43 protein-coding genes, 2 tRNA genes, 2 rRNA genes and 2 riboswitches are annotated in these 45,752 nt (G+C 40.2%); of the genes, 44 read left to right on the top strand and 3 right to left on the bottom strand.

The genetic code is table 11. The features are described from left to right. From FGG79_RS20930 to tsaD, 8 genes are all read left to right on the top strand, one after another. Positions 1 to 116, top strand: a 23S ribosomal RNA gene (locus tag FGG79_RS20930); the annotation flags it as partial. 85 nt (positions 117 to 201) lie between these two features. Then, positions 202 to 318, top strand: a 5S ribosomal RNA gene (rrf, locus tag FGG79_RS20925). A gap of 220 nt (positions 319 to 538) precedes the next feature. Then, positions 539 to 612, top strand: a tRNA-Met gene (locus FGG79_RS20920). 90 nt (positions 613 to 702) lie between these two features. Then, positions 703 to 779, top strand: a tRNA-Asp gene (locus FGG79_RS20915). A 167-nt stretch (positions 780 to 946) separates the two neighbouring features. Beyond that, positions 947 to 1,402, top strand: coding sequence for a tRNA (adenosine(37)-N6)-threonylcarbamoyltransferase complex ATPase subunit type 1 TsaE (gene tsaE, locus FGG79_RS20910; RefSeq protein ID WP_138781874.1), 456 nt, complete (start codon positions 947 to 949; stop codon positions 1,400 to 1,402). Then, a complete protein-coding gene (gene tsaB, locus FGG79_RS20905) occupies positions 1,399 to 2,094 on the top strand; it encodes a tRNA (adenosine(37)-N6)-threonylcarbamoyltransferase complex dimerization subunit type 1 TsaB (RefSeq protein WP_138781872.1) in 696 nt (231 codons plus the stop codon). Before tsaE ends, tsaB begins: the two co-directional genes overlap by 4 nt. A 23-nt stretch (positions 2,095 to 2,117) precedes the next feature. Continuing rightward, entirely contained in the window at positions 2,118 to 2,555 is a 438-nt protein-coding gene (gene rimI, locus FGG79_RS20900) for a ribosomal protein S18-alanine N-acetyltransferase (protein WP_240794350.1), read from the top strand. After that, positions 2,552 to 3,568 (top strand): tRNA (adenosine(37)-N6)-threonylcarbamoyltransferase complex transferase subunit TsaD, encoded by a 1,017-nt coding sequence (gene tsaD, locus FGG79_RS20895; RefSeq protein WP_138781870.1) that lies wholly within the window; start codon positions 2,552 to 2,554, stop codon positions 3,566 to 3,568. Before rimI ends, tsaD begins: the two co-directional genes overlap by 4 nt. Before the next feature lie 374 nt (positions 3,569 to 3,942). Here the strand turns inward: tsaD and FGG79_RS20890 are convergent, their stop codons facing one another. Next, positions 3,943 to 5,889, bottom strand: coding sequence for an ABC-F family ATP-binding cassette domain-containing protein (locus FGG79_RS20890; RefSeq protein WP_138781868.1), 1,947 nt, complete (start codon positions 5,887 to 5,889; stop codon positions 3,943 to 3,945). Between the two features lie 190 nt (positions 5,890 to 6,079). On the opposite strand from FGG79_RS20890, the gene FGG79_RS20885 reads away from it, so the two are divergent. Genes FGG79_RS20885 through tatC form a run of 3 tightly spaced genes read left to right on the top strand, consistent with a single transcriptional unit; the run spans position 6,080 to position 7,771 of the window. Next, positions 6,080 to 6,757: a redox-sensing transcriptional repressor Rex gene (locus FGG79_RS20885; RefSeq protein WP_138781866.1), complete on the top strand. Its 678-nt coding sequence runs from the start codon at positions 6,080 to 6,082 to the stop codon at positions 6,755 to 6,757. A 54-nt stretch (positions 6,758 to 6,811) separates the two neighbouring features. Next, a complete protein-coding gene (locus tag FGG79_RS20880) occupies positions 6,812 to 6,982 on the top strand; it encodes a twin-arginine translocase TatA/TatE family subunit (protein WP_044340658.1) in 171 nt (56 codons plus the stop codon). A 15-nt stretch (positions 6,983 to 6,997) separates the two neighbouring features. Beyond that, positions 6,998 to 7,771 (top strand): twin-arginine translocase subunit TatC, encoded by a 774-nt coding sequence (gene tatC / locus FGG79_RS20875; RefSeq protein ID WP_138781864.1) that lies wholly within the window; start codon positions 6,998 to 7,000, stop codon positions 7,769 to 7,771. Between the two features lie 15 nt (positions 7,772 to 7,786). Here tatC and FGG79_RS20870 read toward each other — a convergent pair whose 3' ends face one another. Together FGG79_RS20870 and FGG79_RS20865 are read right to left on the bottom strand one after the other, a co-directional pair. Further along, positions 7,787 to 7,996 (bottom strand): YdiK family protein, encoded by a 210-nt coding sequence (locus FGG79_RS20870; RefSeq protein WP_138781863.1) that lies wholly within the window; start codon positions 7,994 to 7,996, stop codon positions 7,787 to 7,789. Then, entirely contained in the window at positions 7,993 to 8,736 is a 744-nt protein-coding gene (locus FGG79_RS20865) for a CPBP family intramembrane glutamic endopeptidase (RefSeq protein WP_138781861.1), read from the bottom strand. Before FGG79_RS20865 ends, FGG79_RS20870 begins: the two co-directional genes overlap by 4 nt. A 307-nt stretch (positions 8,737 to 9,043) precedes the next feature. On the opposite strand from FGG79_RS20865, the gene groES reads away from it, so the two are divergent. From groES to ptsG, 33 genes are all read left to right on the top strand, one after another. Continuing rightward, on the top strand, positions 9,044 to 9,331 hold the full coding sequence (groES, locus tag FGG79_RS20860) for a co-chaperone GroES (RefSeq protein WP_034766060.1): 288 nt from the start codon (positions 9,044 to 9,046) through the stop codon (positions 9,329 to 9,331). 53 nt (positions 9,332 to 9,384) lie between these two features. Next, positions 9,385 to 11,022, top strand: coding sequence for a chaperonin GroEL (groL, locus tag FGG79_RS20855; protein ID WP_138781859.1), 1,638 nt, complete (start codon positions 9,385 to 9,387; stop codon positions 11,020 to 11,022). A 223-nt stretch (positions 11,023 to 11,245) separates the two neighbouring features. Continuing rightward, on the top strand, positions 11,246 to 11,401 hold the full coding sequence (locus FGG79_RS21960; RefSeq protein ID WP_171051031.1) for a hypothetical protein: 156 nt from the start codon (positions 11,246 to 11,248) through the stop codon (positions 11,399 to 11,401). A gap of 64 nt (positions 11,402 to 11,465) precedes the next feature. Continuing rightward, complete coding sequence (locus tag FGG79_RS20850; RefSeq protein WP_138781857.1) at positions 11,466 to 12,659, top strand: alanyl-tRNA editing protein; 1,194 nt, start codon at positions 11,466 to 11,468, stop codon at positions 12,657 to 12,659. Positions 12,660 to 13,271: 612 nt separating this feature from the next. Continuing rightward, a complete protein-coding gene (locus FGG79_RS20845; protein ID WP_138781855.1) occupies positions 13,272 to 14,051 on the top strand; it encodes a flagella basal body P-ring formation protein FlgA in 780 nt (259 codons plus the stop codon). Continuing rightward, entirely contained in the window at positions 14,035 to 15,189 is a 1,155-nt protein-coding gene (locus tag FGG79_RS20840; RefSeq protein ID WP_138781853.1) for a CpaE/TadZ family protein, read from the top strand. Before FGG79_RS20845 ends, FGG79_RS20840 begins: the two co-directional genes overlap by 17 nt. A gap of 13 nt (positions 15,190 to 15,202) precedes the next feature. Further along, positions 15,203 to 16,552: a TadA family conjugal transfer-associated ATPase gene (locus tag FGG79_RS20835; protein WP_138781852.1), complete on the top strand. Its 1,350-nt coding sequence runs from the start codon at positions 15,203 to 15,205 to the stop codon at positions 16,550 to 16,552. Then, positions 16,549 to 17,475, top strand: a complete 927-nt coding sequence (locus tag FGG79_RS20830) for a type II secretion system F family protein (protein WP_138781850.1) — start codon at positions 16,549 to 16,551, stop codon at positions 17,473 to 17,475. Before FGG79_RS20835 ends, FGG79_RS20830 begins: the two co-directional genes overlap by 4 nt. Positions 17,476 to 17,479: 4 nt before the next feature. After that, complete coding sequence (locus FGG79_RS20825) at positions 17,480 to 18,412, top strand: type II secretion system F family protein (RefSeq protein WP_138781848.1); 933 nt, start codon at positions 17,480 to 17,482, stop codon at positions 18,410 to 18,412. Positions 18,413 to 18,449: 37 nt separating this feature from the next. Further along, a complete protein-coding gene (locus tag FGG79_RS20820) occupies positions 18,450 to 18,656 on the top strand; it encodes a hypothetical protein (protein ID WP_138781846.1) in 207 nt (68 codons plus the stop codon). 20 nt (positions 18,657 to 18,676) lie between these two features. After that, positions 18,677 to 20,065 carry a vWA domain-containing protein gene (locus FGG79_RS20815; RefSeq protein WP_240794349.1) on the top strand — a complete coding sequence of 463 codons (1,389 nt, stop codon included), beginning with the start codon at positions 18,677 to 18,679 and terminating at the stop codon, positions 20,063 to 20,065. Between the two features lie 15 nt (positions 20,066 to 20,080). After that, a complete protein-coding gene (locus FGG79_RS20810; RefSeq protein WP_138781844.1) occupies positions 20,081 to 21,769 on the top strand; it encodes a hypothetical protein in 1,689 nt (562 codons plus the stop codon). After that, positions 21,762 to 22,343 (top strand): hypothetical protein, encoded by a 582-nt coding sequence (locus FGG79_RS20805; protein WP_138781842.1) that lies wholly within the window; start codon positions 21,762 to 21,764, stop codon positions 22,341 to 22,343. Before FGG79_RS20810 ends, FGG79_RS20805 begins: the two co-directional genes overlap by 8 nt. A gap of 382 nt (positions 22,344 to 22,725) precedes the next feature. Next, positions 22,726 to 23,385 carry a hypothetical protein gene (locus tag FGG79_RS20800; protein WP_138781840.1) on the top strand — a complete coding sequence of 220 codons (660 nt, stop codon included), beginning with the start codon at positions 22,726 to 22,728 and terminating at the stop codon, positions 23,383 to 23,385. Then, positions 23,378 to 23,794, top strand: a complete 417-nt coding sequence (locus tag FGG79_RS20795) for a hypothetical protein (protein WP_138781838.1) — start codon at positions 23,378 to 23,380, stop codon at positions 23,792 to 23,794. The genes FGG79_RS20800 and FGG79_RS20795 overlap by 8 nt, the downstream gene beginning before the upstream one ends. Before the next feature lie 12 nt (positions 23,795 to 23,806). Further along, positions 23,807 to 24,205 (top strand): pilus assembly protein, encoded by a 399-nt coding sequence (locus FGG79_RS20790; RefSeq protein WP_138781836.1) that lies wholly within the window; start codon positions 23,807 to 23,809, stop codon positions 24,203 to 24,205. Continuing rightward, entirely contained in the window at positions 24,202 to 24,849 is a 648-nt protein-coding gene (locus tag FGG79_RS20785; protein ID WP_138781834.1) for a hypothetical protein, read from the top strand. Before FGG79_RS20790 ends, FGG79_RS20785 begins: the two co-directional genes overlap by 4 nt. Positions 24,850 to 25,096: 247 nt before the next feature. Continuing rightward, entirely contained in the window at positions 25,097 to 25,303 is a 207-nt protein-coding gene (locus tag FGG79_RS20780) for a hypothetical protein (protein WP_138781832.1), read from the top strand. A gap of 544 nt (positions 25,304 to 25,847) precedes the next feature. Then, a complete protein-coding gene (locus tag FGG79_RS20775; RefSeq protein WP_138781830.1) occupies positions 25,848 to 26,687 on the top strand; it encodes a hypothetical protein in 840 nt (279 codons plus the stop codon). 130 nt (positions 26,688 to 26,817) lie between these two features. Continuing rightward, positions 26,818 to 27,657 carry a hypothetical protein gene (locus FGG79_RS20770; RefSeq protein ID WP_138781828.1) on the top strand — a complete coding sequence of 280 codons (840 nt, stop codon included), beginning with the start codon at positions 26,818 to 26,820 and terminating at the stop codon, positions 27,655 to 27,657. A gap of 191 nt (positions 27,658 to 27,848) precedes the next feature. Further along, positions 27,849 to 28,463, top strand: coding sequence for a hypothetical protein (locus FGG79_RS20765; protein ID WP_171051030.1), 615 nt, complete (start codon positions 27,849 to 27,851; stop codon positions 28,461 to 28,463). A gap of 168 nt (positions 28,464 to 28,631) precedes the next feature. Continuing rightward, positions 28,632 to 28,913, top strand: coding sequence for a hypothetical protein (locus tag FGG79_RS20760; RefSeq protein WP_138781824.1), 282 nt, complete (start codon positions 28,632 to 28,634; stop codon positions 28,911 to 28,913). Between the two features lie 331 nt (positions 28,914 to 29,244). Further along, a complete protein-coding gene (locus FGG79_RS20755; RefSeq protein WP_138781822.1) occupies positions 29,245 to 30,081 on the top strand; it encodes a hypothetical protein in 837 nt (278 codons plus the stop codon). Positions 30,082 to 30,201: 120 nt separating this feature from the next. Further along, complete coding sequence (locus tag FGG79_RS20750) at positions 30,202 to 31,026, top strand: hypothetical protein (protein WP_138781820.1); 825 nt, start codon at positions 30,202 to 30,204, stop codon at positions 31,024 to 31,026. Positions 31,027 to 31,359: 333 nt separating this feature from the next. Continuing rightward, a complete protein-coding gene (locus tag FGG79_RS20745) occupies positions 31,360 to 32,829 on the top strand; it encodes a nicotinate phosphoribosyltransferase (RefSeq protein ID WP_138781818.1) in 1,470 nt (489 codons plus the stop codon). 71 nt (positions 32,830 to 32,900) lie between these two features. Continuing rightward, entirely contained in the window at positions 32,901 to 33,728 is an 828-nt protein-coding gene (gene nadE / locus FGG79_RS20740; protein ID WP_138781816.1) for an ammonia-dependent NAD(+) synthetase, read from the top strand. A gap of 235 nt (positions 33,729 to 33,963) precedes the next feature. Next, complete coding sequence (locus FGG79_RS20735; RefSeq protein WP_138781814.1) at positions 33,964 to 34,920, top strand: AAA family ATPase; 957 nt, start codon at positions 33,964 to 33,966, stop codon at positions 34,918 to 34,920. A gap of 1 nt (position 34,921) precedes the next feature. Beyond that, positions 34,922 to 36,139 (top strand): DUF58 domain-containing protein, encoded by a 1,218-nt coding sequence (locus FGG79_RS20730; RefSeq protein ID WP_138781812.1) that lies wholly within the window; start codon positions 34,922 to 34,924, stop codon positions 36,137 to 36,139. Beyond that, the gene (locus FGG79_RS20725) at positions 36,136 to 38,343 is read left to right on the top strand and encodes a transglutaminase TgpA family protein (RefSeq protein WP_138781811.1); all 2,208 of its coding nucleotides are present in this window, start codon (positions 36,136 to 36,138) and stop codon (positions 38,341 to 38,343) included. Before FGG79_RS20730 ends, FGG79_RS20725 begins: the two co-directional genes overlap by 4 nt. 40 nt (positions 38,344 to 38,383) lie before the next feature. Next, a riboswitch (purine riboswitch) is annotated at positions 38,384 to 38,485 on the top strand. Between the two features lie 148 nt (positions 38,486 to 38,633). Next, on the top strand, positions 38,634 to 40,187 hold the full coding sequence (guaA, locus tag FGG79_RS20720) for a glutamine-hydrolyzing GMP synthase (protein ID WP_138781809.1): 1,554 nt from the start codon (positions 38,634 to 38,636) through the stop codon (positions 40,185 to 40,187). 184 nt (positions 40,188 to 40,371) lie between these two features. Further along, a riboswitch (purine riboswitch) is annotated at positions 40,372 to 40,473 on the top strand. A 119-nt stretch (positions 40,474 to 40,592) separates the two neighbouring features. After that, entirely contained in the window at positions 40,593 to 41,927 is a 1,335-nt protein-coding gene (locus FGG79_RS20715) for an NCS2 family permease (protein WP_138781807.1), read from the top strand. Positions 41,928 to 42,138: 211 nt separating this feature from the next. Further along, a complete protein-coding gene (gene glcT / locus FGG79_RS20710; RefSeq protein ID WP_138781805.1) occupies positions 42,139 to 42,981 on the top strand; it encodes a glucose PTS transporter transcription antiterminator GlcT in 843 nt (280 codons plus the stop codon). 178 nt (positions 42,982 to 43,159) lie between these two features. Further along, a complete protein-coding gene (ptsG, locus tag FGG79_RS20705; RefSeq protein WP_138781803.1) occupies positions 43,160 to 45,229 on the top strand; it encodes a glucose-specific PTS transporter subunit IIBC in 2,070 nt (689 codons plus the stop codon). The last annotated feature ends 523 nt before the right edge of the window (positions 45,230 to 45,752 follow it).

The following is a 45,752-nucleotide window of genomic DNA, read 5'->3' as shown; positions in this document are numbered from 1 at the left end:
TTTCCCATCACGTAAGTGAGTAAGATCCCTAGAAGATGACTAGGTAGATAGGTCAGAGATGGAAGCATGGCGACATGTGGAGTTGACTGATACTAATCGATCGAGGACTTAACCACAAATGAACAACTGGTCGATATTCGGCTTTCTTGACATCAATTCTTTATCTAGTTTTGAAGGAACAACCCTTCAATTAAATATTCGTCTGGTGACTATGGCGAAGAGGTCACACCCGTTCCCATGCCGAACACGGAAGTTAAGCTCTTCAGCGCCAATGGTAGTTGGGGGATCTCCCCCTGTGAGAGTAGGACGTCGCCAGGCGAAAAATTTATTTTTCAATAACACTATCTTTATGAAGCTACATATAGTAGTATAGAGAGTGACATTAATATCGTCGCGGGGTGGAGCACGACCGAATAATCTTCGGAGCGTACACATCAGCGCACCGACTGAGCAATAGCTTTCTTAAGCTAACTGAAGTCGGGGTGGTTCAATCGAAATCACCATGGGTGTCATTCACATGATTCAATTATTTTATCGTCGCGGGGTGGAGCAGTTCGGTAGCTCGTCGGGCTCATAACCCGAAGGTCGCAGGTTCAAATCCTGTCCCCGCAATACCATTTTTGACTTTTTTAATAAGAGGTTAATCCTAATTCTTGATGAGTCACGCATGGAAAGTTATTTTGACTATCGTCAAAAAACTCTGGTCCGGTAGTTCAGTTGGTTAGAATGCCTGCCTGTCACGCAGGAGGTCGCGGGTTCGAGTCCCGTCCGGACCGCCAGATTTGTTTATTCAAACGAAACTATGTTTCGTTTTTTTTATTGTCTATTTACCGCAGCCTTTACTCTCATACCCGAAAAGGGGTAAACTACATATATACATTCTCCCTTAGGCTTTCAAACGATCCTAAGGGTTTTTTATACCTAAATGACGATTGAGGAGATTAACATGAATCAGTTTGAAATTATAACCAACAGTCCAGAGGAGACTTTGGTGTTTGCTGAACAATTGGCTGCACACTTAAAGCCTGGTACTGTGTTAACATTAGAAGGTGATCTTGGAGCAGGAAAGACGACGTTTACCAAGGGATTGGCTAAAGGACTTGGTGTTTCAAAGACCGTCAACAGTCCCACTTTCACCATCATTAAGGAATATAGAGGTCGTTTGCCTCTTTACCATATGGATGTGTACAGGTTGGGTGATTCCTTTGAAGACTTAGGATTCGAGGAATACTTTGAAGGAGAAGGCGTGACCGTCGTTGAGTGGGCTCACTTAATTAAAGATCAACTTCCGGAAGAGTTATTAAGCTTATCGATTTACAGGGAAGGGGATTCAGCGAGAAGAATTGTGTTGAAGCCTTATGGAGAAAGATATAGCGAATTGTGTAAGGAGATTGTGTCATGACGATATTATCCATTGATACTTCTAATTATCCTTTAGGCGTTGCGCTTATTGAAGAGGATAAGGTGATTGGGGAGTACATTACTTATATGAAGAAGAACCACTCTGTAAGGGCGATGCCCGCTATCGAGCAATTGTTAAAGGATTGCGAGATCAAGGCAAAGGACTTAACGAAGATTGTTGTAGCCAACGGCCCTGGTTCTTACACAGGTGTCCGGATAGGGGTTACGTTAGCCAAGACGCTTGCATGGTCATTGAATATACCACTCATTCCCGTATCAAGTCTTGCGACGCTCGCTTCTTCGGGACGATATTTTCCAGGGTATATCGTTCCATTGTTCGATGCAAGAAGAGGACAGGTATATACAGGGCTATATGAGTTTCAGAGAGATCAATTAGTATGTGTCGAGGAAGATTGTAACATTCTGTTGGAAGATTGGGTGACGAAGTTAAAGGATTGCAGGAAAGATATTTTATTTGTAGGAAACGATATAAGCATTCACGAAAGCGTCATTAAAGCTGTACTTGGAGACCAAGCGAAAATGGCTCCGTTTGTCAGTCATAATCCTCGACCGTCGGAGCTTGCGTTTATAGGACATGGCCTTAAGGAGACTTCTGCCCATGAAGTACTTCCTAATTATATAAGAATGGCTGAAGCAGAAGTGAAATGGCTTGAGTCGCAAAAAAAATCCTAATAGAGATAAAGGATTGTTAGAATATGAACATACGATTTATGACAGTTGAAGATTTAGATGCTGTAATGGATATTGAAAATCAATCTTTTAGCATCCCTTGGAGTCGAGACGCTTTCTTGAATGAAATTGAACATAACCACTTATCCACCTATCTGGTTGCGGAAGATGAAGAACAGGTTGTTGGTTATTGCGGAGTGTGGCTGGTTGTGGATGAGGCTCATATCACCAATGTAGCCGTACTCCCTGATTATCGGGGACGCGGCATGGGAGAAGGCCTCATGCGCAAGATCATGGGTATAGCGAGTGAATTTGGAGCTCGTGTGATGACACTCGAAGTTCGAGTGTCCAATGCTGCTGCACAGCATGTATATCGAAAACTCGGATTTCAAGATGGTGGGATTCGTAAGCGTTATTATTCAGATAACCAAGAAGATGCTTTAGTAATGTGGGTGAATTTATGAAAAAAGATACATTTGTACTCGGAATTGAGACAAGCTGTGATGAAACGGCTGTTGCCATTATAAAAAATGGGACTGAGATAGTGACGAATATCGTTTCGTCACAGATTGAAAGTCATAAGCGATTCGGTGGCGTCGTACCTGAAATTGCTTCCCGTCATCATGTAGAACAGGTGACGTTTGTGCTTGAAGAGGCACTGGAGCAAGCCCGTATGACCATGGACGATATCGATTGTGTGGCTGTAACAGAAGGACCCGGTTTAGTGGGGGCCCTGTTGATTGGTGTCAATGCGGCAAAGGCACTTGCATTTGCTCACAACAAACCTTTAGTTGGAGTCCATCATATTGCGGGTCATATTTATGCGAATCGATTAGTGGAAGAAATGAGGTTCCCTTTACTTTCATTGGTCGTTTCAGGAGGGCATACCGAGCTTGTGTTCATGAAAGAGCACGGCTCGTTCCAAGTTATTGGGGAAACCCGGGACGATGCAGCTGGAGAAGCCTATGATAAGGTGGCAAGGACATTGAGTCTTCCTTATCCAGGCGGCCCCCATATCGATCGCCTGGCCGAAGAGGGAGAACCAAACCTTGATTTACCCCGGTCATGGCTAGAAGAGGGTTCCTATGATTTCAGCTTTAGTGGATTGAAATCAGCCGTTATTAACACGTTGCACAATGCGAAGCAAAAAGGACTAACCATTCATCCACAGGACCTGGCAGCGAGCTTTCAGGCAAGTGTAATCGATGTGTTAGTGACCAAAACCGTCAAGGCTGTGAATGAGTATGGAGTTGAGCAAGTATTAGTGGCTGGAGGAGTAGCGGCCAATAAGGGGCTCCGTGCTGCTCTACAGGAAGCGTTTGAAAGCGTGGACGCGGAATTGATTATCCCTCCATTAGCTCTGTGTACTGATAACGCAGCCATGATCGCAGCCGCTGGGACGGTGTTATACGAACAAGGAAAAAGAGGAAGAATGGATATGAATGCAAATCCTGGTCTTGATATTGAGAATTTCTAAAAGAGGAAGCTTAAACGTGGAGAGCGTTTAAGCTTTTTTCTGTGTTCGGAGACCCAGGTTCCCATAGTTCTGTTGATATCTTGTGAATAATGTAGTGTTCGGTGTTGACTCGTGGCGATAAAAAAATGACGAACATACGTTTTATCAACAGACTGTGGATAAAATGTTAGTAACTTATCAATTGATGTGTACACTATGTGAAAAACCTTTGTGATATACACGCTCTATTATAGGTTTTGTTGTGGATAACTTAGGTTAAGGTTGTGGATTATGTGGAAAACATGTGTGAATAACGTTTAAAAGGGATTTTGGTTGTGGATAAACATGTGGAATAAAAAAGGACTAGGGATGATTGTTATCCCCAGTCCTGTGGATTATTGTTCTTCTTGAAGAAGCTCTTCAAGTTCTGTCCATTCTTCTAATAAAAAATCTAGTTCTTCTTTTGCTTTGGTGAGTGAATCATTGAGGTCCTGGACCTTTTCATGGTCTTGAAAGATTTCAGGGTCACAGAGTAGATTCTCTTTATCCTGAATGTCACTTTCAAGAGATTCCATGAGGCCTTCAATTTCTTCCACTCTGCGTTTTCGTTGACGCTCAATCTTCTTTGCTTCTTTATCGATCTTGTGAGACTGTTTTTGGGTCGTCCCTTGTGTTGCTACTTGTTCTCCTTGCTCCATGCGCTCGAGTGCTGCAAGCTCTTCCTGCTGCTGTAACTTCTCCACGTAGTAATCGTAATCGCCAAGGTATTCAGTCGAGCCCTTTTTGGATAGTTCTACAACCTTGGTAGCAATGCGATTGATGAAATAACGATCATGTGAAACAAAGAGAATTGTTCCAGGGTAGTCAATCAGGGCATTCTCCAATACTTCTTTGCTGTCTAAATCCAGATGGTTCGTTGGCTCATCGAGGATCAGGACATTCCCCTTTTCCATCATAAGCTTGGATAGGGCGAGTCGGGCTTTCTCTCCACCACTTAGTGTTGAAACAATCTTCAAGACATCTTCGCCTGAGAATAAGAAGTTACCGAGAACGGTTCGAATTTCCTTCTCCATTTTCATGGGATACTCATCCCAGAGCTCATTTAATACAGTCTTATTAGAAGAAAGTTCGGCTTGTTCTTGATCATAGTAACTGATGGAAACATTTGCTCCGAATTTAAACGCTCCATCAAGTGGGAGAAGTTTATTCACCAATGTCTTTAATAGCGTCGATTTGCCAATTCCATTAGGACCTACAAGGGCGATGCTGTCCCCCTTTTTCATAGAGAAGTCAATACGGGAAGAAATCTGTTCGTCTTGTTTATATCCGATGGTCAGATCCTGTACGTGCAGGACATCATTCCCGCTTGGACGATCGATTTGGAATGCGAAGGTGGCAGACTTCTCATCACCCAATGGTTTGTCCATCATGTCCATTCGCTCTAATTTTTTCCGGCGACTTTGTGCCATCTTGGTCGTTGAGGCACGGGCGATATTCCGTTGAACGAAGTCTTCAAGTTTCGCTACTTCCTGCTGCTGACGCTCAAACATCTTAAGGTCTTTCTCGTAGTCTACTGCTTTCTGTTCAAGGTATTTACTGTAGTTCCCGAGATACTTCTTGCTTCGATTCCGTGAAATCTCATACACTTGATTGACGACGCTATCTAAGAAATAGCGGTCATGAGAAACGATCAGGACGGCACCTTCATAGCTTTGGAGGTATGTTTCCAGCCACGATAAGGTTTCAATATCGAGATGGTTGGTCGGCTCATCCAGGATGAGGATGTCAGGCTTGGTTAATAGAAGCTTACCAAGAGCCAGACGGGTTTTCTGCCCCCCGCTTAATGTGGAGATCTTAGTTTCATAATCGAAGTCAGCGAAATTCAATCCATGGAGCACAGAACGAATATCGGCTTCATATTGGTAGCCTCCAGAATCTTTGAAGGTTACTTGAAGCTCATCATATTCCTTTAATACCCGTTGATATAGATCTTCTTGTTCGTAAACAGAAGGATCTGCCATCTGTTTCTCAAGGCTTCGTAACTGTTTTTCCTGGGATTGCAATTCAGAGAATACGGTCAGCATTTCGGACCAAATCGACAAATCTGATTCCAAACCTGTGTTTTGTGCGAGGTACCCGATCGTAACCCCTTTTGGTTTCGTGATCTCTCCAGAATCATAGGAGAGGTTACCTGCAATTATTTTTAAAAGAGTCGACTTCCCTGCTCCGTTGCGGCCAACGAGAGCAACACGATCTCTTGTCTGTATTTCCAGTTTAATATTTGATAGGATATTATCGGCACCAAAGTTTTTCGTTAGTTGATTCACTTGTAGTAGAATCATGACGTCTCACCTCTATTTCATAGTGCTAGTGTACCGTATTTGGGAGGGGAACGGCAATAAGACGACTGTTAATCTTCGTACACTTAGGATAAAATATAGTGTATGATGAGTAAGAGAATGTACAAATTCTGTCCGCTTTTTATTTTGGAAGCGGTATCAGAGGTTTTGAATAGATGTGGGGGAATACAATATGAACCAGGATACAACGAAAATTCCACAGGCAACGGCTAAGCGCCTTCCTTTATATTATCGCTTTATTAAGAACCTGTACTCATCGGGTAAGCAGAGGGTTTCATCGAAGGAATTGAGTGAAGCGGTAAAGGTCGATTCTGCAACGATTCGCAGAGACTTTTCTTATTTCGGTGCGCTAGGGAAAAAGGGGTACGGCTATAATGTCAATTATCTTCTATCCTTCTTCCGTAAGACATTGGATCAGGATGCCCTTACAAAGGTTGTACTAATCGGGGTAGGGAATCTCGGTACAGCGTTTCTTCATTATAATTTTATCAAAAATAATAATACGAAAATCGAAATGGCCTTTGAAGTGGATGAAGAGAAGGTCGGGACTCAAATCAGTGATGTACCCGTTTTTCATTTGAATGATTTAGAAGAGAGTCTTGTAGGGCATGATATTGAAGTGGCCATTCTGACGGTTCCGGCATCTTCTGCTCAAAATATCACAGACCGATTGGTTTCTTCGAATATTAAAGGGATCCTGAACTTCACCCCTGCGAGATTGACGGTACCGGACCGTATCCGCGTCCATCATATCGACCTGGCTGTTGAACTTCAGTCGCTTGTTTACTTCTTAAAGCATTATTCAGAGGATGACACGGAAATGTCACAAGATGGAATGATAACTGAATAGAAAATCTTTCATATTTACGTTATGATAGAATGGTAAAAGAGGAGGTGTCTCATTATGTTAGGTGCAGGTAGTATCGTACTAATCACAGTCGTTGCTTTACTGATCTTCGGACCAAAGAAATTGCCTGAGTTAGGGAAAGCCGCTGGAAATACATTACGTGAATTCAAAAATGCAACAAAGGGCTTAGCAGACGATGAGGACGATAATAGCAAAAAAGCTAAGTAGGGTAGGATGAACGCCATGAGTCAAAGCCAAAGAGACATGACAGTCTATGAACATATAGGAGAATTGCAAAAACGACTCATGTTTGTAGTCGTTTTCTTCTTGTTAGCGGTAATTGTAAGTTTCTTTCTTGCAGAGCCGTTAATTAGATATTTGCAACACGCCGATGAAGCGAAAGAGTTAACGATGAACGCCTTTCGAATCACAGACCCTCTCAAAATCTATATGGAAATGATCATGTTCCTTGCGATCATCATGACTTCACCCATTATTCTATTCCAAGTGTGGTCGTTCGTAAGTCCAGGCTTATATGAGAAAGAGAGAAAGGTGACGCTTAGTTACATTCCTATTTCTCTTATGCTGTTCCTGGGTGGATTGTCATTTTCATATTTTATTTTGTTTCCATACGTTGTGAAATTCATGATGGGATTATCAACCAATCTGAATATCCAGCAAGTGATTGGAATTAATGAATACTTTCATTTTCTATTTCAAATTACAATCCCATTCGGTTTCCTGTTTCAGCTGCCAGTCATCATGTTATTCCTGACCCGTTTGGGAATCGTGACGCCGATGCTTCTGAGTCAGATGAGGAAAGTAGCTTACTTTATCTTGTTGGTCGTCGCGGCTTTCATTACACCGCCTGATATCGTATCCCATATGATGGTGACGGTTCCTTTACTGCTTCTTTATGAAATCAGTATTTGGATATCCAAGGTCGGGTACAAAAAGGTGTTAGAAGCGGAGCAAAAGCTTGAAATGGAACAGTTTGAGGATATAAATAAGGATTGATCAAATGATCAATCCTTATTTTTTGTTCTTTACTTGTTTTTTGATTTTGAAATGCAGCATGATCATCCGTAACCCGGAACCAAAATCCAGGGTCGCCAGAAAGATGAGCATATACGTGAAAAATCCCCAACCTTCATCATTCTGTACGTTTTGTACAGCAAAGTATGTGAAGAGTACACCGAGAAGGAGATAGATCACTCCTGAGACTAATGGTGATCTCCTCATAGAAATAATCCTCCAATAAATCCTTGTATTTTTTCAGCTTCATTCATCATTTTTTCAATGTCATCCTTATAAATAGATTGCATTAGAACGACGGTTGTATTCATGGTAACGTGAGCAAATATTGGTACTAAGATCCGCTTCGTTCTTACATAAAGAAAAGCGAAGGTAAAGCCCATGGCAGAATACAGGATCACATGCTCAGGCTCGAAGTGGGCAAGAGCGAAGATCACAGAACTGATCAGAGCAGCGAAGAAGAAGTGCATCTTCTCATAAAGAACACCAAAAATGATCTTCCTGAATACAATCTCTTCTAATATAGGGCCGATAATCGCAGCGACGAGCATGGATAACGGTACCTTTTCAATGATTCCGATGATCATTTGTGTATTTTCCGATCCCATCTTGATTCCGAGCGCATACTCGACTTGGATGGCGATAGATTGAGCCAGGAACGCCATAAAGATCCCGACGATCGCCCAAAGAATCGAGCCTCCTGCATTCATGGGAGAGGTCCGTTCAAGTCGCGTGCTTGATTCACTCTTCCTGAGAATGCCCCAGACGACGAGCAGGGTTAACGTAAAGCTAATGACGAGCCAGTATCCCGGAACCACATTCCCTACTGTCTCTTTTGGCTGTCCGAGGACGTCGACACCAATCTTATATAACAGGGGTATCCCGACAATGCTTGAAAGTTGCATAACGATATAGGTAATTAAAATAAATCCGAAATGTTTTTTCAACGTTTGATCTCCTTTAGCACCTGTAAGATGAGGAACAACTATGTTTCGTCTTGAACTTACTCTTGTACAATTCTACTAAGAAAAGAAGAACTGTTCAAATCTAAGGGTTTGTTTCATCCTGGAATATATGGGGAGAGAAGGGCATAGTATAGGAGGGCGTGAAAAAAAAGAGAAAATTGACGAAAAAAATTTCAAGCAGGACTCTTGCAAAATGAAAACGAATTAATTAATATAATAGTTGTGTTAGCACTCACAGTGTTCGAGTGCTAATAAATATCATTTACATAATTCAAGGAGGTTGTTTCACTTGTTAAAACCACTAGGTGATCGCGTCGTTATCGAGCTAGTTGAGTCAGAAGAAAAAACAGCAAGCGGTATTGTGCTACCGGATTCCGCAAAGGAAAAGCCACAAGAAGGTAAAGTGATGGCTGTAGGTACTGGTCGCATTCTTGACAACGGTGAGCGCGTTGCTCTTGAGGTAGCTGTCGGCGATCGTATCATTTTCTCTAAATACGCTGGTACAGAAGTGAAATACCAAGGCACAGAATACTTGATCCTTCGAGATAGCGATATTCTGGCTGTAGTTGGCGAATAATTAATTACCGTATATAAACAATACTTTATTTAAATAAGAGGAGGACTTTATCAATGGCTAAAGATATTAAATTCAGCGAAGAAGCACGCCGTTCCATGCTTCGCGGTGTCGATCAATTAGCAAATGCAGTAAAAGTAACTCTTGGACCAAAAGGACGTAACGTGGTACTTGAGAAAAAATTCGGTTCACCACTTATTACAAATGATGGTGTAACGATTGCAAAAGAAATCGAACTTGAAGATGCATTCGAAAACATGGGTGCAAAACTGGTTGCTGAAGTTGCAAGCAAAACAAATGAAATCGCCGGTGACGGTACAACGACTGCAACGGTTCTTGCTCAAGCGATGATCCGTGAAGGTCTTAAAAACGTAACAGCTGGTGCAAACCCTGTTGGCGTTCGTAAAGGAATCGAAAAAGCAGTTCAAGCTGCCATCGAAGAATTGAAATTGATTTCTAAGCCAATCGAAGGCAAAGAATCCATCGCTCAAGTAGCGGCAATCTCAGCTGCTGACGAAGAAGTAGGTCAACTGATCGCGGAAGCTATGGAGCGCGTTGGGAACGACGGCGTTATCACAATCGAAGAATCAAAAGGTTTCACAACAGAACTTGATGTTGTTGAAGGAATGCAATTCGACCGTGGATATGCATCTCCTTACATGGTTACTGATTCTGATAAGATGGAAGCAGTTCTTGAAAATCCATACATCTTAATCACTGACAAGAAAATCGGAAACATCCAGGAAGTACTTCCTGTACTTGAGCAAGTCGTACAACAAGGTAAGCCACTATTAATGGTAGCTGAAGATGTTGAAGGTGAAGCTCTTGCAACGCTTGTTGTGAACAAACTTCGCGGAACATTCAACGCTGTTGCTGTTAAAGCTCCTGGCTTCGGTGACCGTCGTAAAGCAATGCTTGAAGACTTAGCTGTACTTACTGGTGGAGAAGTGATCACAGAAGATCTAGGCTTAGACCTTAAATCTGCGAATATCACTCAACTTGGCCGCGCTGCGAAAGTAGTTGTAACGAAAGAAAACACAACTGTCGTAGAAGGCTCTGGACAACCAGAAAAAATCGCAGCTCGCGTAAATCAAATCCGTGCTCAATTAGAAGAATCTACTTCTGAATTCGACAAGGAAAAATTACAAGAGCGCCTTGCTAAGCTTGCAGGTGGAGTAGCAGTCGTGAAAGTTGGAGCTGCAACTGAAACTGAGCTTAAAGAGCGTAAACTTCGTATCGAAGACGCCTTGAACTCTACTCGTGCAGCAGTAGAAGAAGGTATCGTATCCGGTGGTGGTACGGCACTTGTTAACGTCTACAACAAAGTAGCATCAATCGAAGCGGATGCAGATGTAGCAACGGGTATCAACATCGTGCTACGCGCTCTTGAAGAGCCGATCCGTCAAATCGCTCACAACGCAGGCCTTGAAGGTTCTATTATCGTAGAACGTCTGAAGAAGGAAGCGGTAGGTGTAGGATTCAACGCAGCTACTGGTGAGTGGGTCAACATGATCGAAAAAGGTATCGTGGATCCTACCAAAGTAACTCGTTCTGCACTTCAAAACGCAGCGTCTGTAGCAGCAATGTTCTTAACTACTGAAGCAGTAGTAGCGGACATTCCTGAAGAAGGCGGCGGCGGTATGCCAGATATGTCTGGTATGGGCGGCATGGGTGGAATGGGCGGCATGATGTAATCTGTCCCCATCCCCTGAAGCAATTCAGATTAAAGAGGTCATTCCTTCGGGAGTGTCCTCTTTTTTTTACATAGTTTGAATAATATCTCACCAAAAGAGAGTTGAAACGTTTATCACCTGACGAAATAGGTAAAAAGTATTATACGAGAGACATCCGAAATGAATCTTTTTACGTATGCTACATGCGACGTTTAGTCCAATATTAAAATCAGCAGGTGATAAAATGAATTACACAACGATGAGATTAAGAAGTCTAGTGGAAAGAATTATTGATGGAGATGAGTTTGCAAAAGCGGAGTTTGAGCGAAGATGGGAGATTCCTTGGGAACAGGTGGGGACTGTACCGATTTGCAGAGAAGAGAAGTGCCTGCAAGACTGAATGGTTCTACCCTCAATCTCTATGATAAAGTAAGGGGGAGAACAGTTCAGAAAGAGGGTTACCGATGACAAATACACTTTATTATCAAAACGCCTATATGAAAACCTTTCAAACATCCATACAGGACCAAGGGCAAGATGAGGCGGGCTGGTACGTACTATTGGAGGAAACGGCCTTTTATCCAACAGGCGGTGGCCAGCCTCATGATACCGGGACAATAAATAGCAAAAGGGTTATCAAAGTTGAAGAAGTGAACGGAGAAATCCGCCATTACATAGAAGAGCCGTTTGAAGATCTTTCAGGAGTCTTTGAGGGACGGATCGATTGGGATCGCCGATTCGACCATATGCAGCAGCACGCAGGTCAGCATATTTTATCTGCCGCATTTGAGGAAGCCTTACATTATGAAACAATCAGCTTTCACTTAGGGAAAGAAATCTTGACCATCGACTTACAGGTGAGCGACCTGAAAGAGGCAGATGCGATGAAGGCAGAGAGACTGGCCAACAGGGTCATACAAGAAGCACGGCCGATCGAGACGAAATGGATTACGGAAGCGGAGTTGTCCGACTATCCACTGCGAAAGCAGCCCTCCGTCACCGACCAAATTCGCCTGGTTATCATCCCGGACTTTGATTACAACGGATGCGGCGGAACACATCCACGTTCAACGAGTGAGGTCGGAGCGATTAAGATTCTCGATTGGGAGAAGCATAAGGGACATATACGACTTCAGTTTGTATGCGGGGATCGGGTACTCGATCAACTGCACCGAAAGCATGAACTCTTAAGAGAAATGACCAGCTGTTTGCAGGCGCCGGAAGAAACCATGATCCCGACCGTCGAGAGACTGCTGACAAAGCAAAAAGAACAAGAGAAAGCATTGGAAGGGTTGAAAGAAATCACTTTAACTTATGAAGCAGAAGGATTACTAGGGAAGGGATCCCCTCAAGAAGACTACGTGCTTATCCAAGCAGCATACTCTGACAGACCGATCCAGGAGCTTCAAAAAATCGCACAGCATATTGTCTCTAAGAGAGACGAAATGATTGTGCTACTGGTTGTACAAAATGATCAAAAACTCCAGCTTGTAGCAGCGAAGGGCTCAACCCCGAGCGTCAATTTAAGAGAGGTGGCGCAAAAGGTCTTTCCGTTGATTAATGGAAAAGGCGGCGGAAAGGAATCGTTCGTTCAAGGTGGGGGAGAAGCGGTGATGAGTAAAGAAAAGCTTCTTGAAACATTGATCCATCAACTATAGAAAAGAGGAAAGAGCCATCCGGCATTGCCCGGGTGGCTCTTTTGGTTATACCGTAATATCTGAATTTGGAATATTCAATCAGAGTGAAAATTGAGGCAGACGTCACACTTCATTCACAAATGATTCCAATTACCTACCAATTTTAATACTTGTAATAAAACACCTAATAATTACCATCATCACCTTGGAATCCACGGTTGAAAAATAAGAAGTAAACCTTTTGGAGTTCTACAAAATACCTATTTCCAGCTATAGGAAAATAGACGGTGTAGGTCAAAAATAACAGTCAAAATTCGACAAAATCCTTGTCCGATTGACGTTTACCGCTACCAGTGATAATTATAATATAGAAAAAAAGTATCAAGAATTTACAAATTATAAGTTTTAAACATGAAATTAGTGGTAAATAAGGATAGAATTAATTCCATTTTCTTCAAACATCATACGAACGAATCATTTTGGGGGAAATGTGACATTGTTTTGTCTTTTGGTTCGTAGATACAACTAGAAGTGGGGGATGAATAAAGAACCTAATCTTTGATTTGTAATAGTAAGTTAATTGAAAATTCATTAACCATAATAATCAAACTTTGTAATGGAGTGACACTGGAAATGATTGAGTCCAAAAAAAGGGCATTTATATTTTTGTTTTTAGCATTTCTTTTAGCAGTAGGTGCTGGCTACTTGGTTTATGACAAGGTAAAGGATCTGAATTCTGAGTTAGGTGGAATGACAAAGGTTTATGTGGCGAAAAGTGACATTCCTTCAAGAACACCGATAAAGGAAAGTCAGCTAGATGTAATGGAGATACCGAATAAGTTCGTTACAAAATCACATGTTACAGGAAAGCTCCAATTAGAGAATCGAGTATCGGTGGTTCCGCTTAAAGCGGGTGACATTATCACTGAGAATATGATCAAACCTGTCTCAAACTTAAATAACGAAAATAACAGGCTAGTTGCCATTTACCGAAATGACAAAGTTCAATTCGATCAAGTAATTGAAGCATTGGATAGAATCGATATCATCGTCTCAACTGAGGTGAACGGGGAAAGAAAAACCCAGCTATTCATGAAAGATGTTCCGGTTTCGTATGCTGAAGGGGATGAAAAGAATTTTGCTGGAGTTGCGGTAGAGGTACCGGAAGAAAAGGCCCCCGAATTGATACATATGCAAAATTATGCGGAGCATATACGAATCTTAAAAGCCAATGTAGGAAAAATCGAGGGTCCTCCAGCGGATCAGGAAAAAACTAAAGAAGCAGTTGAAACCGAAAAGAAAGAAAAGGCTGCAGAAACAACAGATGAGAAGCCGGCAGATCAAAAGCCTGCTGATCAAAACAAACCAAAAGAATCAAATCAAGGAGACGCATCAAATGGAAAAGAATCTTGATATTCTACTAGTTAGTGAAGATGACGTAGTTACGAATCAAGTCTTGAACACCCTTGATCAAGAGGATAGTAGGGTGTCTGTCATATCTGCAGAAGATGCAGTAAGGGAAGTCAATAGACAAACAAGGGATATTATCGTTTTTGTACAGTCAAATAATGATAATTCAGTCGAGCTCATCCAATATATAAAATCAGTTAACCCTTCTACTTATATCATTTTTTTAGCAAGAGATTCAGATTTTACTATTTTACGAAATATCTCAAAAGCAGGTGCGGAGGATTTCTTCGTATTGCCTGATGAAATGTCATTGTTCCTTAGTAGGTTCCCAACTATTAAGAAGAATTATGAAATGAAAAAGAGCAGTCGAGAAGAAAGTACCGTGGTCTTTGGGAAGGGACGAGGTCAAATCTATTCCTTCTATAGCGGGAAGGGAGGAAGTGGGAAATCCATCATTTCCTCTACATTCGCGCAAACACTCAAGCTTGAATCGGCAGCAGAAGTCATTCTCATTGATTTTAATTTACAGTATGGCGGAATCGAAACGATGATGTCGATTGAAACGAATCGATCTATAGCGGATTTGACACCAGTTATTGAAGAGTTGAATGAGAGCCATGTAAGGAATGTTTCTCAAACCGAAACTCATTCGCAATTGGAGATATTAGTGAGTCCGTGTGATGCAGAAGTAGGGGAGACATTAGATGAACAATTCATCGCCAAGCTTCTTAGAACGTGTAGAAGATCCTTTGATTACGTCATCATGGATTTACCATCAGACATCAATAATTTAATCGTGACTGCAATGGAAGAGTCAGACAAAATTTACTACGTTCTCTACCCGGAAACTTCATCACTGAAAGTCCTGAAGCATTATGAGGAATTATGTACACGCTTGGGAATAGATCTTCAATCTCGTTTGGAAATCGTTCTTAATGAGATTTCCAAAGAAAACGAACTGCAGCAAGGTGATTTAAAGAACATTCTTAGATTTCCAATATCGGCTTCCATAAGAAGAGATCTTAAAGGACTGCAAACTTATATAAATAAGGGCGAGCCCGTGAGGAAGTCCCCTAAGGAAAAAAGGTTGATTCCTTTTGCTAAGGATGTTAGAAAATTCACCATGGCAGTTCTGAAATAGGAGGGTATAAAGATTGTCGTCCCTATTCGATAAACGAAAAGAAAAAATGAAGAAAAATCGGCCGACAACATATGAATATGAAAACCATTTAGTTGACGACCTAGTTGAACACTATAAAGCTAGATTGCTTAGAGATACGAATCTTGAAGCCCTTACCCAACTCACTCAAGGTGAAATGAGATTAAAAATTGAACAATTGGTATCTCAATTCATGTCAGAGGAAAGAGTGATTATTTCACGACATGATAAAGAGCTATTGATCTCCCGAATTCTTGATGAAGCGGTTGGATTTGGTCCGTTGGAGCCACTAATCAATGATGAGACAGTGACGGAAATCCTTATTAATGGGTATGAAGAAATTTATGTTGAAAGATTAGGTAAGTTAGAAGTTAGCAATATTAAGTTCCGTGATGATGAGCATGTACGGCATGTGGTGGATCGAATCGTTGCTCCATTAGGAAGGCGAATTGATGAAAGCTCACCAATGGTAGACGCCAGACTTCCTGATGGGAGCCGTGTGAATGCGGTTATCTCACCTATTAGCCTAAACGGGACTCTCGTGTCAATCCGGAAGTTTAGAGCTGAACCATTTAAAATGGATGATCTTTTAAGCTTCAATTCATTGAACTCACATATGGCCCATTTTCTAGAGGCAGTTGTAAAATCTAAACTCAACACTCTGATTTCAGGTGGTACAGGGTCTGGGAAAACGACCATATTGAATGTTATTGCTGCATCCATTCCTTATGGTGAAAGGGTCATTACGATAGAGGACTCAGCAGAACTCAGACTTGATCGACCTAACGTTGTCGGTATGGAAGCGAGACCTGAAAATGTTGAAGGCCGAGGAGAGGTAACGATTCGTAATCTGGTGAAAAACGCTTTGCGTATGAGACCTGACCGCATCATCGTTGGGGAGGTTCGTAGTGGAGAAGCTTTTGATATGCTTCAAGCCATGAATACGGGTCATGAAGGTTCTATCACGACAGTGCATGCCAATTCACCTGAAGATGCATTAAGGCGTGTAGAAGCTATGGTTGTAATGGCAGGAATGGATCTCCCATCCCATATTGTTAGGGAATATATTGTAGGTGCCTTGGATATTATCATTCAAGCAACACGATTGACTGATGGTACAAGGAAGATCATCTCCATATCGGAAGTTATAAAACACTCTGATGGTCGTCATGAAATGAAAGAAATCTTTACATTTAAAAGAACGGGCATGAAAAAAGATGGCTCCATAGAAGGTCATTATACGGCCACAGGATATGTACCTAAGTGCCTGGAACGACTGAAGGTGTTTGGAAATAACATTTCCGAATCCGCATTCACACCTGTTTTTGAGGAGGTGAGCACTTGATATCGGCTGCCATAGCGACTCTCTCGGCTCTTCTATTCATTATTTCAATAAGTTTCTATTTGGATTATCGAAAGGAAAAAAGAGAATGGAAGAAGCAAGTAAACGATTTTTATAGTAATGGAGAAAAAAGAAAAAGCTATATCGTCCTCTTAGGAGATAAGTTTGATCGAACAGAAACGGCGAAACCTATTTTTGAGAAACTAAGAGAGTCAAACATTCCCCTTACTCCGTCGGAATATTTTGGTGCACAGTTTGTTGCATTTATGGGAATCGTCATTATGCTGAAGAATTTTTTCAGTCTAAGCTTTTTAATCAGTATCTTTGTGTCTCTCCTTTTCTTGGAAGGGGGAAAAAGACTCCTTTTTCTATTAAGAAAGAACAAACTGAAACAACGCCTCGCTGAACAATTACCTGAAATTTGCCGCCTGCTTGCAAATGCAACCCGATCCGGGATGACGTTAAATCAGGGAGTCCAGCTTGTGGCACAGGAAGTGAATGAACCAGCTAAAGGAGAATTCAAACGGTTAGCTCAGGAAATTTCATTGGGGATTGATTTTAATACAGCAATCCGATCGATGGAGAAGCGCATTGAGAATCGTGAATTCAAATTATTCGTAGCTACAATTCTCATTCAGAAAAAAGCAGGAGGTAATCTATTCTCTGTTCTGGAAGAGATGGGTCAAACGCTGGAAGAACGAAAGATTTTAATGCAAGAAATTAAAACAATGACAGCAGAACAACGATATGTTGCCTATATCGTTCCGGTCATTCCAATTTTCCTGGTTCTGATGATGAACAATATTATAGACGGCTTCCTTGACCCTTTGTTTACGGGGCTTGGTGTCATCCTGTTATTACTATTCATAGGTGGTACTTTATTAACTTTTATCCTCGTTAAAAAAGTAACCAATATTAGGGTGTGAGGCGATGGATGGATTAATTGTCATATTTCTAGTGCTAACCTTATTGTTCATGGGGTTAAGCCTGAGAAGTTTTTACACATATATCATTTATAAAAATGATCTAAAAAAGGAAATAGAGGACAAGACTTATATTTATAATTCCTTTGAAAAGAAGATCACGAGAAAAGAAAAGATACTCAGTAAATTATTTGAATATGCAGATGATTTTTCCGGGATTGGACAAAGGGTTAACTTCTTTAGCGAAGATCACGACATACAGAAATTGTTGATTAAAGCAGGACATCCTTATGGACTAACGGTTCAACGATTTCAAGGATTAAAGATGTTCTTCCTTGTAATTGGATTTATTGTAGGCGGGATTTGCTTCCTCTTGAGGCTACCATTCTCTCAGATTGCCGTAATTCTCTATCCACTGGCAGGTTATGGAGGGGCTATTCTATGGTTAAATGGAAAAGCAAAAAAACGCCAAGAAGACTTATCTTTTCAGCTACCAGACTTTCTTGACACCATGAGCGTCACCCTCCAAGCAGGGGTAGGGCTGGATCAAGCCTTAAGGGATATTGTACCCTACTTTGAAGGACCCATCAGAGAAGAGTTCGGCCGTTTTATCCAGGAGTTAAGTGTAGGTGTTCCCAGGGGGGAAGCGTATAACACCTTGTTAGAACGAAACGATAGTAGAGAATTTCAATTACTCTTAAAGTCATTGATACAGGGTGAAAGACTAGGGGTTCCAATTTCTAAAACATTTAAGCTGCAAGCAGGAGAAATGAGGAAAATCAAGAAAGAAATGATCAAAGAGAAGGCTGCTAAAGCCTCTCCTAAAGTAACACTGATTACCACATTTCTAGTTTTACCATCTGCACTAATCCTAATTGGCGGCTTGATGATTATAAATATGTTTAGTGAAAACCGAAACATTTTACAAATGTTTCAGTAAATAAAAATTAAAACCAACTTTAAGGAGAGAAAAAAACATGATGAACAAACTAACAGAACTATACGTGAAATTTACTACACCGGTGAAAAATGAAAAAGGTGCTCAATCGTTAGAATGGTTAGGATTGGCGGCTTTACTAATTTTAGTATTGGGTATTGTATCGACTGCGGTAAGTGATAGTAAGGGAAGTATTACAAGTATCATTACTAGTATCTTCGAGAAAATTTCCAACATGGTAGGCTAAAAATGAAGGGAGGCAGAAAAGTGAGATATTTAAAAATAATGCTGCCTATCTTAATAGGATTGTCGATTTTGATAATGGGTTGCGGAAATGGGAACAAAGAGAATCAAACTACTCAAAAAAACACTTCCCAAAAGGTAGATGATGATAATAATCCATCTAAAAAAGAAACCTCTACTACTTCTTCAAATGAAGAAGTAGAGGTTTCTCCATTACCATCAACATATCAAGAATTAGAAGATTTGCCTGCCGGGAAAGATTCCGAGAGAATTCCAACCTTAACTGAAGAAGACAAGGATAAAGCTGCTGAAAGATTCAAGGATTTACCTGATATTCAGAATAATCCGTCCAAGAAGAAATTGGATTATTTTTATCAGGAATTGTTAAAGAGAGTTCAAAGGGATTTTAAAGGTCCTGAAAACTTAATCAAACAAATGAAGTTTCAGTCTTTCGGGGATCCCGAAATAGAAGATACCAGGTATCAATTTAAAGAGAATCTAAATGTAGAAATCATACTGGATGCCTCTGGAAGTATGGCACAGGATGTTGGCGGCACTACAAAGATGGACGCTGCAAAAGAAGAGATTAAGAAGTTCGTTGAAAGCTTGCCTGAGGGGACCAAAATTGGACTTAGGGTATACGGGCACAAGGGCAGTAATGCAGATTCAGACAAGGAGCTATCTTGTAATAGTTCAGAAATGATTTATTCAATCGAGCCTTTAGAAGATTCTAAATTTCAATCTGCTTTAGAACAAGTTCAACCTACTGGCTGGACACCAATAACGCTTGCACTTAATGAGGCAAAAAGGGATCTATCTACATTTAAAAGTGAGAACAATACTAATATTGTGTATCTGGTTAGCGATGGAATAGAAACATGTGACCAAGACCCCGTAGCGGCTGCTAAAGAGCTGTATGATTCTAATGTAAAACCAATTATTAATGTTATTGGATTTAATGTGGATGCAGATGGTCAAAGACAGTTGAAGGATATCGCTGACGCCACTGAGGGTATTTATGAGAATGTTGAAGACCAAGCAAGTTTAAAATCGGAGCTTGAGAAGATACAAGACGTTGCTGAAGCTTGGGAAAAGTGGAAGAGCAAAGGTAAGCAGTCTATAGAGCTTAAAGAGGTGCAAAATAGCTTGGATATATTCGGATATATCACACAAGAAAAAGTAAAGGTAACAACTGAAAGAAATCAAATAAACTCATTCTTATTCATTCTCTCTAAGAATGGGGATATGGATAAAGAATCAAGTACATACCTCACTGAGAAAAACAAAGAGTATCATGAGTGGATATACGGAGAAGTTGAGAAGTTTGAAAAAGAATTAAGAGCTATAAACGAAAAAAGTTACAAAGAAGCCATGAAAGCATTAGAGCAGAAGTACAACATTAATACTCAATAAAACTGGGGTGAGAATGTGTTGAATATAACCAGGGTTTTCAGCCTGATGTTAACTTTCACGATATTGTTTTGGAATGTATTTCCTGTAGTGAGTATGGCCGCCGGTACATTTATAACCCCAGGAGAATCATTCAAACCAGGTCAAGCAATCACTCCAGGTGAAGCAATAAGCGGTGGTGAATTCCTTGTTCCTGGTGACGTGTTCAAGCCAGGTCAAGCGATCAAGCCCGAGGAGTCATATAATGGAGGTCAAGTTTCAAATTCGGGAAAACCGATTTTAGAAAATTTCCCTCTAAACAACGGTACTTTCATTATTCCGAACGCTCCACCACCGGTTCCGAACTTTGTATTCGGAGGAGAGAGTTTTACTACTGGTGGACCGATTACTCCGGGAACTCATCCTGACTCAGGTAAATCTATTGAAGGAGGATCTGGAGATGGCACCGGAGATGCCGTTGAAGGAGGATCTGGAGATGGCACCGGAGATGCCGTTGAAGGAGGATCTGGAGATGGCACCGGAGATGCCATTGAAGGAGGATCTGGAGATGGTACTGGAGATACCATTGAAGGAGGATCTGGAGATGGCACCGGAGATACCATTGAAGGAGGATCTGGAGACGGCACCGGAGATACCATTGAAGGAGGATCTGGAGACGGCACCGGAGATACCATTGAAGGAGGATCTGGAGATGGCACTGGAGATACCGTTGAAGGAGGATCTGGAGACGGAACTGGAGGTACCATTGAAGGTGGTTCCGGGGATGGCAATGGTGGAAAAAATTCAATTAATAATGCTCCTCCATCTTTATTAAACTTATGGGTAAAGAGTTCAGATGGCGAGAGGGGACTGATTGGTAACCTTATTGGGGGACTAAAAGACGTCAAAACATATATATTAGGTTTCGGAGACAAAATGGCACAAGCAGGCGTCTCCTACTATGCAGGTTTTAAATTTAAAGATTTAGGAAACGGCAATTACTCAATTTACGGTGATGAGAAAATTAATAATAAAATTGGTCAATGGTTTTACGAAAGATATAAAAGTTATAAGATTGATGACAAAGACGCCTTTTTCGGACCGAAATCACGCCATGTAGGGCAGGCAAAAATTAATGATTTCTTAGATAGTAAATCATTAAAAGGTAAGGCAGGGTTTTGGAGGAATATGGGTAAAAATACTATGAAATCACTTAAGGAGTCATGGGTACCATTTTCTAAGAGCTTTTGGAAGCCTAGTAATATGTTAAAACTTGGTGGTCCAGTAAACGTTGCATTATCTTCATTTAATTCAATATATGATTATGGATTCGGAGATGATGCCTCAAAGAGAGGAAAAGGTTTGGCAAGTACGGATTTTGCAGCAACCTTAACTACTGATGTTGCAATTGGTATAGGTTCTACAGCTATTGGTAGCATAGCCTCTAGTGCGGCTACTGGAGCTTTAGTAGGTTCTACTGTCCCAGTTGTAGGGACTGCAATAGGAGCTGTGGTTGGACTTGGAGCAGGCTTATTAACTACCTACGCCATTAATGGCACTGCGACCGGTAGGCGTATTAAAGCTGGAGCGACAAAAGCAATTAAAGGGGCTTATGATTGGGGTGTGGATAAGGCGAAAAGTGGATACGATTTTGTCAAAACAAATACAAAAACATTAAGTAAAGGTATGGGTTGGACCTTGAAAAAGATAGGTGGTTTATTTGGATAACAAAAATGTTAAATTCAAAGAGAGTAGAATTTTTCAAACATCTTTTTTGTTAGTATTAATGGGTTCTTTGTGTAGTGTAGTACCTGATGGTAATTGGACATTATTTAGTATGAATATGGGTATAGCTGGTATTTGTAGTGTTGTTTTTTACTTGCTATGGCGACGAAATCGTCGCCATAGCAAGCGATATTTTTCATTATTATCATACTTTATGCTAGTAGCGTTAGCGGTGTATTTTGCTATACCTTTATTTAGAGTTTTTATTGGGAGTTTTATTTTTTGGACTGCTTTGCTAGTAATCTTAGTCATGGCGATATTACCTTATTTTTACTCTGAAAATATAATTATAGGAGTGCAAAATCCCACCAAGACGACTTTGGGGAAAATTTACTCTATAACTATTCCCCTTATCATACTATTTGGGACGTTACTGTTTTTTAACGCTAATTTAAGTGGTAATCCACAAGCGTTACCGATATCCGTTTTTCTCTACTTCGGAGCTATTTTCTTTTTATTTATAGCACCAATATTGTTAATAACACCTGAAAGAGTGGAGGAATTGAATAGAAAATAAGGAGAGGAAGACATGTTTAATATAAAAGGCCTAATCCAATCAATTGGCATCGTACTATTGGTAACGATCCTAATTTCATTCCTTATAGGGTTCATTAATATAGGTTCGATACCCATTATTATATTTGTCCAATTTTTTATCACGAATGTTTTAATAGGGATCATTGCTCCTATTAAAAACCCACAAACCCCTTATACTGCTGCCTTTCTGGGGAGTATTACATTAACTGTCCTTAATTATATAGTTGCTTATTATATATTTAATATATATGTATTAGCTGATCCTACACAGATTAATAATAATCTCTTAATAAGCACTTCAATTGCATTAATAACGGCATTACTCTATAAGAAATTCATACTTGAAAAACGGAGAAAACAATATGTTTAGGGAAACTTTCGGTATATATAATAGGAATCTATTAAAAATAATGCTTATTGGGCTAATAGTCGTCCTCCCGGTATCAATCTTTTGTTTTCAAGCAATTTCTTATGTTTTTACTGATGTAAGCTCAGAGTATTCCAATTTATATGCAGCATTTTTTATCGTTATTAACTTTACGCTTCTTTATCCACCTTTTATCAGGGTTACTTTACAGGATTTAAATGATGGGGAATCAGCATCAATTAAAGATTTAATAATGGCGTTTGTAAATGATTTTGGACTGATTGTATTGTTTACACTCGGGTTATATTTTTTAGCTCTTTGGGGAATAGGCTTGGCTTTTATTCCAACAATAATTTCTTTGGTGCTACTTGTAATTTTTCCTTTATTCGTAGATCAAAAAAAAATAACTTCAGTGATAAAACAACTAGGTCGTGTTTTGCTGAAAGAAAATATCTTTATCTTATTTGATTTGCTTATAATCATTAGTATTAATCTACTTGTGTGGACTGGAATTTCATTATTGCTTAATTCATTTGACAATAATTTCTATGTCTATGCGTTCACAAGATCGCTGATTAATGTTGCATTATTTCCTCTAATATACATTTATCTTACAATTAAGTATAAGAGCGAAAGGGGAGATTTCTATGAATAATCCAGAAGGAAGTTTACCCCTAAAAAGAACAAATTTATTTCTTGTGGTGATTCTATCCGTTGTGACTGCGGGGATATACTTGGCGTTTTGGTTTTTAAGAAGGAGGAAAGCTTTTGGGGAAAGCCAAATTCCTTTTAAATGGTGGAAGGTATTTGCTGTATATTTGATACTCTCATTCATTATCAATCTAATTGGAGATGTATTCTTAACTTCTTACGGGGAGACAGTAATTGAATCGATTAATATCATACTATCCTATTATTTTATAGGCTTGTTATATTTCTCAGCATTTAGAGTGAAAGAAGTTATCGAATATCATTATAGAGATGCAGAAGTCAAAAAATTGTGGCTGGTTTTATTTCACGTTTGGTATCTCCAATTCAAAATCAACCGACTAAAAGAAAATTAGGAGAGGGTAGCAATGAGAAAGTACTTCAAAAAAGTAAATAATGAAAAAGGTGCTCTCACATTTGAATTCCTTGGAATTCTACCTTTCTTCTTCATGTTCTTTCTGCTCCTCTGGCAGGTTGTAGCGTCAGGGTATGCCATATATACAGTAAAAACGGCAGTGAATGAAGGTGCCAAATCTTATTCTGCTACAAAGGACGCTATAGAAGCTGAAAATACTGTAAAAAAAGCAATTGGATCAAGCAATGTAATAACTTATGATGGAATGTCCATTACTACACCCGATGTAAACGGAAAGTTTGAGATTAATGTGAAAGTTGAGCATCCCCTTGTGTTTATTCCTAAACAATGGAAAGACGAAACGGCTCTTTCATTTGATCAATCGGCAGTGGGCCAGGTGTTGGTGGAATGAAAAAGTATATAGGCAATGAGAAAGGGAACTCAATCTTCTTTATTCTTTGGCTATTTGGAATCGTTGCTATCGTCTTTCTGCTTGTGGCGAATATTGCAAAAATCTACGTAGTTCAAGCCCAGGCGAACAGTTCTGTAGAACAAGCTGCCTTTGCTGGTACTTCTGTATTAATTGAAGAAACAACTAGGACGATAGAAGAATTCGACGGTAGTGGAATTTCCGCTGCTCAGAAGTTCTTAGATGGTGGTAAAAGTATTAAAGAACAAATCGAAGAAAAACAACAGGAACTCGAGGATTCTGGCAGAACTTCTGATCTTGCTTATTTACATGCGCTGAATGATGTACTGCCGGGCGAATTAGAAGAACATCCTTTACTTAAAGAGGCTTTTAGTGAGCATTTTTCTAGAGACCCATCTCTCAATAGTAGAATTCGAAATACTGCCCAATCCATATTGACTGACAACAATGCAAATCCTGAAGATATGGATATTACTTTATCTACTGAGGAGTGGAGAATTGAAGTTAAGTCAACAGCCACTTTTGAAAGTATTGCGGACAAAAAGCTCATTGAAGTTTTTCAAGAGAAAGTTCCACAGAAGGGGTATGGACCTAAACTGAAATATCTTGAAAAGGTATATGAATAACTATATGTAGAAGATCTTGGAAGATAATTTTCAAGGTTTTTATTTTTCCAGTGAAAATACTTTAGAAATTATGATTTGGAAATAGTAGAAATACCTATAAAGGTTGAAATACAAAATTTTACTATTAAAAGGTTTCAAAATTGAATCTAGTGGTAAAAAAGATTGAGTGTATTTCCATAAAATTCTAAGTGATTTTGGATTGAATGGAAGCCAAAACTATAGCTCATTAAGAAAAGAGGGTTTCTAAGTGTCCAAAAAAGAAAAACGATGGAGAAGATTTTATTTATTCCTAATGATTTTCTTCTATGTCATATACGTCCCGGTCTCGGTATTGGAATGGCTGCTGGGTGATGGTGGCCTGCCTGTAACCGCAGTGGTTGTAGGAATTGCGTTACCTTATATGAGGAAAAATCATCTTCATCAGATTGAGATGAAAGAAGGGACAGGAGCTTGAAGGTTAACTTCAGGCTTTTTGCTAACTCAAGAGAAAAGGCAGTTACCTAGGACCTTTTAAATATTTAAAGGAAGCATTAGAACCGTCACTGTGTTTATTACACAATATTTTTTAGAATGCATTTCCTGTAGTGAATATGGCGGGTACATATATCACCTCAGGAGTCCTTCAAACCAGGTCAAGCAATCAAGCCGGGGGAGTCATATAATGGAGATCAATTTTTAAATTCGGGAAAACCGATCTTAGAAAATTCACCATTAAGCAGCGGTCACTTCATTATTCTGAATGCTCTATTTCAGCTATCGAAATTTGTATTTGGAGGGGTTTCACCAGTTACGCCTCCTGGCTTGGGTAATTCTATTGAAGGGGGATCAGGAGATGGCAATGGGGGCAAAAGCTCAATTAATGATGCACCTTCATCTTTATTAAACTTATGGGTGAAAAGTACAAATGGTGAGAGGGGATTGTTTGGTTATCTGATGGAGGACTAAAAGATTATTAGGGTTTGGAGACAAAATGGCCCAAACTGGAGGATGACTGATTTATGGACAACCAAGATATATCTAGCGTAGCTCAAAACCAAAAGAAACTATTAGAAAAAGTTGATATATTCCCTTATGAGTTTCATAAGGGAACGCATGTTTATAGAATGGCTCATTTTTATAGACTCTCTTCAAAGTTGTATGGGAGTTTTGTTTATACTCCATATGATTTGTCATTTGAAGAAGTGAAAATGGTATTTTATAAATTTATTTTATTAGAAGAATACTTGAAAGATAAATTATCTAAAGTAAATAACTATGCATCAACTGATTTTTCTGCAAGCTACTTTGGCTACCGTCAAGAATTGGACGTAAAGATACTTGTGAATTCAAGCTTTAGTGAAGCACATGGAATTATTCAAGAAATGATAAAAGCCATAGACTTTTTTAAAGTTGCGTTAACAAATATTAGAGAAACATATTCGGGTTTTAAAGAAATCACTAACAAAATTAAAACAACGAATATTTTTACTGAAGACCAATTAACTGATATCCAAAAGTCATATGGCAAAGCACATACCTATCAGTTTCAGCAGGCAGCGAAGCAAAAAGAAATAATTCATTCTTCAAGAAAATTAATTGATTTCATGGATAAAAGAAAGCTCTTTTCCGGTGAATTTACAAGCTTTTATAAAAAGACGAAATTAATGGCCAGTGAAGATTCAGAAAATAGACTAGACCATTCTTTGAAAGGTTTTGGTGATTACAAAGAAAATATTACCCTTTCATTTCAAGAATTAGAAGAAAAATTTGTGAAGAAAAATGAAAAAGACTTTTATAAAGTTTTAGATGAGAACTTTATTAAGAGACGAGTTAGAAACCCTTCAGTACAGGAGGTGTAAGTTGGGGAACTTTCACGAAGGCTGTCACCAATTCTATAAAACAGAAAAAGATCTTTGTAAAGGTATTGCGAACAAAGCTAAGTAGTCTTGGTCAAGGTTTGGTTCTCATAAGAACTGGAGGTTCTAAGTAATGAAGAGCAATGATATTAACAAATTAACCCAGAAACATAAAAAGTTTATGGAGAAGGTGGATATCTTTCCGTATACGCTAATCATGGATAACCTAAAGTATGAGAGGGCCCACTTTTACAGGCTTACTTCAAGTCTATACGGAAGTTTTCTATTTACTCCGTATGATGTGTCTTACGAAAAAATTAAATCGATTTTTTATAGTTTTATTTTAATAGAAGAATATTTGAAAAATAAAATATCTAAACTTAATACGTTTGCATCCAATAATGGATCGAATCCTTATTATGATATGAGGAATATGATGAAAGTTCATTTATTGAAAAATCCAGATCATCAATACATTCAGTACGATATAGAGTCTTTTATTTCTTCTGTTGATTTTGTAGAGAATTCTTTCCTTAAAGTAAGAGGGGATTATCAAAAATATCAGAGGATTTGTGAAGAAATCAATAGAAATAAGGAATTCAGCATTTATCAACTTGAACAACTGAGAAGAATTGTTGGTGAATGTCAGGCTTGTATGTTTAACCAGGTAGCTGAACAACAAAAGTCACTGACACCTGCTAGGAAAATAATTGATTACTTACTTTCAGTGAATGATAGAAACAACGATGTAGAGAAATTAATAAATCAGTTTAACGTTCTGGTAGAAGCTAAATCAGAAATGAATCTTAACCAGTCTTTGAATAAGTTTGGAAATGCTGAGAAAAATAAATCTCTGTCTCATGAAGAACTTATTGAAGAACAGATAAGACTTTTTGAAAAAGATTTCTATCGTGCCTTAGACGAAGGTTTCATCAAAAGAAGAGTTCGAAACCCTTCAGTTCAGGAGGTATAAAATGATTAGTTCATTGAAAACGGATGGACTTTCAATCCAAGAAAATTACTTGAGGGAGAAAATTCCTTCCCTTCTCTATTCTCTTTCCAATTTGGGGTCAGTCCCCCTGCATACTAATGCGTTATTGTGACGGGGGACTGACCCCATTTTACGGTGTTATAGCTGAGAAAAACTTCGTAGTAGAAGATGCCATGGCTGCTTTTGAGAAATTAATTATATATAACGTGTTTGTTAACAGGTTTTTTGATATTGAGGAGGCGAAGTTGAAACTATCTCCAAGATCATTTGAAAATATATATGTGCTTTTGGACAGGTACACGAAAACGGAGAACAATAATAGTCTCTTACTTGGTAAAGAGGTCATTGGAAAGCTTGAAGAATTATTAATAGACCTACAAGAGGTTATTAAAGACTATTCTAGCTATTATGATGAAAACATACTTGTGAAGAATAAAATTGATGACGAAGAATTGTACAGGCTTTGGGAAACTCTTGCTCATATGAATAGATTGCAATATCTACAAGGAACAGAATTGATAAATAAAATAGATGTATTAAGTGAAATGTTTGATGAGATGGAGAAACTGGGTGTAGATAAAGAGTTATCAAACTATGATCTTACAATATTAAAAGAATTAACCAAAGAAAGTAAAAATACAGAAAAAACAATTAAATCATTAGATAAAGAAAAAGAAATTGTTCATTTACCAATACGGGATCAAGTAGAGATTTTGATAGAAGGGTTAAAAAAAGTAGCCAGAGAAAAGCTCCCAGTGTACAAACAAGACCTTCGTTATCCTAAATAATAAAGTAAGAATGAATGTAGATTTTAGAGTAGCAATAGTTTAGTCAAACGTTTGTTTAAATAGAGACGAGATCGAAGCTTCCTCTAATACCATTAGAAACAATTTCAAGTAAAGGGAAATGTGCTTTTACATGATGAAAGCAACATCTGTCTGACAGGAGTGATTTGATTGAAAAAGGATTTAAGTAAACGAGGGAAGATCAGTTTACTGCTTTCTTTATGCACCTTGGTAGTGGGAATGTTATATATGTATTTTATCATGGACGGTCGTACAATATTAACTACCCAGGATAGCCGATTTATTTTAATAGTGGTTCTTATCTCAAGCATCTTTTTGGTAATCACCTTAGTTGAGAGAGCAAGAGCACAAGGTACTCGTTTTTCCTGGAGAAGGTTCGGGATCATATTATTAATCGTTATTCTATTCGGTATTTGGAGGGTAACGATGTGAGAAGTCACTCGTCATTCTGAAAAGGTTAATGCATCATCCTTTGAATGGGATTGGTCATCGGGGGTCATTTATATGTGAATTTTTATATGATTGACGGTGTAGTAGATGATGGTGACCCGAATATCATGATAGCTATTGTTTTAGTCTCATTTATTATTGCAACATTAAATCAAGCATTTGTATAACCCCAGACCTAACTAGAAATCTTTAGAAATCTCTACATTTATTAAAGGTACTTAAATAGAAATATATCCTTAGACTCATAATCTTTAAAAAAAACGGTGAAAAATTTGGGATGTACAAAGATAACCTTCATGGGAGGATAAATATTATGTTTGAAATGAACAAAAAAACAAAAAAAGCAATTAAAGAAAAGAAAAGGTGGAATGAACGTACAGAAGTATCCCGTCATATTGCAGAAATCAATGGGGAATTATATTACTATGTTCTATTTTTAAATTTATTCGGAATTCCTCAAGGGGCTATCGCTGTTAGAAATGATGGTGATATGCCCGGAAGAGACATTACAAAAAAAGTTGTTTTTAAAGTAAGTTCCTATAATAATATTATGCGTTTTGCGGGTCAATCTAAAGATGGTATGAAAGATATTGTGAAACGTCCAATAAAAACAATGAAAACAGTTGAGAATCAGGTAAAAGAATATTTTGGTGAGGTTATTCCTGTGGAACATCCGCTTCATAAAGAATTAACCTTGTTAATTGACTTGTGTACAACTATGCAGGAGAACCAACCGAAATTTGTGCAAATGTTTAAAGAAATATGTTCGATTGGAGAGTCTCAAGATATAAAAAAAGTATTAACCGCAGAGACATTTGATAGAACCCATGAGATCTTTATTGAATGGCATGTGCTTCTATATAAAGAACAATGTATGCAACTATTAAATTTCTATGATATTCCTTTAATCAAGCAACATGTGGACGAGAGTAACCAAGGGAAGAAATTACATAAAACATTAGTTAATATGCATACAGAAAAAAGAAGAAAATCGTTTGTTAACTTTTTAGAAGGCGTTATTCAGAAAGAAGTAGGGGATATTAGTGATTTGTCCTACTCTCCAAAAGATGTTGAATCCTTTAGACAATTGAAGATCGAAGAAGGATATCAAATGTTTGAATCAAATCTCGTCCCACAAATAAGGAACTAAGAAATTGAATTATCTAACTGAAACTATTATTAATTAAATTTTTTGATTAATAAGGTTTAGAAGCGACCGAAATGGTCCATGTGCTATAAACAATTTGAAAACTTTTTCGGAGGGTAATATATGCCGGCACTTGAAGCAAAAGTAAAAAAAGCGATTAAAGAGAAAAAAATTTGGAATGAGAGAATTGAAGTCTCTAGACACATAGCAGAGTATAACGGACAAAAGTATTATTACATTTTATTTTTAAATTTGATTGGTATCCCTAGAGGCGCCATGGCCATTAGAGAAGATGGAAATGTCCCTGAATTGGAACATGCAAAGGAGATTGTATGGAGAGTTAGTTCTTATAATAATATAATGCGTTATGCTAATAAAGAGATGAAAGACGACCTCAAAAGACCTGTAGGAATGATGAAGACAATCGAGAATCAAGTTAATGAAGTTTATGGGGGAATCGATGAGAATCACCATTTATATCAAGAACTATCTCTATTGCTTAATATGTGCAGAACAATCTATAGTAACCATGAAAGATTTCTAAACATATTTAAGGAAGTATGTAATATTTCATCTATCCAAGAAAAGGAGCTGGTTTTAAAAGAGAAGACATTTAATCGATTACATGAATTGTTTATTGAAGCACACACTTTGCATTTTGAAGAGAACAAGATGCAACTTTCAAATTATGAAGATATTCCAAGAATTCTCAAAGATTTAGAAGATAAATCTAATGGAAAAAAATTAAATAAATCATTAAACCATCTGCACCAGGAAAAAGTGAAGAAATATGTAATGGGATTTGATAAAGGTGTTGTACGTAAGGAAATTGGAGATGTTTCGTCTCTATCTTATTCTCATGAAGATTTAGAAAAATTTAAAGAATTGAAAATAAAAGAGGGATATCAGAGATTTGAAACAAATCTTGTTCCTCAAATAAGGAACTAAGAAGTGGGATTTGATGGAGGATTCGAAAAAATTCCATACAGATAAAGAAAGTTTTTAATTCTCCTAGAGTACAAGTATAAACCAGAACCAACTGATATGCTTAAGATGATATTTAACTTTCAAATATTACGTTTAATGGCTTTACAAATTTAATGAATCGATTCAGCTTAGTTATGTGTATCTATAACAAAATTACTTCCCCCCACAAAGAATGTAAATTTAATCAAACGTTTGTTTAAATCCACAACCTAAACTAATCATTCGATATCCCACCCAATATTGGTTAAAATAGATAAGACCTACAATTGGCTACAGCTTAAAGGAGAGAAATACATGACGAACTATGCAGATGATAGTTTAGGGTTACATACAGATATGTATCAGATAAATATGACGAAGGCGTATTGGGATGATGATTTCCATAATCGAAAGGCTGTTTTTGAAGTGTTCTTTCGAAAGCTGCCTTTTGGCAATGGATATGCGGTGTTTGCCGGGCTTGAACGGATCATTGACTATGTGAAAAAGTTTCATTTCTCTGAGAGTGATATCGAGTATTTACGGGAGTTGGGATATGAGGAGGATTTCCTTCAATACTTGGCGGATCTTCGTTTCACGGGGACGATTCGTTCCATGAAGGAAGGGGAGGTTGCGTTCGGAAATGTTCCCCTTGTCCGCGTGGAGGCGCCTTTAGCTCAAGCTCAGTTGTTGGAGACGGCGATCTTAAATATCGTGAACTATCAAACGTTGATTGCGACGAAGGCGAACCGGATCAAGCAAGTGGTGCAGGATGAGGTTGTGATGGAGTTCGGGACGAGACGGGCCCACGAGCTGGATGCAGCGATCTGGGGAACCCGTGCTGCTTATATCGGAGGTTTCGATGCGACGAGTAATGTGCGGGCAGGAAAGTTATTCGGGATGCCTGTTTCCGGTACCCATGCCCATTCGATGGTACAGGCTTACCGGGATGAGTATCAGGCCTTTCATAAGTATGCTGAGAGCCATAAGGATTGTGTGTTCTTGGTGGATACGTATGACACGTTGAAATCCGGTGTGCCGACAGCGATTCAGGTGGCGAAGGAACTAGGCGATAAGATCAATTTCAAGGGGATTCGCCTGGATAGTGGAGACATGGCGTATCAATCGAAGAAAGCCCGTAAGATGCTTGATAATGCAGGCTTTACGGAAACGAAGATCATCGCTTCAAACGATTTGGATGAGTATACGATCCTGAACTTGAAAGCTCAAGGGGCGAAGATTGATGTATGGGGTGTTGGGACGAAGCTGATCACGGCTTACGATCAGCCTGCTTTAGGTGCCGTGTATAAGCTTGTTTCCATTGAGAACGAAGCGGGTGAGATGGAAGACACGATTAAAATTTCCAGCAATGCGGAGAAGGTTTCGACTCCCGGGATGAAAAAGGTTTATCGGATCATCAATACGGTTAATCATAAATCAGAGGGCGAGTATATTGCCCTCGACCATGAACACCCGGAAAGTCAGGAACGGTTGAAGATGTTCCACCCCGTTCATACTTACATCAGTAAATTCGTGACGAATTTCGAAGCGAGAGAGCTCCATGTGGATGTATTTAAGGATGGAAAGCTCGTGTTTGAAGCACCTCCTTTAGAAGAGATGAGATCGTTTGTGAATGACAATCTCGAGTTGTTGTGGGATGAGTATAAACGGTCGATGAACCCGGAAGAGTACCCGGTGGATTTAAGTGAAGAGTGCTGGAACAACAAGATGAATCTGATCCAGCAAGTGAAGGCTGAAGTGAAAGAAAAACATAGCGGGAATTGGTAATTTTACCTGTGATTGGGTAAGATAAAAAGATATAATGTGATGTAATAAAACCTAACATGGAGTGTGAAAACATGGATTCTCTTCAAAAACAAATTGTAGAAGAAATGATGGTATCGCCGGAAATCGATCCGCAGGAGGAAATCCGTCGCAGTGTCGACTTTATGAAGGCTTACCTTACGAAGCATTCATTTATGAAAAGTCTTGTCCTTGGGATTTCAGGTGGTCAGGATTCCACCTTACTCGGGAAACTTGCACAGATGGCAATTGATGAAATGAACAAGGATACTGGATCTTCGGACTATGCTTTCTATGCCGTGAGACTTCCTTATGGTGAGCAAGGAGATGCCCAGGATGCTATCGATGCAGTGGAATTCATTAACCCGAACGTTTCGTTAACGGTGAATGTCCAGCCGGCAGTTGATGCCAGTGTCGAAACTCTGAAGAAGAACGGCATTGATCTTTCCGACTTTGTTAAAGGGAACGAAAAAGCCCGTGAACGGATGAAGGTTCAATTTGCCATCGCAGCCATGAAGGATGGTGTAGTTCTCGGTACTGATCACTCTGCTGAAGCGGTTACTGGTTTCTATACAAAATATGGTGATGGAGCGGCAGACCTCGTGCCCCTTTTCCGACTGAACAAACGACAAGGGAAGAAGCTCTTGATGGAGCTTGGCTGTCCGGAGCACTTGTACAATAAAAAGCCAACAGCGGACCTTGAAGAAAATCGTCCTCAGCTGCCCGATGAAGAAGCTCTTGGCGTCACGTACGATCAGCTGGACGATTACTTGGAAGGTAAAGAAGTACCTGCCGAAGCGAAAAAAGCCATTGAAGGTCATTACCTAAAAACACAGCATAAACGTCACCTGCCAGTTACGGTGTTTGATGATTTTTGGAAATAAATAGCGTTGAAGCCAATTCTTGAATATTCGAGAATTGGCTTTTTTTGTTTTGGTTACTTGGTTGAAAGTAGAATAATTCGACAAAAACCGTCTGTTCCCCTTGCCGGATAATCCCAACCTCCTACCAATTCCCTAAATTCCCTCTAGATTTTTCCCAAATTATAGAGGATTTTCGACTTTTTAAACGAAAGTAGTAATAGTTAAAGAAGATATTGAAACATTCAGGAGGGGTACGATGTCACATGAAATGGTGAATCCGAAGTTACAAAGTATCATTGATAATATAGAAAAAGTCATGATTGGGAAGAGAAAGGTAGCGGAGTTGAGTATCGTTTCCCTACTTGCCGGCGGGCATGTATTACTTGAGGACGTTCCAGGTGTAGGGAAGACGATGATGGTTCGCGCTTTGGCAAAATCGGTGGGAGCGAGCTTTAAGCGTATCCAGTTTACGCCGGATTTACTTCCGTCGGACGTGATCGGGGTGTCGATCTATAATCCGAAGGAAATGGAATTCACGTTCAGGCCGGGTCCAATTATGGGGAATATCGTTCTGGCGGATGAGATTAACCGTACGTCACCGAAGACTCAGTCCGCTCTACTTGAGGGGATGGAAGAGAGCAGTGTGACAATTGATGGAGAGACAAGGAAACTCGATAAACCCTTTTTCGTGATGGCGACACAGAATCCGATTGAGTATGAAGGAACCTATCCTCTTCCGGAAGCGCAACTGGACCGCTTCTTATTAAAGATGAAAATGGGCTATCCGGAACCGGAAGAAGAGATGGAGGTTCTTCATCGCGCCCAGAGGACTCCGCCCATCGATGAGCTAGAGCCTGTGATGACCCTTGAGGAATTGAGATACATTCAAGGGGATGTTAGGGAAGTGTTGGTGGATGACACCATAAAGAAATACATTGTTGAAATTGCGAACCGTACGAGGATTCATGCGAATGTGTACTTGGGCGCAAGTCCCCGTGGATCCATCGCGTTGATGAAAGCTTGTCAGGCTTATGCCTATTTAAGAGGAAGGGACTACATTGTTCCTGATGATGTTCAATACCTGGCTCCTTTTGTTTTCTCCCACCGGATCATCATGAAATCTGAGGCGAGGTATGAGGGGATCACACCGGAGGAAGTCGTGGAGAGAGTTATGGCGAGAATCCCGGTTCCGGTACAAAGGCTTGTGAGATAGGATGAAGCATACATTACAATTCTTAAAACCACTCGGGAAATTTCTGTTGCTCCTTTTCTTAATCGGGATCACATTTTCCTTTGCGATGTTTCAAGGTGGGTTTGTTAGTTGGTTCTTGTTCTATAGTTTTATACCATTCGCCCTTTATTCCGTATTTATTTTCTTATATCCGTTGTCTGAGTTTTATGTTGAGCGGAGCTTCGAAGCCAATGAGTATAAAGCGGGGGATGAGCTGAAGGTGACTGTAACTCTTTCCAGGAGAATCCCGTTTCCGTTGTTTTATATGGTGATGGAGGATGTGGTGACAGATTCCATGTTTCATCATTCCAGCTTTCAAAAGGCAAAGGCGATGATTCATCCAGGATTCAGAAGACGAATCACGTTAACGTATCTCATAGAAGAGCTGCCTCGTGGAGAGCATTTGTTCTCTGCCGTTCGATTCCGGACCGGTGATTTCTTCGGTGTGTTTGAAAAGGAAGCAACGATCGAGTGTAAAGACAAGCTCCTTGTGTATCCGTCGACGGTGGATGTGCCATACCGGCCCCTTGAAAGTCGCTATGATCAAGGAATGACCACATCAAATGTGAAGATTCAAAAGGACACAACGATGGCGACAGGGATACGTGAATATCAGCCGGGTGATCGTTTCTCCTGGATTCACTGGAAAACCTTTGCCAGGACCAATGAGCTGATGACGAAGGAGTTTGAAGAGCGGCAATCCCATGATGTATTGATTGTGCTCGATCGGGAATCGTCTCCTGCGTTTGAAGCGATGGTCACGTTTACGGCTTCGATGATCCGCTCCATTGTGAAGAAGGGAGCCCAGGTAGGCGTCGTCTCGATCGGTAAAGATCATGTGTCATTTCCGATTAGAGGTGGGGAGGAGCATCTCAGTCAGCTATCCTATCACTTGGCTAAAGTGAGACAAGACAGTCCCTACGGGTTAGGGAAAGTATTGCAGGGAGAGGGATTGAACTACTCCCAGTCGGCTGCTGTCTTATTTGTCACCTCATCTGTTTCAAAGAAGATGATTATGAGCGTGAATCAATATGCAAAGCGGAATAGTTCGGTTGTGATCTTTCTGGTGAAACGTAGCGGAGAAGTGTTCACAGCGGAAGAGAAATCATTGAAGGCCTACGCTTCCTCACGTGGAATTCGATTGATGGTATGCCATGAAGGCGACTTTTCTTCTGCCTTTTTGGAGGTGAAACGAGCATGAGTCATGAACCATCGAAGCACCACCTTTTCACGATTATGATTTACCTGTTTGGGTTTTTACTTCTTTGGGAATGGTTGAAGCCCTTGAAGGTTGTGACCGATACTGGTAGTTTGACACACTTTATTGTGTTTATTGCCGTGGCCCTGTTTCTGTCCTATTTCAGGATTCAGTACTTCATATCAGCACCCATTAAGATTCTTTTTATTTTGTATAGCCTGCATGGCTTGTACTATAAAGGATCTTTCTTATCTCTCAGCTGGTTCAGGGATTTCAGCCATGATTTGTGGGAGAATCTTGGATTGACGCTCGGGCGTGAATGGCCAAGCCTTTCTTTTGAATACAGAAGCTTATTGTTTTTTGTCTTGTTATGGTTGATGACGTATTTGATCTATTATTGGTTATCCGTGAGAAAAACGATTCTTCTCTTTTATGTAATGACAGTAACATATGTTTGTCTCATCGATACGTTCACTGTGTATGAAGGGGATAAAGCGATTATACGGGTTGTTATATTCGGATTTCTCCTCATGGGACTGCTGGCACTGGAACGACTGATGCAAAGGGAGAACCTTTTTGGATCTAGGATGAGTCGTCACCGCTGGATCGTTCCCTTGACCGTCATGCTGGGAGTAAGCTCAGTCGTTGCATTCGCAGCGCCAAAATCAGATCCCATCTGGCCGGATCCGGTTCCTTACCTTCAATCTTTTTCAAAAGATGCAGGTGGCAGTGGCGTGAATAAAATCGGATATGATACCGATGATTCAAAGCTTGGCGGTCCGTTTGTTGGTGATCCCACCGTTGTGTTTAATGCGGAAGTGACAAGGGAGCATTACTGGAAGATTGAAACGAAAGACTTGTACACGGGTAAGGGCTGGGAGCAATCCATTCCGGACGACCAACAGTCTGCTCTTCCGTTTAATTCCGGTGAATTGGTTCCCATTCCTTCAGTTGAATCGGAAGAAGAACGAGACCTGGAAAGTGAAAAGGTCATGGTGGAACGGAAGTATTCCCATGTCGTCTATCCTTACGGGGTAGAGACGATTAACGGGAATAAGAATGGGTATTTTAGTTTTAATCCCATTAACGAGAAGGTGACAAGCTATAAAGAGTTGGATGAGACGGTAAAGCTTGAGGACTACGAGCTTTCCTATCGGCACCCGTTCTTCTCTCAGAAAAAAATGAAAGCAGCGAACGAAAATCAGGAGATCATGCAGGTTCCTGATTTCGTCGATCGCTATACTCAAATCCCTGACACAACTCCTCAACGGGTGTTGGATCTGGCCTTCGAGATTACGTCGGAAGAGGACAATTGGTATGACAAAGTAAGGGCAATCGAAGGATATTTTTCGAAGAAAGCCTATGTGTATGACCAGTTTGACGTCGCTGTTCCCGAAGAAGGGGAGGATTACGTCGATCAGTTCCTATTCGACACGCAGCGTGGTTACTGTGATAACTTCTCCACATCCATGGTCGTGTTGGTCCGGTCCTTAGGTATCCCGGCAAGGTGGGCTAAAGGGTATACAGAAGGGGAATACAGTCGGCAGGTGGATTCAACCTATAAGCTTTATGAGGTGTCGAACAACAATGCCCACTCCTGGGTGGAAGTGTTTTTCCCGGAAGTAGGATGGGTTCCCTTTGAGCCGACAGTCGGCTTCAGTAACAATGTTTCTTATCAGTATGACTTGGATGTGCCTGATCCTGAGAACAACGAAGTACCTATTCCCGAGAAGAAAGACACACCGAAGAAGCCTTTGCAACCTGATGAAGAAGATGCAGCATCAGGAAATGGTTTTACCCTATCCGAGCTTTGGGGTAACACCAAATCGTTCTTTGTAGAAAACTGGGGTAAGATTGTGATTGGAACTATGCTCCTTGTTATCATCGGTATTGCCTTATACATGCTAAGAAGGCGCTGGTTGCCGTACATGTTGATTTTCTATTATCGCAATAAGTCAACAGATGACGTCTTCTCGGAAGCTTATATCTCTCTCATGAAGCAATTGGGCAGATATGGATTAAAGATGGATGACGGGCAAACATTAAGGGGTTATTCCAGGTACGTCGATTCTTTCTTTGGTACACGAGAAATGACCAGCCTGACCAATAATTATGAACGGATATTGTATGGTCAGAGCCCGTCGAAAGAAGATTGGATGAAGATGAGGGAATTGTGGGAAAATTTAATTAAAAGGACAACAGGTTGACCCGGTTGGTTACAAAGTATAAAATGATGTCAAATTCATAATAGTGTTCGTTAGCATCCTTCGTATATCCTCGATAATACGGTTCGAAAGTATCTACCCGGTCACCTTAAATGACTGGACTATGAAGGCAGTGTTCTATTTTGACATCCGTGTATGCAAAAGACTAGAATTCTGCCTTTTTTTAAGGCGAAGTCTAGTTTTTTTTATATTTTTTTGGAATGCTAACAACAACAGGTACTAGAAAGATGGAGTCTGTCCTGACCCATAAATAAACTGATGAGGTGAACTGAATGCTTGGTAAAGAAGAATTGCACAATCAAGAAATGATCGTCGTTTTGGACTTTGGAAGTCAATACAATCAATTAATCACACGAAGAATTCGTGAGTTTGGTGTTTATAGTGAGCTCCACCCGCATACAGTTACCCTTGAAGAAATTCAGGAAATAAATCCGACCGGGATTATTTTATCCGGTGGACCGAACAGTGTCTACGGTGAAGACTCGTTCCGTTGTGATGAGCGTATCTTTGACCTTGATATTCCAATCTTAGGAATCTGCTATGGTATGCAGCTGATGACTATGCACTTCGGCGGGAAAGTGGAACGCGCGAAGCATCGTGAGTATGGAAAAGCGGCCATCAATATTGAAAAGCAGTCTAAGCTATTCTCGAATCTTCCTGAAGAGCAAGTCGTATGGATGAGTCACGGTGATCTTGTGGTGGAATCTCCTGCAGGATTTGATGTGAATGCAACGAATCCTTCTTGCCCGATCGCTTCCATGAGTAACGAAGAAAAAGGACTATATGCCGTTCAATTCCACCCTGAGGTACGCCACTCAGAACACGGAAACGAAATGCTGAAGAACTTCGTATTTGAAGTGTGTGGGTGTACAGGTGACTGGTCCATGGAGAACTTCATCGAGATGGAAATGGACAAGATTCGTCAAACGGTAGGCGACAAAAAAGTTCTTTGCGCATTAAGTGGAGGAGTCGATTCTTCCGTTGTAGCCGTGTTGATCCATAAAGCAATCGGAGATCAACTAACATGTATCTTCGTGGATCATGGTCTTCTTCGTAAAGGTGAGGCAGACAGCGTCATGAAGACATTCGCCGATGGCTTTAACATGAACGTCATTAAAGTCGATGCACAGGACCGTTTCTTAAATAAATTAAAAGGCGTATCCGACCCGGAACAAAAGCGTAAGATCATCGGGAACGAATTCATCTATGTATTTGATGATGAAGCAACAAAGTTGCAAGGGATCGATTATCTTGCTCAAGGTACGTTATATACAGACATCATTGAAAGTGGAACGGCGACTGCACAAACGATCAAATCTCACCATAATGTCGGAGGGTTACCTGAAGACATGCAGTTCACTTTAATTGAGCCACTGAACACATTATTCAAAGACGAAGTGCGCGCCCTTGGTTCTGAACTGGGGATTCCGGATGAAATTGTATGGCGTCAACCGTTCCCGGGACCAGGTCTTGGTATTCGTGTACTTGGTGAAATCTCTGAGCAGAAGCTTGAGATCGTGCGTGAGTCAGACTATATCCTTCGGGATGAAATCAAAAAGGCCGGCCTCGATCGTGACATCTGGCAGTACTTCACGGTCCTTCCCGATATCCGAAGCGTGGGAGTAATGGGGGATGCGAGAACCTATGATTACACAATCGGTATCCGTGCCGTGACCTCCATTGACGGAATGACGTCCGACTGGGCACGAATCCCGTGGGACGTGCTTGAGAAAATTTCGACCCGCATCGTGAACGAAGTCGATCATATCAACCGCGTAGTGTATGATGTGACGAGTAAGCCACCTGCAACGATTGAGTGGGAATAATAAGCATTAATAAATAAGTGACGGGTGCCTTCCGTAAAGAGTCAGTATTAATCGACAAAAAGTGGAAGGTGCCTGTCACTTTTTGTATTAAACGAACATTATCATGAAAAATATAAGTTAATGTTCGTATTTTATGTTGACGAACAAAATATCGGTTGGTACAATAGTACTGTAATCATGACAAAACATCATAAAAGTATTACGTCGTATAATTTCGGGAATAGGGCCCGAGCGTTTCTACCAAGCTACCGTAAATGGCTTGACTACGAGGTGATGGATAATAGGTCCGTATTGCTGTGCCTATTTATCTTGATCTTAACAGTCAAAGCCTTGAACTCTGGTAGTTCGAGGCTTTTTTTATTGAAATGTATACTCTTACGACGACTCAATAGGGGGAGTACAAGAATGAAGAATTTCTTTCAGTTTGAGCAAGTAGGCACGAATTATAAAAGGGAGATCATCGGGGGATTAACAACTTTCCTATCGATGGCTTATATCTTAATCGTTAACCCGCTTACGTTAACGCTTCAATCGGTGCCGGACCTTCCGGATAGTATGAGAATGGACTATGGTGCAGTATTTGTAGCGACGGCTTTAGCAGCTGCCATCGGCTCGTTGATCATGGGGTTGATAGCCAAATATCCAATCGCTTTAGCACCTGGCATGGGCTTGAATGCCTTTTTCGCTTACACGGTCGTCTTAACAATGGGCGTACCTTGGCAATCGGCTTTAACGGGAGTGTTGATTTCAGGATTAATTTTCATCGCTCTGACGTTATCGGGTATCCGGGAAAAGATTATTAACTCGATTCCAGCAGAATTGAAATATGCAGTTGGGGCCGGGATCGGACTGTTCATTACATTCATCGGTTTTCAAAATGCGGGAATCATCGTCAACAACGACGCCGTATTAGTAGGTCTTGGAGATTTAACAAAGGGAACAACTTTACTCGCAGTCTTCGGAATTGTGATCACCGTGATCCTCATGACAAGAGGGGTTAAGGGCGGCATTTTCATTGGGATGGTTGTAACGGCCATCGTAGGTATGATTGCAGGATTGATCGATACACCGGAAAGAGTAGTGGACGCAGCGCCAAGTCTTGCGCCGACTTTCGGAGCAGCATTAGAACCATTATTCAATGACGCAGGCAGTATTTTTACAATTCAAATGCTCGTGGTCATACTGACATTCTTATTCGTCGATTTCTTTGATACAGCCGGTACTCTAGTAGCGGTAGCCAACCAGGCGGGATTAATGAAAGACAACAAATTACCGCGTGCAGGTAAAGCGTTATTCGCAGATTCTTGTGCAACAGTAGTCGGAGCGATATTAGGAACGTCTACGACAACTTCTTATATCGAATCTTCTGCAGGGGTTGCAGCAGGAGCAAGAACGGGATTCGCATCAGTGGTAACGGCCATCTTATTCGTTCTTTCGATTTTCTTCTTCCCGTTACTGGCTGTGATCACGTCAGCCGTGACGGCGCCCGCCCTTATCATCGTCGGTGTATTGATGGTTTCATCACTCGGTGAAATCGACTGGAAGAAATTCGAAGTGGCAGTGCCTGCATTCTTAACGATTGTAGCCATGCCCCTTACGTACAGCATCGCGACAGGTATTGCCATCGGATTTATCTTCTATCCAATCACGATGATCATGAAAGGTCGCGTGAAAGAAATTCATCCAATTATGTACTTCTTGTTTGTGATCTTTGTTTTGTACTTTATATTCTTGGTGTAGCATACACCATTGTGAAAAGCTGATCTCTCAAGGGATCAGCTTTTTTCTTATTTTTCTAGACAAAAGAGTGAAAGATATAAAGGAAACCGACCTGTATTTAGAGAAGATAGTACTATTGGAAGAAGTAAAAATTGAAAAAAGGGTCAGAATTCGTTAAAATCATGGAATCGGATAGTGTCGAAAATGGTCGAAATGATAGGGAGAATTGACGATGTCTACTTTAAATGTGAAAAAAGCCTTAAATAATAATGTACTAATTGCCGTTCACGAAAATTACGGGGAAGTCGTGCTGATCGGGAAAGGAATAGGATTCAACCGAAAAAAGGGAGACCCTATCCAAAACGACATTGCAGAAAAGATGTTTGTCCTAAAAGGGGAAAAAGAACAAGAGCAATATAAAAATCTTCTTCCTTTCCTGAATGAGGATATGTCGAACGTCATTATTTCTGCCATCGAGTTGATCAGAAAACGAACAAACTCTTTTCTTAACGAACATATTCACATCGCCCTGACAGACCATATTCTTTTTGCCATTAACCGATTGATGAGAGGGATGGAGATCCGCAATCCGTTTCTTGTGGAAACGAGAACGCTATACCCTTTCGAATATGAAATCGCCAGAGAAGTGGTCAGCATGATTAATGAAATGACGTACGTGCATTTGCCTGAAGGGGAAGTGGGGTTCATTGCCCTTCATATTCATAGCGCCATGATGAACAAGGATCTTTCAGAAGTAAACCAGCACTCCCAACTGATCAGTCGGTTAACAGGAATGATCGAGCAACAGCTTGATGTTGTAATCAACAAAGAGAGTGTAGACTATATGAGACTTGTCCGTCATATTCGCTATACAATCGAACGAGTTTTGCGAGGGGAAAGAGTCGAAGAACCAGAAAAAATTGCAAAACTGTTGAAAGAAGAATACCCTGTCTGCTATAATTTATCTTGGAAGCTGATTAAGATGATGCAGCAAACATTACAAAAGCCCGTTTACGATGCTGAGGCGGTTTACCTCACTATGCATCTTCAACGGATTCAAAATAAAGTCAAATAAAGTATTTATCTTTCTTACGTGTAACTGATACGATCAGGCATGAGTGAAGAAGATAATTGAAACGTGTATTTTGGGGTAGTCTATCCATATACGTTCATTATCCTCTTTTCTCATGCCTTTTTTGTTTGGCGCAATCATCTAATTAGTCGAAAATAGAAAAATAAGGGAGGAAACACACATGTTTAAAAAGGCTTTCGGTGTTTTACAAAAAGTCGGTAAAGCATTAATGCTTCCTGTTGCAATCTTACCGGCAGCTGGACTACTACTTGCGTTTGGTAATGCTCTTCAAAATCCAACGCTTCTAGACATTGCTCCATTCCTTGCTAACGGCGGAGTTGAAACCGTTGCCAGTGTCATGGAACAAGCGGGTGGAATTATCTTCGGAAACTTGGCACTGCTCTTTGCAGTCGGTGTTGCCATCGGATTAGCTGGTGGTGAAGGGGTAGCTGGTTTAGCGGCTATCGTTGGTTTCCTTATTATGAACGTAACAATGGGTACCGTTGAAGGATTAGGTATTCCTGATGTTACAGGTGACGGGGTGGATCCGGCATTTGCACTGGTTCTAGGAATCCCGACCTTACAAACAGGTGTATTCGGTGGTATTATCGTCGGGATACTTGCAGCTTATATGTACAATCGTTTCTATCAAATTGAACTACCTTCATACCTAGGGTTCTTCGCAGGTAAGCGATTTGTTCCAATTGCAACAGCGGCATCTTCCGTTGTATTAGGATTATTGATGTTATTGATTTGGCCACCGATCCAAGATGGTCTTAACACATTCTCAAACTTCATGCTTGGTGAAAACAGAGCATTGGCAGCATTTGTATTCGGTGTTATTGAACGTTCACTTATTCCATTTGGACTACACCACATCTTCTATGCGCCATTCTGGTTCGAATTCGGTTCTTACACGTCAGCAGCTGGAGACGTTGTGCGTGGAGACCAGGCAATCTTTATGAAACAGATTCAAGATGGTGTACAAGACCTGACAGCCGGTACGTTCATGACTGGTAAATTCCCATTCATGATGTTCGGACTTCCAGCAGCGGCATTAGCGATCTACCATGAAGCTAAGCCGGAACGTAAAGCAGTTGTAGGTGGAATCATGGCATCTGCTGCCCTGACTTCATTCTTAACAGGTATTACAGAACCAATCGAATTCTCATTCTTATTCGTAGCACCTGTATTATTTGGTATACACTGTATATTTGCAGGTTTATCATTCTTAACAATGCATTTGTTAAATGTGAAAATTGGTATGACGTTCTCAGGTGGGTTAATTGACTATGTATTATTCGGATTACTTAACCCACAAACCAATGCCTGGATCGTTATCCCGGTAGGTATCGTGTTTGCTTTGATTTACTACTTCGGATTCCGTTTCGCTATCCGTAAGTTCAACCTCATGACACCAGGTCGTGAAGATGTGGATGAAGACGAAGATGACGCACCGGCAAGTTCTGCTGGGGATCTTCCTTACAACATCCTTGAAGCGATGGGCGGACAAGAGAACATTGCTCACTTAGATGCATGTATCACGCGTCTACGGGTTTCTGTTAACGATGTGAAAAGTGTTGATAAAAAACGTCTGAAAAAATTAGGTGCTTCAGGAGTTCTTGAAGTGGGAGATAACATTCAAGCGATCTTCGGGCCGAAATCAGACACAATTAAATCACAGATGCAAGACATCATCCGTGGGAAAGCTCCACGAAGAGTAGAAACAAGTGCAAATGAAGAAGTAGAGCAACAAATTGAAGAAGTGAATCCTGAAGCACTTCAAACAGAATTAAAGAACGAAAAGTTTGTAGCACCAATGACCGGTGAGATCAAAGACATCACAGAAGTTCCTGATCAAGTATTCTCCGGGAAAATGATGGGTGACGGCTTCGCGATCGTACCAACAGAAGGAACAATCGTTTCTCCTATTACTGGTAAAGTCGTAAACGTGTTCCCGACGAAGCATGCTATCGGACTAGAGTCCAAAGCTGGCCGTGAAGTACTGATCCACGTTGGAATCGATACAGTGAAACTGGAAGGGAAAGGATTCGAAACCTTAGTAAAAGAGGGAGACCAGGTAGAAGCAGGTCAACCATTACTAGAGGTAGATCTTGACTACATCAAAGAAAACGCACCTTCGATCATGACACCGATTGTCTTTACGAACCTTAAAGAAGGACAACAAGTAACAATCGAGAAGTCAGGTAATGTAAATCGTAACGACGAAAACATCATTAAGATCGACTAATGATTGAAAAAGAAACCGTCTCGTTCTCACTAGTTGAGAGCTAGGCGGTTTTTCTATTATCCGTTGTGAAAGTTATTATATAGAAGAAAGGGAGTATTCCGAGATGATTTTATTAGTGGATACCATTTTGAAAACCCTTATATCACTGGTGTTGGAAGGCAGGAGTGGCATAGATTTAGAAAAGAAGAATTGCGAATGATGAAATAGTTTAAAATAAATCTCTTAAAACTATTGACGGATTTATAATAGATTGATATACTTTAAAAACCGTCGCAAGAGAGTAGCGCGTACATAACGACATTCAGCGAGATCATAAAACATTTCAAAAAAAGTTGTTGACATACACACTGCATTCTTGGTATGATGGTCAAGTCGCTTCAAACAGAAGCGCAACACATTGAACCTTGAAAACTGAACAAAACAAGACAATACGTCAACGTAAATTCTAGATTTATTTTTAAAGAGCTATTCAAACTTTTATCGGAGAGTTTGATCCTGGCTCAGGACGAACGCTGGCGGCGTG

Source organism: Bacillus sp. BHET2 (assembly GCF_005938125.1).
Lineage (GTDB): Bacteria > Bacillota > Bacilli > Bacillales > Bacillaceae_B > Rossellomorea.
The sequence above is the reverse complement of the archived record's forward strand: the minus strand, read 5'-3'. Positions and strand labels throughout refer to the sequence as shown.

Bases quoted from the DNA above. Each gene is read 5' to 3' on its own strand.
- tsaE (WP_138781874.1), top strand. From the start codon at position 947: ATGAATCAGTTTGAAATTATAACCAACAGTCCAGAGGAGACTTTGGTG.
- tsaB (WP_138781872.1), top strand. From the start codon at position 1,399: ATGACGATATTATCCATTGATACTTCTAATTATCCTTTAGGCGTTGCG.
- rimI (WP_240794350.1), top strand. From the start codon at position 2,118: ATGAACATACGATTTATGACAGTTGAAGATTTAGATGCTGTAATGGAT.
- tsaD (WP_138781870.1), top strand. From the start codon at position 2,552: ATGAAAAAAGATACATTTGTACTCGGAATTGAGACAAGCTGTGATGAA.
- FGG79_RS20890 (WP_138781868.1), bottom strand. From the start codon at position 5,889: ATGATTCTACTACAAGTGAATCAACTAACGAAAAACTTTGGTGCCGAT.
- FGG79_RS20885 (WP_138781866.1), top strand. From the start codon at position 6,080: ATGAACCAGGATACAACGAAAATTCCACAGGCAACGGCTAAGCGCCTT.
- FGG79_RS20880 (WP_044340658.1), top strand. From the start codon at position 6,812: ATGTTAGGTGCAGGTAGTATCGTACTAATCACAGTCGTTGCTTTACTG.
- tatC (WP_138781864.1), top strand. From the start codon at position 6,998: ATGAGTCAAAGCCAAAGAGACATGACAGTCTATGAACATATAGGAGAA.
- FGG79_RS20870 (WP_138781863.1), bottom strand. From the start codon at position 7,996: ATGAGGAGATCACCATTAGTCTCAGGAGTGATCTATCTCCTTCTCGGT.
- groL (WP_138781859.1), top strand. From the start codon at position 9,385: ATGGCTAAAGATATTAAATTCAGCGAAGAAGCACGCCGTTCCATGCTT.
- FGG79_RS21960 (WP_171051031.1), top strand. From the start codon at position 11,246: ATGAATTACACAACGATGAGATTAAGAAGTCTAGTGGAAAGAATTATT.
- FGG79_RS20850 (WP_138781857.1), top strand. From the start codon at position 11,466: ATGACAAATACACTTTATTATCAAAACGCCTATATGAAAACCTTTCAA.
- FGG79_RS20845 (WP_138781855.1), top strand. From the start codon at position 13,272: ATGATTGAGTCCAAAAAAAGGGCATTTATATTTTTGTTTTTAGCATTT.
- FGG79_RS20840 (WP_138781853.1), top strand. From the start codon at position 14,035: ATGGAAAAGAATCTTGATATTCTACTAGTTAGTGAAGATGACGTAGTT.
- FGG79_RS20825 (WP_138781848.1), top strand. From the start codon at position 17,480: ATGGATGGATTAATTGTCATATTTCTAGTGCTAACCTTATTGTTCATG.
- FGG79_RS20820 (WP_138781846.1), top strand. From the start codon at position 18,450: ATGATGAACAAACTAACAGAACTATACGTGAAATTTACTACACCGGTG.
- FGG79_RS20800 (WP_138781840.1), top strand. From the start codon at position 22,726: ATGTTTAGGGAAACTTTCGGTATATATAATAGGAATCTATTAAAAATA.
- FGG79_RS20795 (WP_138781838.1), top strand. From the start codon at position 23,378: ATGAATAATCCAGAAGGAAGTTTACCCCTAAAAAGAACAAATTTATTT.
- FGG79_RS20790 (WP_138781836.1), top strand. From the start codon at position 23,807: ATGAGAAAGTACTTCAAAAAAGTAAATAATGAAAAAGGTGCTCTCACA.
- FGG79_RS20785 (WP_138781834.1), top strand. From the start codon at position 24,202: ATGAAAAAGTATATAGGCAATGAGAAAGGGAACTCAATCTTCTTTATT.
- FGG79_RS20775 (WP_138781830.1), top strand. From the start codon at position 25,848: ATGGACAACCAAGATATATCTAGCGTAGCTCAAAACCAAAAGAAACTA.
- FGG79_RS20770 (WP_138781828.1), top strand. From the start codon at position 26,818: ATGAAGAGCAATGATATTAACAAATTAACCCAGAAACATAAAAAGTTT.
- FGG79_RS20765 (WP_171051030.1), top strand. From the start codon at position 27,849: ATGGCTGCTTTTGAGAAATTAATTATATATAACGTGTTTGTTAACAGG.
- FGG79_RS20755 (WP_138781822.1), top strand. From the start codon at position 29,245: ATGTTTGAAATGAACAAAAAAACAAAAAAAGCAATTAAAGAAAAGAAA.
- FGG79_RS20750 (WP_138781820.1), top strand. From the start codon at position 30,202: ATGCCGGCACTTGAAGCAAAAGTAAAAAAAGCGATTAAAGAGAAAAAA.
- FGG79_RS20745 (WP_138781818.1), top strand. From the start codon at position 31,360: ATGACGAACTATGCAGATGATAGTTTAGGGTTACATACAGATATGTAT.
- nadE (WP_138781816.1), top strand. From the start codon at position 32,901: ATGGATTCTCTTCAAAAACAAATTGTAGAAGAAATGATGGTATCGCCG.
- FGG79_RS20735 (WP_138781814.1), top strand. From the start codon at position 33,964: ATGTCACATGAAATGGTGAATCCGAAGTTACAAAGTATCATTGATAAT.
- FGG79_RS20730 (WP_138781812.1), top strand. From the start codon at position 34,922: ATGAAGCATACATTACAATTCTTAAAACCACTCGGGAAATTTCTGTTG.
- FGG79_RS20725 (WP_138781811.1), top strand. From the start codon at position 36,136: ATGAGTCATGAACCATCGAAGCACCACCTTTTCACGATTATGATTTAC.
- guaA (WP_138781809.1), top strand. From the start codon at position 38,634: ATGCTTGGTAAAGAAGAATTGCACAATCAAGAAATGATCGTCGTTTTG.
- FGG79_RS20715 (WP_138781807.1), top strand. From the start codon at position 40,593: ATGAAGAATTTCTTTCAGTTTGAGCAAGTAGGCACGAATTATAAAAGG.
- glcT (WP_138781805.1), top strand. From the start codon at position 42,139: ATGTCTACTTTAAATGTGAAAAAAGCCTTAAATAATAATGTACTAATT.
- ptsG (WP_138781803.1), top strand. From the start codon at position 43,160: ATGTTTAAAAAGGCTTTCGGTGTTTTACAAAAAGTCGGTAAAGCATTA.